Consider the following 56,576-nt stretch of genomic DNA (forward strand, 5'->3'; position numbering starts at 1 on the left):
GAGGGACAGGCCAAGGAGTTCAACGTGCTGGAGGGGCTGTGGAATGCCCGCGTCACCTCACACGTGCCGCTCTCCGGCGTGGCGCCGCTGATCACCCGCGGGGCCATCCTCGACAACCTGACCCTGACCGACCAGGCGCTGCGCGATTCCGGCCTGGCGCGGCCGCGCATCGCCGTCGCCGCGCTCAATCCGCATGCCGGCGATGGCGGCAATTTCGGACGCGAGGAGATCGATGTCATCGGTCCGGCGGTGGAGGAGGCCAAGGCGGCGGGCATCGCCTGCGACGGGCCCTTCCCCTCCGACACCGTGTTCCTGCGCGCCCGGCGCGGCGACTTCGACGCCGTGCTCACCATGTTCCACGACCAGGGGCAGATCGCCATGAAGCTGATCGGCTTCGAGCAGGGCGTGACCCTGCTGGGCGGCTTCCCATTCCCGATCTGCACGCCCGCGCATGGCACGGCCTATGAGATCGCCGGCCAGGGCGTCGCGCATCCGGGCGCCGCCCGCAATGCGCTGCTGCTCGCCGCCCGCATGGGCGCGGCGCGCCGCCGGCCCCGGCCGGAGGCGGCCACCTCGCTGGCCGCGGCGCGGGAGGCGATGCGGCCGGGCCGCGACACGGCCGCCTGAACGCCCGCCGCTACTGCTTCTCGATCCCGGCCTGCGTCACCACCTCCTGCCACTTGGCCAGCTCGGCGCGGACGAAGGCCTGGGCCTGCTCCGGCGTGCTGCCGACCGGCGTGGCGCCGAGCGCGGCGAAGCGCTCGCGGACACTGTCCACCTTGAGCTGCGCGGCGGCATCCGTGGCGATCTTCGTGGCGATGGGCCCCGGCAGGCCGGCGGGCGCGATGATGGCGCCCCAGGTGGCCGCCTCGAAGCCGGGCAGGCCGCTCTCCGCCACGGTGGGCAGGTCGGGCAGCGCCGGCACGCGCTGCGCGGCGGTGGTGGCGATGGCCTTCAGCTTGCCGCCCTGCACATGGCCGAGCACGGCGGGCAGAGTGTCGAACATGACGTCGACGCGGCGGCCGATCAGGTCGGGATGCGCGGCGGTGGAGCCGCGATAGGGCACGTTGACCATCGGCGCGCCGACGCGGTGGGCGAACATCTCGGCGGCCAGGTGCACGGCGCCGCCGGTATTGGCGAAGGTGACCTCGCCCGGCTTCGCCTTCACCATCGCCATCAGCTCCTGCACCGTGGCGGCGGGAAAGTCCGGCGCCGCCACCAGCACCAGCGGCACGGAGTAGATGACCGTGAGGACGGAGAAGTCCTGCAGCGTGTCGAAGGGGGTGGTGTAGAGCGCGGCGTTCACCGCGTGGTTGACCGAGACGAAGCCCAGCGTGTGGCCGTCGGCCGGCGCCTTGGCCACGGCGTCGCTGCCGACGATGCCGTTGGCGCCGGTGCGGTTCTCCACCACCACCGACTGCTTCCAGAGCGGCGTCAGCTTCTCCGCCAGCAGGCGCGCGGCGATGTCGGAGGCGCCGCCGGGGGTATAGGGCACGATGATGCGCACGGTCTGCCGGGGCCAGGCGGCCTCGGCGGCGCGGAGCGGCGGGGCGAGCAGGCCCAGCGGGGCCATCAGCGCGGTGCGGCGGGCGATCCTCATGGTCTTTGGCCTCTTGTTCCGTTTGTTCTGTGCTTGGACGTCGTGGCGCGCCCGGGGGGGCGGGTGCCCCCCCCTCCGGCTTCATGCGGCGGCGGTGGCGCGCAGCAGCCCCCATTCGCCGAGGCGCCCACGCAACTCCGCCTCGGCGCGCGGCGTCAGCGGCCAGGCGGAGGGCGGGCGGGTGGCGCCGCAATCATCGCCCATCATGCGCAGCGCCGCCTTCACGACCGAGACATTGGTGCCGTTCTGCTCCTCGGCCCGCAGCGCCTCGAAGGCGGACATGGTCTCGATCAGCGCGGCCGCCGTCTCGTAGTCGCCGGCGGCGAGCGCGGCGTGGATGGCGACCGAGTGCTCCGGCCAGACATTGATCAGGCCGGAGGTGTAGCCCCGCGCGCCGACGGCGTAGAAGGGCGGCGCCCAGGTCTCGGCCAGGCCGCCGACCCAGGCGATGCCCATGCCGCGGGTGGCGCGGATCATCTCGCCCAGGCGCAGCGGCGAGGGCGCCGCCCACTTCACGCCGACCACGCCCGGCACCTGGCAGAGCTTCAGGATGGCGTCCTGGCCGATGCCGTCGTTGCGCAGATAGAGCACGACCGGCAGGCCCTGGCCGGCCTCGGCCACGCGCTCGACATAGGCCACCACGCCGCGCGGCGAGACGAAGGGGTCGGGCGGCTGGTGCACCATCAGCGCGCTGGCGCCGGCGGCCCTCGAGGCGCGGGTCAGCGCCACGGCGTCATGGACCGAGCGGCCGATGCCGGCCAGCAGCGGCACGCGCCCGCCCACCTGCTCGGCGGCGACATGCACCATGCGCTCCGCCTCGGCCGTGGTCAGGCCGTAGAACTCGCTGGTGTTGCCATTGGCCACCAGCACATGCACCCCGGCGCCGATGGCGCGCTCCACCACCGGCCGCAGCCGGGCGGGGGCGAGCCGGTCCTCGTCGTCGAAGGGGGTGACGAGGATGCCGGAGATGCCGCCGAGCGCGGCGCCGAGCCGCGCGTGGTCCTGGGTCATCGGGGTGTTCCCTTGTCGATGGGTGTCCCGGAGGCCTCGGCGACGAGCGCGTCGAGGATGCCGCTGGCCTCCAGGGAGCGGTGGATATGCGCTCGCATGCGCGCCTCGGCCGCGGCCGGGTCGTGGCGGCGGATGGCGGCGACGATGCCGGCATGCTCGCGCCAGGCGCGACGCGGCTCCTGCGGCGTGGCGCGCAGCGCGCGCAGCCGGCCGAAATGGTCGTAGGCCCGCAGCGCCTCGAGCGAGCGCAGCAGGAAGGCATTGGCGGTCATGCCGTTGATCAGCTCATGGAACCGCTCATTGGCCTCGGCCAGCAGGGCGATGGCCGCGGCCCCGTCCCGGCTCAGGCCGCGCATGCGGGCGAGCTGCTCCTCCAGGGCGGCGACCTCCGCCGGCCCGGCCCGACGGGCGGCGAGGCCGGCGGCGGTGCCTTCGAGGGCGACGCGGATCAGCCCCATCTCGGCCAGCCGCTCCGGGGTGAACTCGACGACCAGCGTGCCGCGCCGCGGCAGGGTGACGACCATCCCCTCGGCCTCCAGCCGCCCCAGCGCCTCCCGCACCGGCTGGGCGGAGATGCCGAGGGACTGGGCGAGGGAGCGCTCCGAGACGCGCTCGCCGCCGGGCAGGCTGCCGTCCACGATGGCGTCGCGCAGGCGGCGATAGGCGCGCTCGGCCAGGGAGAGGACATCCTCGGCGGTCAGGGGCGGCAGGCCGGCGACGGGGGGAAGCATGCGGGAAGGTTTAGGTGTCGTGGCCTGAAACTGCAATAGCAGATTTCAGATGCCAGCTCCGCCTCGCTGGACAGCCCCCCGCCCGCTTGCGAGGCTGCACCGTCCGCGAACTCGGCGGTCGCCGGTCCCTGGGAGAACTCCATGACTGATCTGAACGAGTATCTGGCGCAGAAGCGCCTCGCCGTCCTGGCCAGGCAGAAGGCGGCGGAAGCCGATCCGCGCCCGGTCGCGGTGAAGGCGCGGGTGCGCGCCATGGGGCGCAGCGGCATCCGCGAGATCCGCATCCGCGACTTCCAGATCATCAGCGACAGCAAGCCGGATCTCGCCGGCTACGACCTCGGCCCGGGCTCGCCGGAGATGCAGCTCGGCGTGCTCGGTTCCTGCATCACGCATATCACCCTGATCCAGGCGGCGCTGCGCGAGGTGCCGCTCGACGCGGTGGAGGTGGAGGTCGAGGCGGACCAGCATCCGCCCGTGGGCGAGACGGCGACGCCGAGCGGTCCGCTGCACCCGCATAACATCCGCTACCGGCTGCGCCTCGAATCCACCGCGCCGCCCGAGACGCTGCGCTCGCTGCACGAGGCCATCGAGGCGGCCTGCCCGATCCTGAGCCTGCTGGTCAATCCGCAGAAGGTCGCGGGCGAGATGCTGCTGAACGGCGAGACGATCAGCCGCCTCTCGCGCGGCTGATCGGGGCGGCGCGGCCGGGGGAGGATCCCTCCCGCCGGCCGCCGGCCTTAATGCAGCACCATCGCGGTGAAGGGCGGCACATAGGCCTGGAGCGTCACCAGCAGCCCGACCAGCACCGCCAGAGCGATGGAGTGGAAGAAGACGTAGCGCAGGATGTCGCCCTCGTGGCCGAACCAGTTGGTGGCGGTGGAGGCGACGACGATGCTCTGGGCATCGATCATCTTGCCCATCACGCCGCCCGATGAATTGGCCGAGGCCATCAGCACCGGCGAGAGGCCGAGCTGTTCCGCCGTGATCTTCTGCAGGCCGCCGAACAGCACGTTCGAGGCGGTGTCGGAGCCGGTCAGGGCCACGCCGAGCCAGCCGAGCAGCGTGCCGAACAACGGGTAGAACACGCCGGTATTGGCGAAGGCGAGGCCCATCGTCGCGTCCAGCCCCGAATAGCGCGTCAGGTAGCCGAGGCCGAGCATGGCGGCGATGGTGATCAGCGAGTAGCGGACCCGCCAGATGGTGCTGCCATACTCGCGGATCAGCGCCAGCGGCGAGAAGCCCATCAGCAGCCCGCCCAGCACGGCGGCGGCGAGGATGCCGGTGCCGGTCATCGACAGCAGGCCGAAGGCGAAGACCGCGCCCTCCGGCACCGGCTCGGCGACGACGGGCGGCACCTTCACCACCATGCGGTGCAGCCCCTCGATCGGGAAGCTGGCCGACCAGAGGCCGTTCAGCAGGTTGCGCGTGCTCTGCAGCCCCCAGATGAAGACGAAGACCGTCAGGATCAGCCAGGGCATCCAGGAGCGCAGCACCGCGCCGCGGTCCTCCGCCGCCGCGCCGCCCGGCGTCATGCGCGCCACGGGCGGGGCGTCCATCATCTCGCCGCCATGGCCGGTGCGGGCCGCGGCGGGGGCGGTGCCGCGCGCCGCCGCCTTGGCCGCCACATCGGCTTCCGCCCGGCCGCGCAGCGAGGGATCGCGCCAGATCCGCTTCGGCTGCCAGACGCGCATGAAGCCGACCAGACAGGCCATCGAGACCAGCGCCGCGATCACGTCCACCAGATAGGGGCCATGGTAGTTCGAGACGAGGAACTGCGGCACGGCGAAGGAGACGCCGGTGACCAGGATGGCGGGCCAGATCTCGATCATCCCCCGCCAGCCGGCGAAGGCCCAGATCAGCCAGAAAGGCACCAGGACCGAGAAGAAGGGCAGCTGGCGCCCGATCATCGCCGAGAGGGTGTAGACATCGAGCCCGGTGACGCCGGCCAGCGCGATGACCGGCGTGCCCAGCGCGCCGAAGGCCACCGGCGCGGTGTTGGCGATCAGCGACAGGCCGGAGGCGGCGAGCGGCGAGAAGCCCAGGCCGATCAGCAGCGCCGCGGTGACCGCGACCGGCGTGCCGAAGCCGGCCGCGCCCTCGAAGAAGGCGCCGAAGGCGAAGGCGATCAGCAGCAGTTGCAGCCGCCGGTCCTCGGTGATGCCGCCGATGGAGCGTTGCAGGATCTCGAAGGAGCCGTTCACCACCGTCAGCCGGTAGAGGAAGATGATGTTCAACACGATCCAGCCGATCGGGAACAGGCCGGAGAGGATGCCGAGCAACGTGGCGCGCCCGGCGATGCCGCCCGGCATGCCGAAGACGAAGACGGCGACGAGGAAGGCGACGAGGAGGGCGGAGATCGCCGCCCAGTGCGCCGGCACCTTCAGGAAGGCCAGGGCGATGAGCATGGTGGCGACGGGAATCGCCGCCACCAGGGCGGAAAGCAGGATCGACCCGAAGGGATCGTAGAACTGGTTCCACGGCATTCGAACTGGGCTCCCGGAGGGTGGTGGCACGGTTGTCGCGGTGGCGAATCGGCTCCGCCCCCGCATGATGCACGCCCCCGGCGGAGGCTGTGACATTCTGTTTCAAATCCCCCCGGCCGTTCTTGGCTTCACGGATGTTTCAACCTCCCCGCCCGGGCGGCCGGGGCAGGTCCGCGGCGCGGCGGTGGAGCCTGGTCAGGATGGTGTCGAGCGCCGCCAGCTCCCCGGCCGAGAGCGCCCCCGCCAGCTCCGCCTGCAGGGCGCGGGCGCGCGGCACGATGCGGCGGTACAGCGCCTCGCCCCGCCGCGAGAGCCGCAGCCGCTGGGCGCGCCGGTCGCCCGGCAGCGGCTCGCGCCGGATCAGCGCCTTGCCGTCCAGGCGGATCACGGCGCGGCTGACCTTCAGCCGGTCCATCTCCGTGCGGGCGATCACCGCCTGGGTGGAGAGCGGCTCGCCCTCGCCCAGCACCGCCAGGACGCGCCATTCCGGGATGCTGGATCGAGGCAGGAAGGGCTAGAGGTGGGAAGGGGCGGGGCGGTGGGACCTCCCCTTCGAGGGGGGAGGCCCGGGCCGGCTCACATCAGGCCCGTCGCCACGCTCCACAGCAGTGCCATGAACAGCACGGCCACAACGGCGGCCAGCTGGATCGGATTTCCCAAAGGCCCTTTCTCCCTCCAACGGCCGGGTCAGAGCCCGGTCCCGGAGGGTAGCTAGCAGATTCTTACTGAAAGAAACAATGCGTGACCGTGGTCCGCTCCCGGGAGGACAGGGCGGTCAGAGATAGGGCGGCTGCCGCACCAGCCCGGCCTCGGCGAAGTATTCCTCGTTCCGCAGCGCCCAGAGGCGCTCGTGGGCAGCGACCAGTGTCTCCGCGTTCCAGCGGAAATTGCGGTCGGCCGGGCTGCGGAAGACCACCCTCTCCAGCACATGAAGCAGATCCCGCGCCACCTCCAGGTCCTTCTGGTCGCAGGCCTGGTGGAAGGCCATCCAGAGCTTGTCGGAGAGGCGGCGCGTCTGCCGTGTGGGGGGCACGCCGCTTTTCGGGGAGCGCGAAAGGTGGGACATGACAGGCCTCGGGCTGGACACTTCTCCTATAACGAACCCGGGTGGTATTCCAGCGTTGAGAGTGTCTCATGAGTTGTGCGTGACGGGGATTTCTTACCGCTGGCGCGAGAGAGGCGGGCGGGCCTTGGCCCTCCTCCTCGCCACGCCCCTGGCCCTGCTCCCGGCCACCGGCCTGGCGGCCGAGCCGCTGCTGCCGCGCGCCCAGCGCCCCGGCCTGGGCGCCGAGGACCCCCGCCGCCCGGTGACGGCGGAGGAGGCGCCCTGGAGCGGCCTGGCGCGGGTGCAGACCACGCTCGGCGGCCGCTGCACCGGCGCCCTGGTCGGGCCGAGGCTGGTGCTGACCGCCGCGCATTGCCTCGCCGCGCGCGCCGGCCGCTGGGTGCGGCCGGGCTCGGTGCATGTGCTGGTGGGCTACCACCTCGGGGAATGGGCGCTCCATGCCCGTGTGGAAGCCTTCGAGACCGGCGCGGCGGCCCCCGCATCCGGCGCGCCGGGCGGGGACTGGGCGTTGTTGCGGCTGGACCGCGACCTCGCCGGCCCGGAGCGTGTGCTGCCGTTGCTGCGCGATCCACCGCCGCGGGGGGCGCCGGCGATGCTGGGCGGCTACCAGCAGGACCGCGCCGAGCGGCTGATGGCCGACACCGACTGCCGGCTGCTCGGGCCGGCGCGCGACGCGACCGGCCGGCCCCTGCTGCGCCATGGCTGTTCCGGGACGCGCGGCAGCAGCGGCGCGCCCCTGCTGACGCGCGACGGCGAGGGACGCTGGGCGGTGGCGGGGGTCGTGGTGATGGCGGAGGCGCGGCGGGCGGGCGGCATCGCGGTTCCGGTCGGCGCCATCGGCCCGCTGCGCTGAAGGCAGCGCGGTAATTGAGAATGAATTGCAATTGCAGAAAGACGGCGCCAAGATGCGGCCTCCGGCGCCGCCGCGCCCAGCCATCCCGCAGGGGAGAGTCATGTCGCCATCCCGCTCCGACTCCGTCCGCCATCTGCCGATGTTCGAGCACGCCCTGCTCTGGGCGATGCGCTTCTGGGGCTGGCAATGCCGCGGATGCTGCGCGGCGCCCTCGGCCCGCATCGGCCAGGTCTTCGCCGATCTCGGCGCGCCGGAGGCGGCGGCGGATTTCCACGGCATGATGCGCGGCCTCTTCGCGACCCGGAGCGGGCAGCCCCGCCTGTCCCCGCTGGGCGACACGGCCCTGGCCCCGGATGAGCGGCTGCTGCTGGACGTGCTGGCGCTGCAGCAGGCGCGCCGCTCGGCCGAGGGCGTGGCGCTGCTCGGCATGCTGATCCCGCACGACCGGGCGCTGACCGGCTATGCGTGCATCGTGCGCCTGATCGCGGCCTTCAACGCGGCGGGGCACCGGCTGGAGCGGCCCCTGGCCGCGGCCTCGGCAGGCCCGCTGGTCGTCTGGCCCGCACCGGTGGCGGCCCGGCGCCACGCCGATCCGGTGGCCTCCCGCCCCGCCGACTGATCCGCGCCCGATCCGGAAGGAACGGCCCGAAAGAAACGGCAGACAAACCGGCCTCGCGGGTGCAGCATCGGCGGCCATGCCGAATGTGACCGAAGCCGAGCTGATCGGCCTGGTGGCTGCCGCGCGGTCCGCCGCGCGCGGCGATCCCTTCGCCAATCCCGCCCTGTCCGTGGCCCTGGCGCTGAGCCGCCGGCTGGATGACGGCCAGGCCAGCCATGCCGAGCTGGCGGCGACGCTGCGCCAGATCGGCCGCGCCGCCTTCGCGGACAAGGCCCGCCGCCTGGCGCGCGGCGCCGGGCCGAAGGGCGCCGACGCGGCGCTGGCCGCCATCGCCACGCGCATCGCCCGCCCCGACCCGGATGACAGCCCGGTGCCGCTGGCGGTCTTTCGCGCCGCCTGCGAACGGCCGCGCGCCGCCGCCGTCTTCACCGCGCATCCGACCTTCAGCCTGCCGCGCGCCACCGCCCAGGCCCTGGCCCAGGCGGCAGGCGGTATCGATCCGCCCGACCCGCTGCCGCTGCGCCCGACCGCCCCCACCCTGGAGGACGAGTTCGAGCAGGCCGCCGCCGCCATGGCCAATGGCCGCGACGCGCTGGACCGGCTTGCCGCCGCCTTCCTCGGCACCGCCCGCGCCATCTGGCCCGATCGCTGGACGCAGCTCGACCCCCGCCCGGTGCTGCTGGCCTCCTGGGTCGGCTACGACACCGACGGCCGCACCGATATCGGCTGGCAGGACACGCTGCGGCTGCGGCTGCGGATGAAGCGGCTGCAGCTCGCCCGCCTGGCCGCCCAGCTCGCCGCCCTGCCGGAGCCCTGCACCGCGGCGCTTCGGGCCCGCGTCGCCGAGGCGCTGGCGGCGGTGCGGACGCAGATCGAGGCCTGCCCGCCTCCCGGCGCGGTGATGCCGGAGCGCGCCCAGGCCTTCGCCCATGCGCTGGTCGGGCTGCGCGACGTGGCGCTGAGCACCCCGGCGCCGCTGCTGGCGCTGTTCCCGGCCGCCATCGCCGCGGCGCCCGAGGATCAGGCGCGCCTCGCCCTCTGCGTCGCCCGCGCCGGCCTCGTCGCGCATGGCCTCTCGCTGGCCCATACCCAGGTGCGGCTGAACGCGGCGCAGCTGCACAACGCCGCCCGGCTGCGCTTCCCCCATCTCGGCAATCCCGAGGACCCGGCGCGGCGCCGCGCCCTCTTCGCCGCCATCAACACCGCGCTGGAGGAGGCGGCGGCCGAGCCGGTCGATATCGGGGGGCTGATGGCACAGCAGGCCTCGGCCACCCGGCTGATGATGACGGTGGCGCAGATCGCCAAGCACATCGACGCCAGCCAGCCGATCCGCTTCCTCGTCGCCGAGACCGAGAGCGGCTACACCCTGCTCGCCGCCCTGCTGCTGGCCCGCCTCACCGGGGTCGAGGACCAGGTCGAGATCTCGCCGCTCTTCGAGACCGCCGAGGCGCTGGAGCGGCGCGGCGAGCGGGTGGTGGAGGAGGCGCTGCGCAGCCCGCAGTTCCGCGCCCATCTGCGGCGCGTCGGCCGGCTCTGCCTGCAGTTCGGCTATTCCGATTCCGGCCGCTACATCGGCCAGATCGCCGCCACCCAGCTGATCGAGCGGCTCAAGCTGCGGGTCATCGACCTGCTGGCGCGGCACGGGCTGGACGATCTCGAGGTGGTGCTCTTCGACACCCATGGCGAAGGGTTGGGACGCGGCGGCCATCCGGACGGGCTGGCGGCGCGCTTCGACTACCTGGACCCGCCGGCGGTGCGGGCCGCCTTCGCCCTGCGGGGCATCCACGCCCGGCTGGAGACGGCCTTCCAGGGCGGCGACGGCTATCTCTATTTCGGCACGCCCTCGCTCGCCCATGCGGCGGTGGCGCGCATCGCCGAGCATGCCTTCGCGCCGCCCTCGGCCGGGACGCCCGAGGGCGAGCCGGACCCGGTCTATGCCGAGGGCGGCTTCGCCTCGGATCTCTTCGCCGGCGCCCGCGCCGCCTTTGGCGCGCTGGTGGAGGACCCCGGCTATGCCGTGCTGCTCGGGGCCTTCGGCACCGCGCTGCTCGACCCCACCGGCTCGCGCCCGGCGGCGCGGCAGAGCGAGACCGGCGGGCCGGTCACCATCCGCCATGTGCGCGAGTTGCGCGCCATCCCCAACAACGCCGTGCTGCAGCAGCTCGGCTTCCTGGCCAATCTGATGCACGGGCTGGGCAAGGGCGCGGTGCAGGAGGTCGAGGCCTTCGCCGAGCTGATGCGCCGCAGCCCGCGCTTCGCCAATGCCATGGCCTTCGCCCGCGCCGGCCTCGCGCTCTCGGACACGCAGGTGCTGCGTGGCTATGTCGCCAGCCTCGATCCCGGCACCTGGCTCGACCGCGCGGCGCAGACCCGCCGGCCCGGCCGGGCCGAGGCGCTGGTCGCCGTCGCCCGGGCACTGGAGACGCTCGGCCTCGGCGATCCGGCGCGCGGGGTGTTCCGCCGCCTCAAGGTCGACGACCTGGCGCTGCGCGCCGCCTGGCCGCGGGAGGAGGATGGCGACGAGCCGCGGATGAGCGACCGGCTCTTCGCCCTGCACGCGCTGCGCCTCTGCCTGATCCACCGCATCTGGCTGCTGGCGGTGGAGGTGCCGGATTTCTCGCCGCGCCATGGCATGACGCGGGAGGGGCTGGTGCAGCGGCTGCTGCGGCTCGACGTGCCCGCGGCGGTGGCGCTGCTCGACGAGGTCTTCCCGGCCGCCGAGCCGCCGGGATCGGCGCTCGACTTCGCCGAGCCGCCGGCGCCGCGCCATGGCGGCTATGGCCGCGAGCAGCGCGAGATCACCCAGCCGCTGGGCGAGCTTTTCGCGCTGGTGCGGGAGGTCAGCGCCGTGATCAGCCTGGAATGCGGCGCCTTCGGCTGAGGTGCCGCCCCGCCCTCAGCCGCCGATCACCTCGTCCGTCACCACCTGGAACTTCGCCAGGATGTTCGGCCCGAAGGTGGTGCTGATGGCGACGTCGGTGGCGTCGCGCCCGCGCGCCATCAGGATGCGGCCGATGCGCGGCGTGTTGTGGCGCGCGTCGAAGGTGTACCAGCGGTCGCCGAGCCAGACCTCGAACCAGGCGGAGAAGTCCATCGGCGCGTCCACCGGCGGTATGCCGATGTCGCCGAGATAGCCGGTGCAGTAGCGCGCCGGGATGTTCATGCAGCGGCAGAGCGTGACAGCGAGATGCGCGAAGTCGCGGCAGACGCCGACGCGTTGCTCGAAGGCGCCGGAGGCGGTGCGCGTCGGGTCGGCATAGGGGTAGCCGAAGGTGATGTGGTTGTGGGTGAAGTCGCAGATCGCCTGCACCATGCCCCAGCCCGGCTGCAGATGGCCGAAGAGCGACCATGCGGTGTTCGTCAGCCGGTCGGTGTCGCAGTAGCGGCTGCCGAGCAGGAAGACGAGCATGTCATCCGGCAGCTGCTCCACCGGGTGCTGCCGCGCCCAGGGCTCCACCGCATCCGGCAGGCCGGAATCCTGCACGTTGAAGTTGGTGAAAAGGGTCAGCCGCCCGGCCGGCGCCACCACCCGGGTGCAGCGGTTGCCGAAGCTGTCGTAATAGGTGCGCTGGCTGACCGGCGGGTCGAGCTGCAGCAGGTTCGGACCACGGATGTCGGAATCGCGCGAGGGATGCGTGCTGAGCATCAGCAGCATCGGCGTCGGTTGCGGGCAATCATAGGCGATCTCGAAGCCCGCGTTGATCAGCATGGGGCATTCTTCTCCGGCAGGGGGGCGGGGGAGGCAGGGCGGAGCGCTGGAGGCCAGGGGCGGAAACCGCGCCATGGCGGAAACCGGCCGGGCGGGCCGAGGTTTCGTGGCGGCTGCGGGGACGGGACGCGGCCCGGGCAAGGACAGGAAGGCAAGGCACGGACCTCCCGCGAAAACGGCATGGTGCCCTTCGTCCAGCCTGGCCCGGGCGCCGTCCCATCGGGAGAACGTGGCCTCGGGGAGCCGTCCGGGCACCGGGCGGATTATTGCTCACAGGCCCTGTGCGGGCGCATTTCCCCAGTGCCGCCATCCTCTGGCGGCCGTGCCCTTTGTGGCCCTTCGTCACGAATTTTGGCATGCCGGCGCTATCGGCGCCAAGGCTTTATGGGGTCATCGACCCTGGGGCGGCGGCGCAGGAACGGGAGACACGAAACCGGGAGGAAAATGGAAGTTTCATCAAATCCCCCTTAAATGAGAGAAAGTTTCCTGAAATACACAATGTCGCATTTTCTGCATGAGCTTCGGCGTGTCAGCGTGTCGCCTGCAACCTCGCAGGGCGGCACGGGCCGCCGCGCGCACAGGCCGCTGGTCGGCCTTCCTTCTCAGGAGACGGCTCATGCAGGTGCCCACCCCCCTCGAAACCCTGATCGATATCCCCAACGCCCTCGCGGAGGACCGGACCTATTTCCAGCCCGACGAGACGGCGGCGGCGCTCGGATACTACCGCCGCGAGGGCTATGTGGTGATCCGCGGCCTGCTGCCCGCCGCGCTCTGCGACGACATCCGCGCCGCCTTCCACGCGCAGGTGCGGCCCTCGGCCACGCCCATCCTGCGCCAGAAGAACATGCGCTACGAACGCAACCGGTTCGATGCCGACGGCTTCCTCGCCAATCCGATCTTCAACGTGCAGGACCTGCAGACCAGCCGCCACGGCCGCTTCAGGGAGCGCGCCCTGGCGGCGGTGACGCAGGCCCGCGTCGGCGCGCTGACCTCGGCGCTGATCGGCGCCGGCCGCACCAAGCTGATCCAGACCATGTTCTTCGAGGCCCCCGCCGGCACCTGGGCGCATCAGGACAGCTACTACCAGGACAGCGCCGTGGCGCTCGGCCGCTGTATCGCCGGCTGGTACGCGCTCGAGGATGTGCATGCCGCCGCCGGGCGCTTCTATGTCTGCCCGCGCAGCCACGTCACCGTGCCGGTGCTGCGCAATGCGGGGGAGTACGACTTCGCCACCGGCCATGACCGCTACCGCCGCGCCGTGCTGGAGGTGATGCGGCGCGAGGGGCTGGAGATCCGCGCGCCCTTCCTGGCCAAGGGCGACGTGCTGTTCTGGAACTCGCTGACCGTGCATGGCAGCTTCGCCCCGGCCGGGCGGGGCGTCTCCCGCGCCTCGCTCACCGCGCACTACCTGCCGGAGGGTGACGACATGCTGCAATTCCACACCCGCGTGCGGCACCAGCGGATGATCACGGTGAACGGCATGCCGGTGGCGCAGCTGCACGACCAGGACCGGCTGGGAAACCGCCTGGTGCGCGGTATCGCCGCTCATGCGCCCGGCCCCTGGGCGGCGGCGCGCAAGCTCGCCATGCGGGGCCTGTTCCTGGCCGGCAAGATGAGGCGGCGGCGGGAGGCGGCCCAGGGCCAGGTCAGCCCGGCGGAGTGAGGCCAGCGGAATAAGGAGGGCGCCGAAGGCGGGGGCCTCCATCCGGCCGCGCATGGTTCACCGGACTATCCGGCTCCGGTCCGGTCGGACCCCCGCCGCCTCGCCCTCACTCGCCCCGCGGCAGCGCGCGCAGGGCCCGCGCCATGGCCCAGAGGCCGAGCGCCAGCAACAGGGCCAGAAGCACCGGGTAGAAGACCGCGCCGGCCTTCTCCCGCCCGTGCAGGACGTATTCGGCGTTCTGCGACAGCAGGGTGAGCATCAGCCCCGAGAACACGCCCCAGGCGGCGAGCAGCCGCGCCGCGCCGCCACGCCAGCCGGCCCAGAGCAGGAGGGCGGCCACGGCCAGCTCGTCCAGCGCCAGGGGGACGAAGGCGGCGGTGCCGGCACGGCGGGCGATCTCGCCGCCCGCCACCAGGACCGCCATCAGCACGGCCAGCCCGCGCAGCGACAGGATATGCCCGCGCAGCGACAGGACCCGCGCGCGCAGCGGTCGCATGCGGCGGTCAGACCCGCATCGGCATCAGCACGTAGAGCGCCTCGGGCTTGGCGGCATCCACCACCACCGTCGGCGCCGAGCCATCGGCGAAGCGGAACTCCACCCGCTCCGCGATCTGGTCGGTGATGTCGGCGAGGTAGCGCGCCTGGAAGCCGATCTCGATCGGACCGGACCGGTAGGACACGGCCTCGCTGTCCAGCTCCTCCTCGGCCTGCCCCTGGTCGGGGCTGCTGGCGGTCAGCGTCAGGCTGTCCTGCCGGATCGCGAGCTTCACCGGGCGCGAGCGTTCGGAGGAGATGGCGGCGACGCGGGCGACGGCGTCCGAGAAGGCCTTCTTGTCCACCGTCAGGATCTTGTCGTTGCCGCGCGGGATGACACGCTCGTATTCGGGGAAGGTGCCGTCGATCAGCTTGCTGGTCAGGTGGACGCTGCCGAAGGCGAAGCGGATCTTGGTCTCGGAGAGCTTCACCTCGACCGGCTCGCTGGTCTCGTCGGCGAGCTTGCGGATCTCGTTGACCGTCTTGCGCGGCACGATGACGCCCGGCATGCCCTCGGCGCCCTCCGGCAGCGGCTCCTCGACGCGGGCCAGGCGGTGGCCGTCCGTCGCCACGGCGCGCAGCACCTTCTGGCCCTCGGCCTCGGTGGCGTGCAGGTAGATGCCGTTCAGGTAGTAGCGCGTCTCCTCGGTGGAGATGGCGAACTTGGTGCGGTCCACCAGCTCGCGCAGCAGGGTCGGCGTCACCAGGAAGCCGTGCGGCAGCTTCCCCTCGGTCATCGAGGGGAAGTCCTCCACCGGCAGCACCATCAGGCTGGTGGCGAAGCGGCCGGCGCGCAGCGCCAGCGGCGCGTCGCCGCCCGGATGGTCCAGCTCCACCTTGGCGCCGTCCGGCAGCTTGCGGACGATCTCGTAGAGCGTCGCCGCCGGGGCGGTGGTGCGGCCGGGGCGCGTCACGGTGACATCCGGCACCGCCTCGACGATGGCGATCTCCATGTCGGTCGCCGTCAGGGTCAGGCTGCCCTCCTGCGCCGCCAGCATGACATTGGCCAGGATGGGGATGGTGTTCCGCCGCTCGACCACGCTCTGCACATGCGCCAGCGCCTTCAGCAGCACCGCCCGGTCCACCGAGAACTTCATGGCAAGAACACCCCCCGCGCGGAAGAAGAGGGGCGCGTCGGGCGCGCCCCGGGAATCATGGACAGTCGCCCTCTCTAACAGCCGGGCATGGCGCGGGAAAGGCGGGCCGAAAACCCGGAGGCGGCCGGATCGTTGAATTCCATGCCATGCCCCAGAGCCAGACCCTCCCCCCCAGCGCCAGCTGGGCCACGGACCGCCCCGCCATCCTCGGCGAAGGACCCCCCGGCGCGCCGCTGATGTTCGTCGGCGAGCAGCCGGGCGACGAGGAGGACCGACAGGGCCGCCCCTTCGTCGGCCCGGCCGGCAAGCTCTTCGATCGCGCGCTGGAGGCCGCCGGCATCGACCGCGCCGCGAGCTACGTCACCAACGCGGTGAAGCACTTCAAGTACGTCCAGCGCGGCCCGCGCCGGCTGCACCAGAGCCCGGACGCCGGCGACATCAAGCTCTACCGCCCCTTCCTGATGGCGGAGGTGGAGAGCGTGGCGCCGCGCTTCCTCGTCGCCCTCGGCGCCACGGCGACCCAGGCGCTGATGGGGCAGAAGCTGCCGCTGCTGAAGCTGCGCGGCCAGGTCTTCGAGGGGCCGGAGGGGCGGCCCGTCCTGATCACCGTGCATCCGAGCTACCTGCTGCGCCTGCCGGACGCGGCGCTAAGGAAGCAGGAGTTCGAGCGGTTCGTGGCGGAGCTGGGCCTGGCCGGGCAGGCGGCGCGCGGCGAGATCCGGCCAACGGGGCAGACGGCGGCGCAGGCGGACGGCCCGCCGCAGGGAAGTCTGCCCCTGTGACCTGACGGCGCACCGGCTTCTCACCCCGGCATGTGCCGGTCCAGCAGCGCTCCGGGCAGCGGCATGGGGCGGGCCGACCATGTCCAGAGCAGCCAGCAATCCACCTTCCGTCCCGGAAAGACCTGCCGCAGCAGGGCACGATAGGCCGCCATCTGCCGCAGGTAGAGCGCCGGGACGCCGCCGATCTCCTCCGGCGGCGGACGGTTGGTCTTGTAGTCCAGGATCAGCACCCGCTCCGGCGTCACCAGCATCCGGTCCACCTGGCCGGCCAGCGGCAGGCCATTGACCCGCCCGGCGATCGGCGCCTCGGCCAGGCTGCCGGGCCCGAAGGCCGCCGCCAGCTCGGGCAGGCGCAGCAGCCGCATCACCTCGGCCAGGGTCGCCGCCCGCTCGGCCTCGGAGAGGTCATGGCCGGGCCTGGCCAGGAAGCGCCGCGCCGCCGCCTCCCGCTCCGCCTCCGCATAGTCCGGAAGGTGCTGCAGCAGCGCGTGCAGCAGCCGGCCGCGGCGGAAGCGCTCGCCGGTCGGATCGGCGCGGCCATGCGGCGCGGCGGTGGGCGTCTCCGTCTCGCCGGGAAGCGCCGAGGGGGAGAGGGTCAGCGCCATGCTCTCCGGCGCCGCCGGCCGGCCGATCCAGTCGGGCAGCGGCCCGGCCTCGCCCGGCTCGGCCTGTCCGGCCTCGGCGCGCGGCGGAGCGGTCTGGGCGCTGTCCAGGCAGCGCGCCGGTCCGGTGAAGCGGGCGGCGGGCGGCGCCCCGAAGGCCGCCGGCTCGAAGGCCAGCTCCCGGGCGCCCTCCAGGCGGGCGAAGCCCTGCGCCACCAGGTCGTACCAGGAGCCGGCCTTGGGCTCGCCCCAGGCGCAGACCAGCAGCCGGTCCTCGGCACGGGTCAGCGCGACATAGAGCAGCCGGTTCTCCTCCGCCGCCCGCGCCGCCTCCTCCGCTTCCATCAGCCGCGTCCAGGCGGGGGCGAAGAAGTCGCGGCGCGAGCGGGGCGCCCAGAAGGGCAGGGACGGCTCGCTCTCCTCCCAGCGCAGCGGCTTCTCGCCGCGGCCGCTGCCGACATCGGGCAGGATGACCACCGGTGCCTGCAGCCCCTTGGCGCCGTGCGCCGTCATCAGCCGCACCGCATCGACGCCCGATTCCGCCTCGCGCTTCACCTCCGCCCCGCCGCGCCGCAGCCATTGCACGAAGCCCTGCAGGCTGGGCGGATGGCGCGATTCGAAGGCGAGCGCGGCGTTCAGCACCTCGTCCAGCGGGTCGGCGGCGTCGGGGCCGAGGCGGGCCAGGATGCGGGCCCGCCCGCCATGCTCGCCCAGCACCTCGGCCAGGATGGAGTGGGGGGTGGCGAGGTCGGCGCGGTCGGCCAGCGCGGCCAGCCAATCGGCGGCGCGGCCGGGCGCGGTGTCGCGCCCGCGCTCCTGCAGCAGCCGCCACCACAGCGGCTGCACCCGGCCGCCCGCCAGGGCGCAGAGCTCCTCCTCCGAGACGCCGCAGAGCGGGCTCTTGAGCAGGGCGGCGAGCTGCAGGTCGTCCTCCGGCAGCAGCAGCACGTCGATCAGCGCCAGCAGGTCCTGCACCGCGATCTGCTCGATCAGGCGCAGCCGGTCGAGCCCGCCCACCGCCACGCCGCGCGCCTTCAGCGCCCGCACGAGCAGGCCGCTGAAGGCGGTGCGGCGGCGCAGCAGCACCAGGATGTCGCCGGGGCGGATCGGCCGCCCGCCGCGCGCCGGCAGGGTCTCGTGCCGCACCATGTGGGCGATGCGCGCCGCCAGCGCCTCGGCCATCAGCGCCTCGGCGTCCTCCTCGGCCACCGGCGTCTCCGGCACCTCCCAGGCTTCCAGGGTGGCGGCCTCGGGCCGGGCCAGCGGCGGCCAGAGCTCGACCAGCCCGGCATCCCCGGCGCGGTCGGCGCGGTGCTCCAGCACGGCGCCCTCCGCCACCACGCCGCGCCGCGCCGGCCCTTCGGCGAAGACGGCATCGACGAGCGACAGCACCGGCGCCGTGGACCGGAAGGAGACGTTCAGCGGCACCACCTCGAAGCGCTGCTCCGCCGCCGCGATCTGCCGGGCGAAGCGGTGCGCGTAGCGGCCGAGGCCCGCGGCGTCGGCGCCCTGGAAGCTGTAGATCGACTGCTTCTCGTCGCCCACCGCGAAGATGCTGCGCCGCGTCTCCGGCTCGCGCGCGCCGAGGCCGGAGAAGAACTCGCCGGACAGCTTCTCCGCGATCTCCCATTGATGCGCGTTGCTGTCCTGCGCCTCGTCGAGCAGCAGGTGGTCGAGCCCGCCATCGAGCTTGTAGAGCACCCAGGCGCTGCCCGGATCGTGCAGCAGGCCGCGCGCGGCCTGGATCAGGTCGTCGAAATCCACCGCCCCCTGGCGCGCCTTCCGCGCCGCATAGGCCTCCAGCACCGGCTGGGCGAGGGCGAGCAGGGCGAGGCTCGCGGCGTGCAGGCGCCACGCCCTCCGCTCCTCCTCCACCGCCGCGATGCGCGCCGCCTCCTCGGCCATCAGGGCCTGCGCCTCCTCGGCGCGGTCCTTCAGGCCGGCCTTGGTGGCCATGTTTTTACGCGGCTCGCCCTTGTCGGTGAGGAAGATCCCGGCCCAGTCCTCCCAGCACACCTGGCGCGCCTCCACCGGCAGGTCGATCCAGGCCTTCATCCGCTCGCCGCGCGCGCGGTCGTTGGCATTGCCGCTGAGGCGCAGCAGACCGCTGGCGCGCACCATCTCCGCCCCCACCCGGGCACAGGCCGCGGCCAGCGCCTCCGCCTCGCCCCCCTCGCGCGGCAGCATCAGGCGGCGGCGCAGCACGGCGTCGCACCCGGCCAGCCCCCCGGCCCGGGCGATGGCGCCGCCCAGCCGGTCGCGCTCCTTCACCAGGCTCTGCAGCGTGTCGGCGAAATCCTCCGGGCTGCCGAGGCCGGCGATGGCCTCGATCGCCGCGGGGGGCAGCCGGCCGGAGGCCAGCGCCGCCTCGCGCGATTCGGCCAGCATCTCCGCCGCGTCCGCCTCCTCGATCAGGGTGAACTGCGGCGGCAGCCCGGCCTCCAGCGGGAAGCCGCGCAGCAGCGACTGGCAGAAGGCATGGATGGTGGCGATCCGCATGCCGCCCGGCTGCTCCAGCACCTCGGCGAAGAGGGCGCGGGCGCGGCGGCGCAGCGTGGCGTCCGGCGCGGCGCCGGTCAGCTCCTGCAGGCTGCGGCCGAGATCGGCCTCCTCGGCCACCGCCCATTCGCCGAGGCGGCGGGCCAGGCGGGTCGCCATCTCGGCCGCCGCCGCCTTGGTGAAGGTGAGGCAGAGGATGCGGCCGGGCCTGGCGCCGGGGCGCAGCAGCAGGCGCAGCACGCGGTCGGTCAGCACCTTGGTCTTGCCCGAGCCGGCCGAGGCGCCGACCCAGGCGGAGGCCTCGGGGTCCGAGGCGCGCCGCTGCGCATCCTGGGCGGCGGCGCGGGGCGAGAGATCGGTGCTGCTGCTCATGCCCCGGTTGTAGCCGGGCGGCCGCGCCGGGGCGATGGGCAAGGCGGCGGGAGGCGCGCGGCCGCCTCCCGCTGGGCGCCCCGATAGCGCGGCACGGAGCACCCGCCGTCACCGCCGGGCGGTTCCGGAGGCACGCGGCGATTCCCCTGGCGGGCCAGGGCGGTCTAGGCTTGGGCTTAGCGCTTCAGCCGAAAGGGCCGCACCGATGCCGAGACGCCGCCACCTCCTCGCCGCCGGCCTGGCCGGCCTTGCCGCCGCGCCGGCCCGGCGCGCCCGGGCCGCCGCCGCCTGGCGCATCGCCAGCGAATATCCGGCGACCGCCATGCCGGGCGAGGGCATCGCGCATTTCGCCGAGGCCGCGACCCGGCTGGCCGATGGCGCGCTGATGGTGACCGCCGCCCCCGACGCGCCGGACGGGCTGCGCTCCGCCGCCATGTTGCGCGCCGTGGCCGAGGGGAAGCTCGCCGCGGCGGACGCCTTCACCGGCGCCATGGCGAAGGACGCGCCGATCTTCCAGCTCTCCGCGCTGCCCTTCCTGACCGGCTCGGCGGCGGATGCGGCGCGGCTGCTGGATCTCGCCCGGCCGGCCTATGCCCGCGCCCTCGCGGCGCAGGGCGCGACGCTGCTCTACGCCACGCCCTGGCCGCCCTCCGGCATCTGGTCGCGCCGGCCGCTGACCGAGGCCGGAGCGCTGCAGGGCCTGCGCATCCGGACCTACGATGCCGCCGGCACCGCCGTGCTGCAGGCCGCCAGCGCCGCGCCGCAGCAGATTTCCTTCGCCGACGCGCTGCCCCGGCTGAAGGCGGGCGAGATGGATGCCGTGCTTTCCTCGGGCGATGGCGGCGCCGGGGCGCGGCTGTGGGAGATCCTGCCGAACTTCACCCGCATCGACTACGCCTGGCCGCTCAGCCTCGCCTTCTGTGCCAGCGCGGCGCTGGAGGCGCTGCCGGAGCCGGCGCGGCGCGCCGTCCTGCAGGCCGGGCGGGAGACCGAGGCCCGGCAGTTCCGCGCCATCGCCACGCGGCTGGAGGAGAACGGCGCCCGCCTGCGCGCCAACGGCGTGGCGCTCGCCGAGGTCCCGGCGCTGCGCGCCGCGCTGACCCTGGCGGCGCAGCCGGTGGTCGAGGCGTGGTCGGACCGCGCCGGCGAGGAAGGCCGGGCGATTCTCGCGGCCTATCGCTGAGGCGGGCCGGCCCGCGGGTAACCCGCCGTCGGATAACCCGCCGGCGGATAACCCGACTGTGTCCGCGCGCCGGCTTGTGGCCGGAGGAGAAGGGTCCGTAGCCTCCTCCCCCAGCCCGCCTGTCAGCCCCGCCTGTCAGCAAGGAGTTCGGATCATGCCGCTGCGAGGAATGCCGGAAGCGGGACGGCGCGCTGTTCTCGCCGGCTTCGGGATGGCGGGCTTCGGGATGACCGGCGCGGTCACCGCGGCCGCGGCTCCCCCGGCTTCACCAGCGGCCTCCACCCCTGGCCCTCCCCCTGGCCTCCCCCCGGCCTCCTCGGCCGCCGCGGCGCGCGCGGTGGAGGCGGCGCGCGACGCCATCCTGCGCCTCTCGCGCGAGGTCTGGACCCAGGCCGAACTGAGCCTGCACGAGGAGAAGTCCGCCGCCATCCACCTGCGCGAGCTGGAGGCGGCGGGCTTTCGTGTCACCAGCCGCGGCACCTCCGGCATCCCCACCGCCTTCGTCGCGGAATGGAGCGCGGGTTCGGGCGGCCCGGTCATCGGCTACATGCCGGAGTATGACGCGCTGCCCGGCCTCGGCAACGCCGCGGAGCCGCGCCAGGCGCCGGGCCCCGCCGGCACCGGGGTCGGGCATGGCTGCGGCCACAACATGCTGGGCGCCGGCTGCACCGGCGGCGCCATCGCGCTCAGGGCCATGATGCGGGAGGCCGGCACCAGCGGCACCATCCGCGTCTATGGCTGCGCCGCCGAGGAGACGGAGGGCGCCAAAGTTTATATGGCGCGCGACCGGCTGTTCGAGGATTGCGACGCCGTGCTGGCCTGGCACCCCGCCCCCTTCGCCGGCGCCGGGATCGTGCGGCTGACCGCGGTGGACAAGGTGCGGGTGATGTTCCACGGCCGTAGCGCCCATGCCGGGATCGCCCCCTGGGAGGGGCGCAGCGCCCTCAAGGCGGCGGAGATGTTCGGCCTCGGCGTGCAGATGATGCGCGAGCACATCCTGCCCAGCGCGCGGATGCACTACATCTATGAGCAGGCGGGCGCGGCGCCGAACGTCATCCCGGATTTCGCGCAGGTCTGGATCCTCCTGCGCGACCTCGACCGGGAGAAGGTCGGCACGCTGACCGCCTGGGTGCGCCAGGTGGCCGAGGGCGCGGCCATGGCGACGCAGACCCGCGCCGAGGTGATCCACTTCTTCGGCATGCACGACCTGCTGCCGAACGAGCCGCTGGCGCGGCTGCTGCACCGCCACCTCGCCGCCGTCCCGATCGAATGGACGGAGGAGGAGCAGGCCTTCGCCCGGGCCTGCCAGCGGGAGGCGAAGCTGCCGGAGGCGGGCATGGCGCCGCAGCCGCTGCCCTTCCTGCAGGAGATCTCGGCGGGCGGCTCCACCGATGTCGGCGAGGTCAGCTACCAGGCGCCGGTGGGGGTCTTCGCCTGGCCGACCATGCCGCTGGGAGTCGGGCTGCACACCTGGCCCGTCACCGCATGCGGCGGCATGTCGATCGGCGACAAGGGATCGCTCAACACCGCCCGCGTGCTGGCGGCCGCGGGGTATGACCTGATGACCGATGCGGCGCTGCGGGAGGCGGCCAGGGTGGATTTCCGGGCGCGGCGCGGCGACCGGCCCTTCACCTCCGCCCTGCCGGCCTCGCAGAAGCGGCCGATGGGTCTGCCCGCCTTCATGACCCGCACCGGCGATGACGAGATGGTGTCGGGCCTGCAGCCGGACACCGGGGCGCGGAACGGGGGGTAGGGGCCTCACCCCTCCTCCGCCGTCCCCCATTCCGCCACCCGCGCCAGATGGTCGTAATCCGAGCGGGGCGGCCTGCGGCGCGGATGCGGGCGGGCGAGGAAGCGGCGCTCGCCGAGCAGGAAGCCGCGCAGCAGCGCCTCCGTCTGCGCCAGCGCCTCGGCCGCCAGGGCGTCAGGCTCACCCTTCACCGGCCTCACCTCGCCCGGCGTGCCGCCCCCGGTCAGCCGCCAGTGGGCCAGCGCCGAGACCGGACGGGCGGCGATGCCCTCGAACCCGCCCGCCGCGGCGATGGCGGCCTCCAGCGGCATCTGCGGCGCGCGGCCGTCCTTCATCTCGGAATCGTTCGGCGGCGTGCCGGTCTTGTAGTCGATGATCGCCAGCGTGCCGTCGGACAGTTCGTCGATGCGGTCGGCGCGCACCTTCAGCCGCAGCCGCCCCTGCGCCAGCGCCAGCCGCCCCGGCACCTCGGCATGGCGAGCGGCGATGCGCCGCCCCTCCCGCGCCGCCGTCTGCGCCGCCTCCTCCTGGGCGGTGACGAAGCCGCCGATGCGCGCCAGGCGCGGCCGCCAGAAGGCCAGCAGGCCGGGCCGCGCCTCGGTCCGCGCCAGCGCCTCCTCCGCCGCGTCCGCGAACCAGTCGCGGGCGGTGGCGAGGCCGGGCCAGCCCCCGGGCGCCTCGTCCAGGCGGCGGGTCCAGACCGCCAGGGCGAGGTGCACGATCTGCCCGTAATTCGCCGCGCCGACCTCGGCGTCGAGCGGGTCGAAGGGCGTCAGGCGCAGCACGTGGCGGGCGTAGAAGGCATAGGGATCGGCCATCAGCCCGGCCACTTCCGTGACGCTGATCTCGCGCGGCCGGTCCTCCACGGGCGGGCAGGGGGCCGGGCGCGGGCAGGGCCGCACCGCCTCCGGCTGGTCGAGCCGCGCCGCCCAGCCAAGCGCCGGGTGGCGTGGCAGTGCGAGGCCCCGGCCGCCGGCCTTCCGCGGGTCTTCTGCCTTCTGGCCGGCGAGGAAGGTCTCAAGCCGGGTCAGCCAGCGCGAGGGCACGGTCGGCGCGCCGGCGCGCTTGCGGGCGCGGGCCAGCACCACGCGCGGCGCCGAGGCGGCCGCCAGCAGGAAGTCGGCGGCGACGCGGCCGATCCGCGCCTCGGGCTCCGGCAGGCCGAAATCGGCGCGCATCGGCCGGCTCATCCAGGGGCCGGCCTCGGTCGCCTGCGGCCAGACGCCTTCCTCCAGGCTGCCCAGCACGGCCAGGTCGAAATCCTGCAGCCGGGCCTCCAGCAGGCCGAGGATGGCGATGCGGGGATGCTGCGCGTGCTCGCGCCCGCGGCCGATGCGGACCCCCGGCGCCGAGGGACCCTCCAGCGAGGAATCGAACAGGGCGGGCCAGGAGGCCGGGCTCATCGGCGGCAATTCGCGCAGCGCCGGCGGCAGGGTGGCGAGGTGCACCGCCAGGGGCTCGCCCTCCTCCCCGGCATAGAGGCGCAGGCCGCCCGGCCGCTCCCGCGTCGAGGCGAGGGCCTCGGCGGCCGCCAGATGCGCGTCCAGCAGGTCGGCCGGCGGGCGGGCGGGGCTGTCCGGCAGGCTGTCGAAACCGGCGAGCGCGGCCTCCAGCGCATCGACCAGCTTCAGGGCGGTGCCGAGCAGGGGCGCATCCTTCTCGCGCCGGAAGGCCTCGCGCACCCGGGCCCGCAGGCCGGACAGGCCGGGCGCGGGGCGGGGGCCGCGCAGGCAGCGCCGCTCGATCAACCGCACCGCCTCCATCCATTCCGCCCGCGTCATGCCGCCGGCGGAGAGAGGATGCTTGAGCAGGGCGAGCAGCGGCACCGGCGCGAAGCCCTCGGCCACGGCGCGGGCGAGCAGGCGCAGATAGGCCCCGGTCGGCGTCTCGCCGAGCGGCTGGCCGGCGGAATCGTCGGCCAGGATGCCGTGCCGCGTCAGCTCGGCGGCGACGCGGCGGCCCAGCTCGCGGTCGGGGGTGATCAGCGCGGCGCGGCTGCCGGGGGTCTCCAGCGCCTCGCGCAGGATCAGCGCGATGGCCACCGCCTCGGCCTGCACATCCGGCGCCTCCAGCAGGGCGAGGCCCTCCAGCGCGGGCGCCCAGTGCTCCGGCCGCCGCTCCAGCCAGGCCTCGATGCCGGCGGCCGGGCGCAGGGCGCAGGAGAGCAGCCCGGCGCGGCGCGCCAGGGCCGGGTCGCCCGCCGTGTTGCCGGGCCAGGGCATGAGGTCGGCGGGGGTGGCATCCATGGCCGAGAGCAGGCGCACCTGGCCGGCCAGCGGATGCGTGCAGCTCTCCCCCACCGCGGCCCAGAGCGCCTCGGACTTGATCTCGCCCGGCCCGTGCAGCACCACAGCGCCGCGCGGCAGCCCGGCCACCACCTTGAGCAGCGCGGCGGCGGCGGGGATGGTGCCGCCGGCGCCGATCCCGGCGGCGATCACCGGCGCCTCCGGCGGCGCCTCGCGCCAGGCGCGGGCCTGGGCGCGCAGGGCGGCGACGCGGCGCGGGCCGATGTCCATCAGCCCCCGCGCCTGCAGCCAGGCGTCCCAGGCGGTCAGCACGCCGCGCAGGAAGGTCAGTGTCACCTGCCAGTGGACGGCGAATTCCTCCGGTACCAGCCCGTCCAGCCCGTCATGCCGGACATCCTCCAGCGCCGTCTCGTCGAGGAACTCGGCGAGCGCCGTGGCCAGCCGCCAGGCCTGCTCCGGGGTGTTCGGCCCGCCGTAGCGGGAGGGCAGGCGCAGGACCAGCTCGGTCAGCACCGCCTGCCGCCGCGCCGGCTCGACGGCCGGCGGTAGATCGAGCAGGCCGGGCAGCGCCAGCTCGTCCGCCTCCTCGGTGGACAGGCCGGTCAGCGCTCGCATGCGCGGCAGCAGCAGGGCACGGCCATCCGCCTCGCGCAGGAAGGCCTCGCGCAGCGCCAGCGCGGCGCGGCGGGTCGGCAGCAGGATGGTGGTGCGGGACAGGGCCAGCGGGTCCGCCGCCGCGGCGCCGAGCTCGGCCAGCACGCCACGGGCCAGGGTGGGCAGGAAGGGGAGGTGGGCCGGGATCTCGAAGAGCCGCATGGGGAGGCAGGGTAGGGCCGATCGCGTCCCCATGGAATTGCCTCTGGAACTGCCCCGCCGGCGGTGGCGCCGCGATCATTCCGCCGGCTTCCGGCTCAACCCCGCCCGATCCCCCCGCGTTCCAGCGCCGCCTCCGCTCTGGAAGGATGGACCGCATGGCGCCTCCCCCCTCCGCCGTCCCGCCCCGCATCCACCGCGCCCTGGACGGGCTGAACTTCTTCCTAGCCGATGTGCGGGACGGGCTCGGCCCCTACCTCGCCATCTACCTGCTCGCCGTGCGCGGGCCGGAGCAGGGCTGGAACCCGGCCACCATCGGCTTCGTCATCACCCTGGCCGGCCTCATCGGCCTGGCCGCGCAAACCCCTGTCGGTGCCTTCATCGACCGCAGCCGCCACAAGCGCGCCGTGATCATCGCCGCCGCCGTGGCGGTGACGCTGAGCTGCGTCGTGCTGCCCTTCATCACCGACTTCCGGGCCGTCGCCGCCACCCAGTCGCTCGCCGCCATCGCCGGCACCGTCTTCCCGCCGGCCCTGGCGGCGATCACCCTCGGCCTCGTCGGGCCGCGCGCCTTCTCGCGCCGGATCGGCCGCAACGAGGCCTTCAACCATGCCGGCAACGCCGCCTCGGCGGCGCTGGCGGCGGGCACCGCCATCCTGTTCGGCCCGGTGGTGGTGTTCTGGATCATGGGCATCCTGGCGGTGCTCAGCATCGGCGCCACGCTGCTGATCCCGGCCGGCGCCATCGACGACGACGTGGCGCGCGGCCTTGGCCACGGCGCCGCGGCCGGCGGGCCCGCGCGGCCCTCCGGCTGGCGCGCCCTGCTGGAATGCCGGCCGCTGCTGGTCTTCGCCGTGCTGATGGCGGTGTTCCACCTGGCCAATGCCGCCATGCTGCCCTCGCTCGGCCAGCTGCTGACCACCGTGGTCGGGCAGAACCACGCCACCTCGCTGATCGCCGCCTGCATCGTCGCGGCGCAATGCGTCATGGTGCCGGTCTCCTATCTGGCGGGCCTGAAGGCGGACCTCTGGGGCCGCAAGCCGATCTTCCTCGCCGCCTTCGGCATCCTGGCGCTGCGGGGCCTGCTCTACACCCTCTCGCACGATCCCTTCTGGCTGCTGGCGGTGCAGCTGCTGGACGGCTTCGGCGCCGGCATCTTCGGCGCGCTCTTCCCGGTGGTGGTCGCCGACCTGACGCGCGGCACGGGCCGGTTCAACGTCAGCCAGGGGGCGATCGCCACCGCCCACGCGCTGGGCGCGGCGCTGAGCGCGACGCTCGCCGGCGGCATCATCGTCGGCTACGGCTATTCGGCCGCCTTCCTGGCGCTCGGCGCCATCGCCGCGCTGGGCTTCCTCGGCTACTGGTGGCTGATGCCCGAAACTCTCGACCGCAGGGCCCTCGCCGAGGAGGCCGCGCAGCCCCGCCCCGGGCCCGCCGCGCCCGCATGAGCGGCGTGGTCAGCGCGGCGCCCGTCATCTGGACGATCGCCGCGCTGACCACGCTCGGCGTGCTGCTCCGCCCCTTCCGCTGGCCCGAGGCGGTCTGGGCCGTGGCGGGCGCCGCGCTGGTCGTGGCGCTCGGCCTGCTGCCGCCGGCCGAGGCGCCGCCCGTGCTGGCCGGCGCCATCCTGATCGCGGTCGATCTCGGGCCGAACCTCTCCGTCACCGGCTCGCTGGCGACGATCCTCGGGCTGGTGGCGCTGCGGCGCGAGGGGCTGGAAATCGGCGCCTGGCCGTTTCTGCGGATCGGCCTGCTGGTGATGCCGCCGGCGCTGCTGCACGGGCCGTTCTGACCGACTGTTCCGGCCTATCGCAGCGCCGCCGCCAGGGTCCGCATGATCGCCGCCGTGGCGCCCCAGACATAGTGCTCGTCATGCGGCCAGACGTCGAAGCTGCGCCGCTCGCCCTTCCAGATCGCGGCGCGGCGCTCCGGCAGGGCGGGATCCTGCAGGGGTGCGAGATCGTATTCGAAGACCTGCGCCACCTCGTCCGGCGCCGGGGTGAGGTTGAGCGGCGGCTCCAGCACGGCGAGGATGGGGGTCACGTGGAAGCCGGTGCCGGTGACGTGCTCCGGCAACCGGCCCAGGATGCGCGGCAGGCGCGGATCGAGGCCGATCTCCTCCGCCGCCTCGCGCAGCGCCGCCTGCTCCGGCGTCTCGCCCGGCTCGATGCGGCCGCCGGGAAAAGCGACCTGGCCGGCATGGCTGGAGAGGGTGGCGGCGCGCAGCGTCAGCAGCAGGCTGGGGCGCGGCCCCAGCACCACGGGCACCAGCACGGCGGCGGCGATGGCCGGCGGTGGCGCCGAGGGGACCGGGGCCCGGGCGGGGGGCGGGGCCAGCCGTCCCGGCTCGGAGAGGCGCCGCAGCACCGCCTCCGCATCCATGGGTGCGGGCCGGAGGGCCGGCGGCGCGCCGCCCCCGGCCCTGTCTGCCGAGATCCTGTCTGCCGAGATCCTGTCCGCGGCGTCGGACGGGGAGGACGGTCCGGCGGGCGCGCTCACGCCGTGGCGGCGCCGTTGGCCCGCACCCTGCCGCGGCGCGGCGGCGGGGCGGCCTCGGCCGGCAGGTCGTCGATCGGGAAGAACACGCCCTCGCTCCAGACGCCGAGCACCTCGCGCCCCTCCAGCGTCTCCGGCTCGGCCAGCGCCACCAGCTCGTAGAAGACGGCCCGGTTGATGCGTGCCTCCAGCCCGGCGCGCACCATCACGTAGGGGCGCGGCTCGCGCGTGCGGGGGTCGATCTGCACCCGGATCGGGTGGTCGGCGTCGGCGGTCACCATCTCGTCGAGGTTGGTGCGGAAGGTCAGGCACTGCCGTCCCTCGCAGCGGCGCCAGAAGACCTCGACGGCGACGAAGGGCGCATCCTCGACCTCGATCGAGCCGCGCTCGACCGGGGTCTCCAGCCAGTAGCCGCCATCCGCCTCGCGCTTCAGCACCGAGGAGAAGAGGCAGACCAGCTCCTTCCGGCCGATCGGGCTGCCCTTGTAGTACCAGGTGCCGTCGCGCGCGATCCGCATGTCGAGCGCACCGCATTCGTGCTTCGGCCGGCCTCCCGGAAGCCTGACAGGACCTTTGCCGGTTTTCTGGGCAACTGTGGCGTGCCTGCAGCAGGTGTCGCCGCTACCTGGTGCCTTGCCGTCGCTTTGCCCTGTCGCGGAATGTTTCAATACTTCGTCCATGCGTCCGACGGTCATAGGCTTCCCCCAGTTGACATCGGCATTCCCGTGGCCGCGCCGCGCGCGGATGGGGTGGCCGAGGCGGGCCGGCTGCCCATATCGGGGGTTATATAAGGAGGCCAAGCGGCATGGTTGAAGTGGCGGACCCCACGGATCCCACCTTCCTGGTCGCGGAGGTGGAGGCGCTCGGCGCCCGTCTGGGCCGGGTGCGCGGCGCGGTGGGCCGCGTCATCTTCGGCCAGGAGGAGGTGGTCGAGCAGGTGCTGATCACCCTCCTTTCGGGCGGCCACGTACTGCTGGTGGGCGTGCCCGGACTCGGCAAGACCAAGCTGGTGGAGACGCTGGGCACCGTGCTCGGCCTGGCCGAGGGGCGGGTGCAGTTCACCCCCGACCTGATGCCGGCTGACATCCTGGGCTCCGAGGTGCTGGAGGAGGGGGCCGACGGGCGACGCGCCTTCCGCTTCATCAAGGGGCCGGTCTTCTGCCAGCTGCTGATGGCCGACGAGATCAACCGCGCCAGCCCGCGCACCCAGTCGGCGCTGCTGCAGGCCATGCAGGAGCGCAAGGTCGCCATGGGTGGCGCGACCTATCCGCTGCCCGCCCCCTTCCACGTGCTGGCGACGCAGAACCCGATCGAGCAGGAAGGCACCTACCCGCTGCCGGAAGCGCAGCTCGACCGCTTCCTGCTGGAGGTCGAGGTCTCCTACCCCGATGCCGCCGCCGAGCGCGCCATGCTGCTGGCCACCACCGGGGCGACCGAGGCGCGGGCCGAGCCGGCGATGACGGCGGCCGAGCTGATCGCCGCCCAGGCGCTGATCCGCCGCATCCCAGTGGGCGAGCAGGTGCTGGAGGCGATCCTGAAGCTGGTGCGCGGCGCCCGGCCGGAAACCGCCGATCTGCCCGCGGTGCGCCAGCACCTGGCCTGGGGGCCGGGGCCGCGCGCGGCGCAGGCGCTGATGCTGGCCTGCCGAGCGCGGGCCGTGCTGGACGGGCGGCTGGCGCCGAGTCTCGAGGATGTGATCGCGCTGGCCGAGCCGGTGCTGCGTCACCGCATGGCGCTGAGCTTCGCCGCCCGCGCCGACGGGGTGCGGCTGTCCGAGGTGATCGGCGCGCTGAAGGCCAGTCTTGGCTGAGCCGCTGCCCCCGCCCGCCACCGCCCCGCTGGCGGCGGAGGCGCTGGGCAGCCGGCTGCCGCCGCTGGTGGTCGCCGCCGAGCGGGTTGCCGCGACGGTGATGCAGGGCGTGCACGGCCGCCGCCGCGCCGGCCAGGGCGATGCCTTCTGGCAGTTCCGCCCCTATCTGCCGGGCGATGCCGTGAGCCGCCTCGACTGGCGGCAGAGCGCCAAATCCGACCGCCTTTTCGTGCGCGAGACCGAATGGGAGGCGGCGCAGAGCGTGGCGCTGTGGCGCGATGCCGGGCCCGGCATGGCCTGGCGCGGCGGCGAGGGGCGGCCCGCCAAGGGCGAGCGCGCCACGCTGCTGCTGCTGGCGCTGGCCGCGCTGCTGCTGCGCGGCGGCGAGCGGGTGCGCCTGTTCGGCCTCCGCCGCGCCCATGCCGGGCGCGGCGCGCTGCCGGCCCTGGCCGATGCGCTGTCCCGCCAGGACACGCCTCCGCGCGACGAGAGCCTGCCGCGCCATGCCCGGGCCGTGCTGATGGGCGATTTCCTGGCGCCGCTGGAGGACAGCCGCGCCGCCATCGCCGCCCTGGCGGCGCAGGGCGTGCGGGGCCACCTGCTGCAGGTGCTCGACCCGGCGGAGGAAACCCTGCCCTATACCGGCCGTGTCCGCTTCGAGGGGCTGGGGCGCGAGGCGCCGCTGCTGCTGCCGCGCGTCGAGGGGGTGCGGGCACTCTATGCCGAGCGGCTGGCGGCGCATCGCGCCGGGCTCGCCGCCATCGCCGGGGCGGCGGGCTGGAGCTTCGCCACGCATCGCACCGACCATCCGCCGGAGACGGCGCTGCTGGCGCTCTGGCAGGCGCTGGCCCCCACGGGACTGGCCCCCACGGGACTGGCTGGAGGCGTGGGCGGCGCATGATGTCCCTCGGTCCGGTCGGCTTCGTCGCGCCCTGGCTGCTGCTGGCCCTGCCGGCCCTGCCGCTGATCTGGTGGCTGCTGCGGGTGACGCCGCCGGCGCCGCGCCGCCAGAGCTTCCCCGCGCTGCGCCTGCTGCGCGACCTGCCGGCGCCGGAGGAGACGCCGGCCCGCACGCCGTGGTGGCTGCTGCTGCTGCGCCTCGTTGCCGCGGCGCTGATCGTGCTCGGCCTGGCCCGTCCGGTCTGGGGGCCCTCGGCCGGTGCCGCCAGCGGGGAGGGGCCGTTGCTGCTGGTGATGGATGACGGCTGGCCCTCCGGCGCCGACTGGCCGGCCCGCGCCGCCGCCGCCAGCGCCGCGCTGGACGCCGCCGCGCGCCAGGGCCGCCGCGCCGCCCTGCTGACCACCGCCCCCTCCGAGGCCGGCGAGGCGCCGGCGCCCGGTACGCTCACGCCCGGTGCGCTCATGCCGGCCGAGGCGTTGCGGGCCCGGCTCGCCGCCCTGCGGCCGAAGCCCTGGGCGCCCGACCGTGCCGCCGCCCTGGCCGGGCTGGCGGCCTGGCGGCAGGCCAATCCCGGCCCCTTCGCCAGCCTCTATGTCGCGGACGGGGTCGAGCACCGGGCGGAGGGCGATGATTTCACGCCGCTCGCTGCCGCGCTCGCCGCCGCCGGCCCGCTGACGCTCGCCCGCGCCGAGGGTCGTGCCGCCCGCCTGCTGGCCCCGCCGGAGGCCGAGCCGGAGCGGCTTGGCCTGACGCTGCGCCAGACCGCCGCGCCGGCCGCCGGCAGCGTGGCCGTGCTGGCCCGCACCGGGGACGGGCGGGCGCTGGCCCGCGCCACCCTTCCGGTCGAGGCCGGCGGCCGCGAGGCGCGCGGCGGGCTCGACCTGCCGCTCGAGATCCGCAACCAGATCATCCGGCTGGAGATCGAGGGCGAGGAGACGGCAGGCGCCGCCGTGCTGCTGGACGAACGCTTCCGCCGCCGCCCGGTCGGGCTGGTGGGCCCGGCCGAGCAGGGGGCGGAGACGCCGCTGCTCGGGCCGCTCTACTACCTGGACCGGGCGCTCGCCCCCTATGCCGAGCTGCGGCGCGGCGGCATCGAGCAGCTCCTGGCCCGGCAGCTCGCCGTGCTGGTGCTGGCCGACCGGCCGGTGGCCGAGGCCGGGGAGCGCGCCGCGCTGGAGCGCTGGGTCGAGGCGGGGGGCACGCTGGTCCGCTTCGCCGGCCCGCGCCTGGCCGAGGCGCCGGACAGCCTGCTGCCGGTGCGGCTGCGCGCCGGGGAGCGGCAGCTCGGCGGCGCGCTCTCCTGGGAGCAGCCGCAGCCGCTGGCGCCCTTCCCGGAGGCCTCGCCCTTCGCCGGGCTGGCGCCGCCCGGCGAGGTCACGGTCTCGACCCAGGTCCTGGCCGAGCCGGGGCCGGAACTCTCGGCCCGCAGCTGGGCCCGGCTGGCCGACGGCACCCCGCTGGTCACCGCCGAGACGCGCGGCGCCGGGCGGATCGTGCTGTTCCATGTCACCGCCAATGCCGAATGGTCCAACCTGCCGCTCTCCGGCCTGTTCATCGATCTGCTGCGCCGGGTGGTGGCGCTGTCCTCCGGCGTCGCCGGGGCGGAGGGCGAGACGCCGCTGGCGCCGCTCGAGGTGATGGACGGCTTCGGCCGGCTCGGCCCGGCGGCCGGCGGCGTGGGCGCCATCCCGGCGCACCGCTTCGCCGACACCGTCCCGGGCCCACGCCATCCGCCGGGCTGGTACGGCGTGCCGGGCGAGGGCGGCGAGCGGCGGGCGCTGAACCTCTCGGCGCATCTGCCGGCGCCCCGCGCCCTGGCCGCCCCGCCACCGGGCACCGCCCTGCTGGCGATCGGCGGCGTGCCGGCGGAGCGCGACCTCGGCCCCTGGCTGCTGGCGCTCGCCCTGCTGCTGCTGGCCGCCGACCTGCTGATCTCGCTGGTCCAGCGGGGTCTGCTCGGCCGGCCGGCCCGGCTGGCGGCGCTGCTGCTGGCGCTCGCCCTTCCCGCGGCGCCCGGCGCCCTGGCGCAGGACGGGATGGCGCGGGGGAGCGCTGCGCAGGATCTCGCCCTGGTCACCCGCATCGGCCATGTCCTGACCGGCGATGCGGCGCTGGACGAGACGGTGCGGCAGGGCCTCGCCGGCCTGTCGGACTACGTCAACCGCCGCACCGCGACGGCGCTCGGCGAGCCGGCGGCGGTGCGCCCGGGGCAGGACGACCTCTCGCCCCTGCCGCTGCTCTACTGGGCCGTCACGGCCGAGACGCCGCTGCCCGATTCCGCCGCCGTGGCGGCGCTGAACGACTACATGCGCGGCGGCGGCATCATCCTGTTCGACACGCGCGACGAGGGCTCGGGCGAGGGCTTCGCCCCCGGCGCGCGGGAGGCGCTGCTGCGGCTGACCGCAGGCCTCGCCATCCCGCCCCTGGCGCCCGTCTCGCCCGAGCATGTGCTGACCCGTGCCTTCTACCTCCTGCCGCCGGAACTGCCCGGCCGCTTCGCCGGTGGGCAGGTCTGGGTCTCGCGCGAGGAGGACCGGGCGAATGACAGCGTCAGCCCGGTGATCATCGGCGGGCATGACTGGGCCGGGGCCTGGGCGGTCGATGCGCGCGGCGGCAATCCCCACGCCGCCATCCCCGGCGGCGCGCGGCAGCGGACGCTGGCCTACCGATTCGGCGTCAACCTCGTGATGTACGCGCTGACCGGCAACTACAAGGGCGATCAGGTGCATGTGCCGGCCATCCTCGAAAGGCTGGGGAATTGAGCGGGCGGGGGGCTGACCGATGCGCCAGGTGATCTCCGGCCTCGACTTCGCCCCGGTCCTGCCGCCCTGGCTGCTGGCCGCGCTGACCCTCCTGGCGCTGCTCGCCCTGGCCCCGGCTCTATGGCGGCGGGCGCGGGGCGCCGGCTGGCGGGTGCTGTCCTTCGCCGTGCTGGGCCTCGCCCTGGCCAATCCGCGCCTGGTCGAGGAGACGCGCGAGACCCGACCGGACATCGCGCTGCTGCTGCAGGACCGCAGCGATTCCGCCCGCATCGGCGAGCGCGGCGCGGCGCTGGACGCGGCCCGCGCCGCGCTGGAGCAGGCCGCGGCGCGCCATCCCGACCTCGAGCTGCGCACGGTCGATCTGCCCGAGGGCGGCCGCCAGGGCACGCGGCTCTTCACCGCCCTCGACCGCGCGCTGGCCGATATCCCGCGCGCGCGGCTGGCCGGCGTCATCGCCCTGACCGACGGGCAGGCGCATGACATTCCGGCCAGCCCCTCCTTCACCGCGCCGCTGCACCTGATCCTGCCCGGCCGGCCGGGTGAGGTGGACCGGCGCATCCGCGTCCTCGAGGCGCCGGGCTATGGCATCGTCGGGCGCAGCGTCGAGCTGCGGCTGGTGGTCGAGGATCTGGGGGCGGCGCCCGCCGCCGGCCCGTCGGGCGGGGCGGTGCGGCTGACGCTGCGGCGCGACGGCGCGGCGCCGCGCGTCGAGAGCGTGCCGCTCGGGCGGGAGCACCGCATCACCCTGCCGGTCGAGCGCGGCGGGCCGAGCGTCGTGGAACTCACCGCCGAGGCGCGGCCGGGCGAGGTTTCCACCCTGAACAACCGCGCCGTCGTCACCGTGAACGGGGTGCGCGACCGGCTGCGCGTCCTGCTGGTCTCGGGCGAGCCGCATTCGGGCGAGCGCACCTGGCGCCGCCTGCTGAAGGCCGACCCGAATGTCGATCTCGTGCATTTCACCATCCTGCGGCCGCCGGAGAAGGACGACCTGACGCCGCTGAACGAGCTTGCGCTGATCGCCTTCCCGGTGCGCGAGCTGTTCCAGGTGAAGCTGCGCGATTTCGACCTGATCGTCTTCGACCGCTTCAGCAACCGCGGCATCCTGCCGCCGATGTACCTGCGCAACATCGCCGATTACGTGCGCGGCGGCGGGGCGTTGCTGATGTCGGTCGGGCCGGAGTTCACCGGCGCCACCAGCCTCGCCGCCACGCCGCTCGGCCAGGTGCTGCCGGCGCGGCCGCTGACCGGCGCCGCCGGCCTGGCCGAGGGCGCCTTCCGCCCGCGCGTCACCGAGGCGGGGGCCCGCCATCCCGTCACCCAGGGCCTGACCGGCGCCAACACGGCCGGGGAGGAGGCGCGCTGGGGCCGCTGGTACCGCCACCTGCGCGCCGATCCGCAGAGCGGGCTGACGGTGATGGACAGCCCCGACGGCGCGCCGCTGCTGCAGCTGGACCGGGTGGGCGAGGGGCGCGTGGCGCTGCTGCTCTCCGACCAGATCTGGCTGTGGTCGCGCGGGCATGACGGCGGCGGGCCGCAGGCCGAGCTGCTGCGCCGCGCCGCGCACTGGCTGATGAAGGAGCCGGAGCTGGAGGAGGAGGACCTCGTCGCGCGGGTCGAGGGCGGCACGCTCACCGTCACGCGCCGCAGCGTCGAGGCGGGTCCGCCGCCCGAGATCACCGTGACCGCCCCGGACGGCACGGTGACGCGGCGGCTCGCCAGCCCGGCCGAGGGCGGGCGCTCGGTGCTGGAGATGCCGGCCGGCCAGGCCGGCGTCTGGCAGGCCGCTGACGGGCGGCGGAGCGCCTTTGCCGCCGCCTCGGCCGCCAATCCGCCGGAGATCGCCGATCTGCGCGCCGACGCGGCGCCGGCCCTGCCGCTGGCGCGCGGCACCGGCGGGGGCGCGCACTGGCTGGGCGAGGGGATGCCGGAGCTGCGCCGCGTCGCTGCCGGGCGGGATGCGACGGGCGGCACCTGGATCGGGCTCCGCCGCAACGAGGACCATCGGGTGACCGGGATCGCCGCCCTGCCGCTGCTGCCGCCCTGGCTGGCCCTGCCCCTGGTGCTGGGCCTCGCTCTGGTCGCCTGGCGGCGCGAGGGGCGCTGAGCGGCCGGAAAAAGGCGCGGCCGCGTGGCCCGCCACCCTGCCGCCACGATTGGATCGTCCTATCTGGAGGGTCTGGAGGACGAATCCGATGCGCCGTCATGCCCGTGCCCTGCTCCTCGCGCTGCTGCTGGCCGCGCCGCTCGTGGGCTGCGCCACGGGGCCCACCTTCGAGCAGCGCATGGCGACCTTCGTCGGGCGGAGCGAGGCCGATCTGGTGGCCGCGCTCGGCGTGCCGGTCCGCACCTACGAGACGGGCGGGCGCCGCTTCCTCCAGTTCGAGCAGCGCGCGACCGTCATGGTCCCCGGCGACCCCTGGGGCTACGGACCCTGGGGCTTCGGGCCGCCCTGGGGCTACCGCCGGCCCTGGGCGGTGCCGCCGAGCTATGCCGTGGTCGGCTGCGACCTGACCTTCGCGCTGCGCGAGGGGCGGGTGGAGAGCTTCACCGCCCGTGGCCAGGGCTGTGGATGATCGCATCCCCGCCGGAAATGGTTTAGAGATGCCGCCATGCGCCGTTCCCTCCTCCGTCCCGCCCTGTTCGCCGCTCCGTTCGTCGTCCCCCTGGCCGGCCTGCTGGCCGCCGCGCCGGCCGCCGCCCAGATGCTGAACGGCCCCATGGTGCCGGATGCGCCGACAGCCCGGCCACGGGCCGAGCCGCCGGCCCTGCCGGGCCTGGCCGGGCGCCGCGCCCCTTCGCCGATCCCGGCCGAGCCGGGCCAGAGCCTCGGGCCCAACGAGGCGCTGTTCGATGCCATCGACCGTGGCGACCTGGCCGCGGCGCGCGACGCCATGTCCCGCGGCGCCGACCTCAACGCGCGCAACGTGCTGGGCCTGACGCCGATCGATTCCGCGGTGGACCAGAACCGCAGCGAGATCGTCTTCTACCTGCTCTCGGTGCGTGGCCCGGTGATCGGGGGCGCGGCGCCGGTCGCCGAGGCGCCGGCCCGGCGTCCCTCCCTGGCGGCGCCCCCCGCCGTCCAGCGGGCACCACGCGCGCCGGTGGCCGAGGTGCCGGCCCGCGCCGCGCAGCCGGTCTGGGGCGGCCATGACGGCCCGCTGCCGGATCGTGGCTTCCTCGGCTTCGACGCCGGCCGCGGCGGCTAGCACCCGCCGGGCGGCGTCATCTCGCCGCGTCCGCGCAACCATCCCGCCCGGCGCCGACTTCTCCGTCCAGGCCCGCCCGGCGTCCTTGCCCGGCGGCGAGGGGAATGGCCATGCCGAGCCCGCGGACCCGCCGAATTCTGCTCTGGACCGGGCTGCCGGTGCTGGCCCTGCTGGTGCTCGTCGTGGTCTGGTCCTGGGCCTGGTTCATCCCCCTGGTCGAGCGCCAGGCCTCCGCCGCGCTCGGCCGGCCGGTGACGGTCGGCGGCCTCGCGGTGCATCCCGGCCGGCTGACCGACATCGTCCTCTCCGACCTCCGTATCGCCAATCCGGAAGGCTTCCCGGAGGACCCGCCGCTGGCCAGCATCCCCCGGCTCAGCCTGCGGATCGACGTGATGGCGTTCATCCGCGGCCGGCGCCTCGTCATTCCCGAGATCGCGCTCGACGAGCCGCGCGTGGCGCTGCGGCAGGATGCCGAGGGGCGCAACAACTACACCTTCACCAGCCCCTCCTCCGCCGGCGCGCCGGCGGAAGGCGAGGCTGCGGAGGAGGGGCCGGCGATCGGCGCACTCACCATCCGGGGCGGGCAGGTGCATGCCCAGCTCGCGCGGCTCGGCGCCGACATGACGGTGCAGGTGGACAGCGGCGCCTCGGCCGGGCAGCAGGCCGCCGACCAGCTGCGCGCCCTGGCCGAGGGCACCTATGCCCGGCAGCCGATCAAGGGCGAGTTGCTGGGCGGCGCCGTGCTCTCCCTGCGCGACCCCGACAACCCCTGGCCGATCCGCCTCACCATCGAGAACGGGCCGACCCGCGTCTCGCTGCAGGGCACGGTGCGCGATCCGGTGCGGATGGCCGGCGCCAACCTGCGGCTGGAACTCTCCGGGCCCGACATGGCGCAGCTGACGCCGCTGACCGGCGTGCCGATCCCCGCCACGCCGCCCTACCGCGTCTCCGGCCAGCTCGACTATGCCGAGGGCAAGGTGCGTTTCACCGGCATGGAGGGCCGCGTCGGCGACAGCGACCTCTCGGGCGACATCGCGGTGGACCCGCATCCGGCCCGCCCGGTGGTCAACGCCACGCTGCGCTCGCGCCGGGTCGACCTCGACGACCTGGCGGGCTTCATCGGCGGCACGCCGGGCGACAGGCCAGCCCCCGCCGCGCGCGGGCGCCGTGGCAAGATGCTGCCCGACACGCCGGTCAACCTGCCCCGGCTGCAGGCGGCCGATATCCAACTGACCTATGACGGCGCGCAGATCCGGGGCCGCAACATGCCGCTCGACGACCTGCACGCGAAGCTCGACATCGTCGACGGCGCCATCGCCCTGCATCCGCTGCGCTTCGGGGTCGGCAGCGGCCGCATCGAGGGCGATTTCGAATTCGCCCCGTTGGACAATGGTGGGCTGCACGCCAAGGGGGAGGTGAAGTTCCAGCGCGTCGATCTGTCGCGGCTGATGGGCGTGACGCCGCTGGGCGAGGGCCAGGGGCGGATCGGCGGCAGCGCCTCGATCGATGCCCGGGGCCGCTCCCTGGCGGAGATGCTGGCGCAGGGCAACGGCGCGCTGACGCTCGGCATGGCGGGCGGCAACCTCTCGGCGCTGCTGGTGGACATCTCCGGCCTGCAACTGGCCGACGCCATCCTCTCGGCCCTCGGCCTTCCCAACCGCACGCCGGTGCAGTGCTTCATCGCCGACATGCGCCTGCAGCGTGGCATGCTGAACACCCGCACGGTGCTGCTGGACACGGAGTCCGCGCTGATCAGCGGCTTCGGTGACATCAACCTGCGCGATGAGCGGCTGGACTACACGCTGCGCACCGAGCCCAAGCACTTCACCGTCGGCGCGCTGAGCACCGATATCCTGATCCGTGGCCCGTTCAGCGGCCCGAGCGTCCTGCCCGAGCCGGTGGAGCTCGGCGCGCGGGCCGGCGCGGCGGTCGGGCTCGGCCTGCTCTTTCCGCCACTCGCCGTGCTGCCCACCATCCGCTTTGGCATCGGCGAGGACCAGCGCTGCGAGGGGCTGGTGCGGCGGGCGCGCTGAGGTAGGCAGGGCGGACTGTCCTCGCCCCGCCTGATGGGAAAGGCGGGCAGACTACCTCACGCCACCTCGGCGAGGCCGAAATCCGGGACGCCCAGCTCCTCCATGCGGTGGCAGGCGGCCAGATGGCCTTCCGCCGCCGGCCGGAGATGCGGCGCCTCCGTCCGGCATCGCGCCGTGACATGCGGGCACTGGACGCTGAAGCGGCAGCCTGGCGGCGGATCGATCGGGCTCGGCGGCTCGCCCGGTGTCAGATGGCGGCGGCGCATGGCCTGTCCCGCCGCGCCGTGGGAGGCGGCGGCGGCGATCAGCGACCAGGTGTAGGGATGGCGCGGGGCCGCGAACAGCCGGTGTGTCGGCGCCTGTTCCACCACCTGACCCAGATACATGACCGCCACCTCGTCGCAGAGATGCTGCACCACCGCGAGGTCATGCGAGATGAACACATAGGTCAGGCCCAGTTGCCGCTGCAGCCGGCGCATCAGGTTCAGAATCTGCGCCTGCACCGCCACATCCAGCGCCGACACCGGCTCGTCGCACACCACCAGGCGCGGTCGGCTGGCCAGGGCACGGGCAATGCACAGCCTCTGCCGCTGCCCACCGGAGAACTGGTGCGGGAACAGCCGCCCCGCCTCGGCCGGCAGGCCGACCTGGGACAGCAAGCGCAGCACCTCGGCCTCGCGCTCGGCCGGGCTGCCGATCTCAAGCAGGTCCAGCGGCTCACGGATCAGGGCGCCGGCGCGGCGGCGCGGGTCCAGCGAGGCATAGGGGTCCTGAAACACCATCTGGAAGTCGCGCCGGGCACGGCGCAGGGCATCACCACGCAACGCGCTCAGCGGCATGCCGTCCAGCGTCACGTCGCCGCCGCTGATACCCACCAGTCGCATCAGCGCCAGCGCCACGGTGGACTTGCCGGAACCGCTCTGGCCGACGATGCCGAAAGTGCTGGCGCGGCGCACCTGGAAGCTGACGCCATCCACCGCGTGCACATGGCGCCGTGGACCGAAGGGGCCCGCGCGCCCGGCGGGAAAGCGCACCGTGAGATTGGTGACATCCAGGAGCACATCGTTCATGCCACGGCCTCCAGCGTCGTATCGCCGACGCGCCAGCAGGCGGCGGCACGGCCAGCGCCGGCCGGGCGCAGTGGCGGGGGGTGGTTGCAGTCGGCGCCGGCCAGCTCGCAGCGCGGCGCGAAGCGGCAGCCCGGGCCGCGCTGCCCGAGAGGCGGCACCATGCCCGGAACCTCCAGCAGATCGGGCGCCGGACCGGCCGCCGCCGCGCCCAGGCGCAGGCGCGGGCTGCAGGCCAGCAGGGCGCGGGTATAGGGATGCTCCGGCGCTGCCAGCACGCGCGAGGCCGGGCCGGTCTCCACGCAGGTGCCGGCATAGAGCACGGCGACCTCATCGGCGATGTCGGCCACGGCATGCAGGTCGTGGCTGATCAGCAGGATGGCGGTGCCGGTCTCGCGTTGCAGTGTCTTCAGCAGATCGAAGATCTGCGCCTGGACGGTGACATCCAGCGCCGTCGTCGGCTCATCGGCGATCAGCAGGCGGGGGCGGCAGGCCAGCGCGATGGCGATCATCACCCGCTGCCGCATGCCGCCCGAAAGCTGGTGCGGATAGGCATCGAGCCGCTGCGCCGCGGCCGGGATCTCCACCTTGCGCAGCATCTCCAGCGCGCCGGCACGGGCGGCGGCGGCATCCAGCCCCTGATGCAGCCGCAGCGTCTCGGCGATCTGCTCGCCCACGGTGAAGACCGGGTTCAGTGCCGTCATCGGCTCCTGGAAGATCATGGACAGCGTGCTGCCGCGCAGCGCCCGCAGGCGGGCGGGAGGCGCAACGGCCAGATCCTCGCCCAGCAGGCGGATGGCGCCGGTGTCGCAGCGCAGGCCTTCTGGCAGCAGCCCCATCAAGGCCAGCGCCGCCATGCTCTTGCCGCAACCGGATTCGCCGATCAGCGCCAGGGTCCGTCCGGCGGGCACGCCGAAGGAGACATCCTCCAGCACCGGCAACGGCCCGTCGCGCCCGGCGAGAGTGACGCCCAGGTGCTCGACCGAGAGCGCCAGGGGCGGGATCGTGGTGCCGCTCATCCGCGTTTCCTCAGCCTGGGATTGATCGCGTCGTTCAGCCCCTCGCCCAGCAGGCTGACGGCCAGCACGGTGAAGAAGATGGCGGCGCCGGGGAAGGTCACGGCCCACCACGCATCCAGCAGGTAGGTCCGGTTCTGCCCCAGCATCATGCCCCAGCTGATGACATTGGGATCGCCGAGGCCGAGGAAGCTCAACCCGCCCTCGAACAGGATGGCGACACCGATGGCCAGCGCCGCCGCGACGATGATCGGCGGCAGCGCATTGGGCAGCACGACGCGCAGAATCAGGTAATGCGGCCGCCCGCCGCCCGCGACGGCGGCACGGACATAGTCCAGCCCGCGCACGCGAAGATACTCGGCGCGAGTCAGCCGCGCGACGCCGGGCCAGGAGACGACGCCGATGGCGAAGGTGATGATGCCGAGGCTGGCGCCGAACAGCGTGACCAGCACCATCGCGAAGAGCAAGGAGGGCAGCACCTGGAAGAACTCCGTCACCTTCATCAGCACGCGATCCACCCAGCCGCCGAACCAGCCGGCCAGCGCGCCGACGGCAACGCCGATGAGGACGGAGATCAGCGCGGCCGCCAGCCCGACCGAGAGGCTCGCGCGGCCGCCGATGAGCAGCCCGGCCAGCACGTCGCGGCCCAGGTAATCGGCGCCGAGAGGCACCTCGGGGCCGGGCGGCTCGAAGGGGGCCGCGGCCATGTCGGCCGGATCGACGCCGTAGAGGCCGGGGCCGGCCAGGCTGGCCAGCGCGACCGCCAGCAGGATCAGGAAGCCCGCCATGCCGGCCGGGTGGCGCAGGAAGTGCCGCAGCATTTCCCGCGCCGGAGAGGCCGGCTTCGCGGGCGCCGCCGGCAGGGTCGATCTATTGCCCCCCATTGGGTCAATGTCCCCGGATGCGCGGATCGACCAGGCGATAGGCCAGGTCGGTCAGCAGGTTGGCGACCATCACCAGCAGCGCCGAGACCACCAGCACGCCGAGCAGCGTCGGGTGGTCGCGGCGCAGGATGCTCTCCAGCACCAGCCGGCCCATGCCGGGCCAGCCGAATACCGTCTCCACCAGCACGGCGCCGGCGAGAAGCTGTGCGAACTGCAGACCGATCAGCGTGACCACGGGGATCAGCGCGTTGCGCAGCGCGTGCTTCAGCACCACCCGCCGCTCCGGCAGGCCCTTGGCGCGCGCGGTGCGGATGTAGTCGGCGCCCAGCACGTCGATCATGCTGGTGCGGCTCTGCCGGCTGTATTGCGCCAGATACACCAGGCCGAGCGTGAAGGCCGGCAGCACCAGATGATGCGCGACATCCAGAACGTAGTCGATGCCGCTGAGCGGTCGCGTCACATCCGTCATGCCAGCGATCGGGAAGAGCGGCAGCACGGAGGCGAAGAGCAGCAGCAACAGCAGCCCGCTCCAGAAGACCGGCGCCGCATGCCCGGCAAGCGAGACGATGGTGACGAGGAGGCTGCCGAGGCCACGCGGCCTGTAGGCGGCCAGAACGCCGAGCAGCGTGCCGACGATGGCGGCAAAGGTCAGCGCCGCCGCCATCAGCAGCACCGTCGCCGGCAGCCGCTCCAGGATCAGGCTGGAGACGGGCTGGTTGAAGTAGAAGGAGTAACCCAGATCCCCCGTCGCGGCGCGCGAGACATAGTGGGCGAGTTGAGTGCCGAATGGCTGGTCCAGCCCGTACTGCGCGCGGATGGTGGCCAGCACCTCGGGCGAGGCGCCGCCCATCTCCCCGGCGATGACCTGCGCCGGGTCGCCCGGCGCCAGGTGGATCAGGCAGAAATTCATGATCACGACGGCCAGCAGCAGCAGTACGGCATTCACCACCCTGCCGCCCATGCCGAGGAGGGCGCCACTCATGCCGGCGGGTTCTCCCAGTAAAGCGTGTCGAGCGGCGACATCGGCCCCCAGATGGTCTCCGGCACATTGCCGAGGCCCTTGTGGTAGGCGGTGTGATACGGCACCTCGTCGATGAAGAAGATCGGCGCATCGGCGACCACCTGCCGCTGGAACTGCTGGTACAGATCCTTGCGCTTCGCCGCGTCGCGCTCCACTCCCGCCTCGGCCAGGAGCCTGTCCACCTCGGGATTCCTGTAGCCCTGGGTGTTCGACCAGATCACGCCCTTGCGGATATTGCTCGACAGGTAGGTGCGGTGCACGCCGATGACCGGGTCGCCCCAGTTGAAGACGGTGTCGATGGTCAGGTCATAATCGAAGTTGCTGACGCGCTGCGCCCAGGTCGGGAAGTCCGGCGCCAGCCGCACCTCGGCGGCGATGCCGACCTTGCGCAGCTGCACGCGCAGGAACTCCGCCAGATTGCGGCCCAGTTCCGGCTGCCCGGCGGGGCTGTCGATGGTGAGGGCGAAGCGCGTGCCATCGGCGCCGCGCCTGTGCCCGGCGGCGTCCAGCAGTGCATTCGCCTTGTCGAGGTCCAGGGCGTACTTCTCCACATCAGGCGCCGAGAAGGGGGAGGTGGAGACAAGCGGCCCGAAGGAGGGCTTTGCCTTGCCGCCCAGGATGCGCCTGACGATGGCGTCGCGATCGGCGGCATAGGCGATGGCCTGGCGCACGCGCGGATCGTCGAAGGGCGGGCGCTGCGTGTTGAAGGCGAGCCAGGTGAGCGCGCCGATGCCGTCATAGCCCTTGGGCGTCACGGTCAGGTTCGGCGCGCGCTCGGCGCGGGCGATGTCACGCACGCCGGCCAGGAAGGGCGTCATGTGCAACTCGCCCCGCTCCAGCCCCAGCGTCACCACGCTATAGTCGCTGATGATGCGGCAGACGATGCGGTCGAGCGCCGGCCGGCCGGGGATGAAGAAGCGATCGAAGCGTTCGAGCGCCCAAAAGTCGCCGGGCTTGTACTCCGCGAACCTGTAGGGGCCGGAGCCGATGGGCCGAAGATTGGCCGGATGGGTCTGGATGTCCTGCCCGTCGCCATAGACATGCTTCGGCAGGATCGGCATCAGCGCCGGCGACATCGCCAGGATCAGCGCCGGGTGGGGGTGCTTCAGCCGGAGGATGGCGGTGTGCGGGTCCGGCGTGTCGACGCGCTCCACCGGCTCCAGCATCGTCTTGAAGGGGTGGTTCTTCTGGATGATGTCGACGGAGAAGGCGACATCCGCCGAGGTGACAGGCTGGCCGTCATGGAAGACCGCATCCGTCACCAGGTTGAGCGTGACGGCGAGCCCATCCTCCGAGACGCTCCAGGACTTCGCCAGGTAGGGCTCCGGATTCCAGTTGCTGTCGAAACGCAGCGGGCTCGCGAAGATCTGCGAGGAGGGCAGCGCCGTCGCCGAGCCCGACTGGATGGCGCCGTTGAAATGGCGCAGGCTCAGCGCGCCGCCGATCACCAGCGTGCCGCCCCGCTTCGGCGCCGCGGCGCGGGCGGGCAGGTCCGCGCCTCCGGCAGCCACCAGCGCCGCGCCGAGGGCGAGTGTCGCGCGGCGGCTCATGGGCGTCATGGGCTTCGTCATGTCGGGCCTCCTCGGGGGTGGGATTCGGGGTGGGCATGAAGCGCGGCGCGGAGGGTGCCGAGCACCGCATCCGGCATCTCGGGCGTGCCGATCAACACCAGGGCATCGGCGCCGGCGGGCAGGGGTTCCGGCCAGGGCCGCAGCTCCACCCGGCGGCCGGCGCGCTGCACCAGATGCGGCGTCGCCTTCGGCCCCAACCGGCAGAAGCCCTTCAGCCGCAGCACGCTTTCGGGCAGGGCCTCCAGCGCCCGCATCAGCCTGTCGTGGTCCAGCGGCCCGGGCGCCGTCCAGAGCAGATGGCGGAAGCCATGCGCCGTCGGCGCGTCGGCGTGGAAGCGGCCGGCGCGTTCCCTCCCTGGCTGGACGCGCGCGGCGCCGAGCAGCGGCGGCAGCCCCTCCGGTGGCAGCAAGGCCACCGGCAGGCCCGGGCGAAGCCCGGCCAGCGCGGCGCGGGTGGCGCGGATCTCGGCCTCCGTCGCCAGGTCGGCATGGCTCAGCAGCACCAGATCCGCCCGCGCCACCTGGCGTTCCAGCGTGTCGGACAGCCAGCGATCGGCCAGGAGCGCCGGGAAGCGCTGCGCGTCGGCCAGCGTCAGCACGGCGTCGAGATGCACGCCCACCTCCAGCCGCGCCAGCTGGGCGATGCGCCAGGGGTCCCCGACGCCGCTGGCCTCGACGAGGATCTGCTGCGGCGGCGGGTCCAGCGCCACCAGCCGCGCGATGCCCTCGCCGAGATCGGGGCCAAGCGCGCAGCACACGCATCCATTGCTGAGCGAGACCATGCCGCTCTGCCGCGCCGCGATCAGCGCGGCGTCGATGTTGACGGCGCCGAAGTCGTTCACCAGCACGGCGATACGGGTTTCCGCCTGCCGCAGCAGGGCATTGAGCGCCGTGGTCTTGCCCGCGCCCAGGAAGCCGCCGAGGATGGTGACGGGAATGCTCATGCCGTGGGCGGCACTGGGAAGACGCGGCCGCCCAGCACCGTGGCGCTGATCGTGACATCCTTCAGCCGCATGGGCTCGATGGCCAGCGGGTCCTCGTCCAGCACGGCGAAATCGGCGAGCTTGCCGGCCTCGATGCTGCCCACCAAATGATCGAGCTTCAGCGTGTAGGCCGCGCCCAGCGTGATGGCGCGCAGCGCCTCCGCCACCTCGATGCGCTCGCCCTCGCCCAGGACGCGACCCTTGGCGGTCAGGCGCATCACCGCGCACCAGGCCGTGAACAGTGGCGCCAGCGGCGTCACCGGCGCGTCGGAATGGATGCCGAAAGGAATGCCGAGGCGCAGCGCCGTGCCGCAGGCATCCATCCGCTGCGCACGCGCCAGCCCCATGGTCTGCGCGACATGCTCTTCGCCCCAGTAGAAGATGTGGTTGGCGAAGAGATTGACGCAGAGGCCCAGCGCCTTGATGCGGCGGAACAGCGCCGGGTCGGGCATCTGGCAATGCTGCAGCGTGTGCCGATGGTCAGGGCGCGGATGCGCGGTCAACGCGCGCTCCAGCATCTCCACCGCCACCTCGCTGGCCTCGTCGCCATTGGTGTGGATGTGCAGCAGCGCGCCCGCCCGGTGCCAAGCCCCGACGATGGCGCCGAGTTCGGAGGGCGCCACATACCACAGCCCGTTGGGCGCGCCGTTGTGGTAGCCAGGCCAGCGCAGCCGCGCGGTGAAGCCCTGGATGGAGCCATCCACCACCAGCTTCACCAGCTTGAAATGCAGCTTTTCCGTGCTGGTCGGGCGCAATTCCTCCAGCCGGGCGATGCCTTCATCCTGGCCGAACATCCGCGCCGCCAGAGCGGGCACCAGGCGCAGCGGGAAATCCGCACCCTCCGTCGCGGCGCGGTAGCTGGCGACGGTCGCCTCGCTCATGTCGCTGACCAGATCGGTTGCCGTGGTGACACCGGCCTGCCGCGCCAGCTTGGCGAAGCGGTCCAGCGCGCCGGCATCCAGCGTGCGGGAGAACATGTCGGGCACCACCACGCGGCGCACGCGGCCCATCAGCTCCGGCCCCAGGATCTCGCCCGTGGGCGCGCCCGCCTCGTCGCGCACCAGCCCGTCCAGGTCGTTGGCGCGGTCGAACCCGGCCAGGGCCATCGCGACGCTGTTCAGGTTCATGATGTGGCCGGAGGCGTGGGTGACCACCACCGGGCGGGTCTGCGAAACCTCGTCGAGATCGGCGCGCTTCATGCGGCGGCCGCCGAAATAGATCGGGTCGAAGCCCCAGGCGGTGATGGAGCCCTCCGGCTTCTCCGCCGCCACCTCGCGCAGGCGCGCGACGACGGCGGCGATGTCCTTCAGCCCCGGCCAGACCTTGCCCTCCGGGTCGCGGCGCTCGAAGAAGCCGAGATAGGGATCGCGCCAGGCAGCCCCTTCATGCAGATGGCTGTGGCCCTCGACGAAGCCGGGCAGGATGACCTTGTCCGCGAAGCGCCTGTCCAGTGTGGCGGGACCCAGATCGGCCATCTCCGCCTCGCCGCCCACCGCCAGGATGCGGCTTTCACGCACCGCCACATGGGTGGCCTCGGGGCGGGCGGGGTCCATGGTCAGGATGCGGCGGGCGGTGAAGATGGTGACGGGGGCGGGCATCAGGACTTCGTCTCCGGGAGGGTCAGGTCAGGCTGTCGAAGGCGACGCGCGCCACGGCTAGCAGGGCGGTGCCGCCCAGGATCGCCAGGGCGACGCGGCGGTAGCGGGCATCGGGGCTGCGCAGGAACATGCGGGTGCCGAGCCAGGAGCCGGCCCAGACGGCGGGCAAGCCGAGCAGCGCGGAGAGCAGGCTGGCCTGCCCCACCATGCCCATGGCGGCCAGCGGCAGCAGCGCGCCCAGAGAGGTCAGCAGGAACAGCACGATCATGGAGGCGCGGGCGGCGGCGGTGGCCAGCGGCGAGGCCAGGTAGTAGGCGATGACCGGCGGCCCGGGGATGCCGGCCAGCCCGTTGAACAGTCCCGATACCAGCCCGAAGGCCAGTGTCGCCCCGCCGGAGGGCGGCCGCGTCATCCGCCGCCCACCCGCCAGGATCACTACCGCCAGCGCCACCACCCCGGCGATCACCAGCCGCACCGGCGCCGGCGGCAGCTGCGCGAGCCCCCAAAGGCCGAGCGGCGTCGCCAGCAGCGCGCCCAGCGACAGCAGGCCCAGCGAGGCGCGGTCGGCCAGCGCCCAGGCGCCGCGCAACCCGTCCAGGCTGATGGCCAGTTGCAGCAGCATCACCACCGGCACCACCTCGGCCGGCGGGTAGAGCAGGCTGAGCAGCGGCACGGCGGCGATCGAGAAGCCGAAGCCGGTGAAGCCGCGGATCAGCCCCGCCAGGAACACCATCAGCAGGCCCAGCAGTGCCATGATCATGCATCGGGCGCTTCGTCACGGCGGTGGTACAGGCGGTACAGCGCGCGCTGGCCCAGCCGGCGGAACGGCGCGAAGGGGTGGCGTGGCAACTCGCCCTGAAAGATGGGCAGGCGCTGGGGAAGGGGCCTGCCGGCCGCCAGCCCGGCCAGCCGCCGCCCGGCCTGGGCCGAGTAGCTGACGCCATTGCCGCCATAGCCCATGGCGTAGAACAGGTTGCGCCCGGCCTCGGGCTGGACGATGCGCGGCATCATGTCGTGGCTGACATCCACCCAGCCCCACCAGGAATGATCCGCCGCGATGCCCGCCAGGGTGGGAAACTTCCGCGCCAGCCCGTCATCCAGCACGGCGCGATGCGCGGGGTTGGCGGCGTCGGCGCCGGTGATGGCGGCGCGGCTGCCGATCTGCAGGCGGTTGTCCGGCAGCAGGCGGTAGTAGTAGCGCAGCGTGCGCGTGTCGGTGATGACCTGGCGCGTGCGAAAGCCGGTCGCGGCGATCTCGCTGTCGGTCAGCGGGCGGGTCACCATGTTGTTCGACAGGATCGGCATGATGCGGCTGCGCAGGCGCGGATGCAGCTTCTGGCCGGTGTATCCGCCGGTGGCGATGGCGACGGCCCGGGCCCGCAGCAATCCACCCGGTGTGCGCAGCAGGAAGCACTCCGCCTCTTCGCGGATCTCCAGCACCGGGCTGCCGGGATGGATGCGGGCGCCCGCCCCGCGGGCGGCGCGCAGATAGCCGAAGGCCAGCTTCGCCGGCTGCACACCCATGCCCAGCGGCTCGTGCAGCGCGCCCACCGCCTCGACGTCGTGCACGAAGTCGCGCCACACCTCCTCGCGCGGCAGGATGCGGGTGCCGTAGCCGAAGATGCGGTTGGCGAGGTCGGAATCCGCCCGCAGCTTCTCCAGGTTGCGCCGCCGGTGCGCGATGTAGAGATGCCCGCCGGGCTGCGGCTCGCAGTCCAGTTCCCGCGTCAGGTCCGTGAACAGCTCGAAGCCTTCCAGGATCTCGGCATGCAGGGCCAGCGCCGTCTCCTGGCCCCAGCGGGCGATCCACTGTGCCCGGCTCAGCCGGCCGGAGGCGTTCTGGCCCTGGCCGCCATTGCGCGTGCTGCACCCCCAGGCGACCGTGTTCGCTTCCAGCACCGTGGCCGTGATGCCGTGATCGCGCGCCAGGAACAGGGCGCAGGCGAGGCCGGTGAAGCCCGACCCGATCACCGCCACATCCGTGTCCGTCTCGCCGGCCAGCGGCCCGTCATCGGCCGGCGGTGGCCCGGCTGTGGCCACCCAGTAGCTTGGTGCATAGGCGCGGCCCTGGCCCGGATGCGGGTCGCGCAGCGGGTCATGATGCGGGTCATAGGGCGCGGTGGGCAGGAAGGCGGCGGGAGGTGGCAGCGAATCCATGGCGCGGGCCTCAGGCGGCGCGGAGCAGCGGCGGACGGTCCTTGCGGAAGGCGCTCTTGGCCGCGATGGCCTCACCGGCGAAGGTGAACAGGTCGAGGCCCTCGGCCTCCACCCGGGCGCCTTCGGCACTGGTACCGGTGAAGAGCCATTCGCTGACGGCGCGATCGCCGAAGACCGCGTGGCGACGGACGGTCCATTGGACATCGGGCATGGCGGTCCAGACACCCTCGAAGGCGGCGCGGACGGCGGCCTGGCCCTCGATCCGTCGGCCCTGCGCCTCGGGGCCAGCTGCGGCGTGGAAGATCACATCCGGCGTGAAGCAGGCCATCACGGCCTCGGCGTCGTGGCGGTTGAAGGCGGCGAACAGCTGTTCCAGCAGGGCGTGGCGCGCGTCGGTGAGGTCGGTCATGGGGCAGCAGGTCCGGTCAGCCTGAGGGGCCGACGCAGATTACGGATGGCGCACGACCCGGTGGAAGAACCAAATGCCTATAAAATAGCCTACCAGATTCGCACGCTAGAGAAGCGGCTAGAATTTCATCATCATGATGAACTTGAATGCAGTGTGATGGCATCCGCCAGAATGGCCAGTCCGCCATGAATCTTGTCGGTGCGGATGGCGGTCCAGCCCAGGCGGAAGCAGGAACGGCCCATGGCTGGATCGTCGAAGAAGACGTCGCCTGGTTCGATCAGCACGCCCCGCGCCGCCAGCGCGCCGGCCAGGGCGCGGCTGTCCAGCCCGGGTGGCCCTTCCACCCAGGCGCTGCTGGCCCCGGCGCCGCACCGCCACCGGCAGCCGGGCAGGTGTCGCGGCAGCAAGCTGTCCATCAGCGCGGCACGCTCGGCCAGCGCCTCTCCCAGGCGGCGCAGATGCCCACGGTAATGGCCGAGCGCGATGAAGCCTGCCATGGCGCGCTGGTTGTTGCTGGGCGGATGACGGTGGATCAGGCGGCGCAGCGCCCGCAACTGCTCGATGACCGGCGGTGGCGCCACGACGAAACCGAGGCGCAGCCCCGGCGCCAGCACCTTCGACAGGCTGCCGACATAGATCACCCGCCCCTCGGTATCGAGGCTCTTGAGGGGTGGCACCGCCTCGCCCTCGGCGAAGAGATCGGCGTCGTAGTCATCCTCCACCAGCAGCATGTCGCGCTGCCGGGCCAGGCGCAGGATATCCCGCCGCCGTGTCGAGGGCATGACAGTGGAGGTCGGGCATTGGTGTCCAGGCGTCAGCAAGGCCACCTGGCAGGCGGCCATGGCGGCGTCCGGCACGGCGCCCTCGGCATCGACGCTGAGCAGCCGCAGCGCGCCGGCCTGCATCCGCGCCATGTGCCGCAGGTCCGGATAGCCAGGATCCTCCACTCCCGCGACGATGCCCGGCCCCAGCAGCAGGCGCGTCACGAGGTACAACGCCTGCTGCGCCCCCAGCGTGATCATGACCTCCGCCGGCCGCGCCCAGACCGCGCGGCGCGGCAACACCTGGCGACAGAGCTGCTCGACCAGAGCCGGATCGTCCTCGTCGATCATGTCGGCGCTCCAGGACTGGATGGCGGCGACGCTGGAGGTGGCCTTCACGGCTTCACGCCAGGGTCCGGTCGGGAACAGCGCGGGGTCGAGCTGGCCGAATAGGAAGGGATAGGGGTAGCGCTGCCAGTCGCGCGGCTTGGCGATATTCAGGAATTCCGCCGGCCGGACCGCGAAGCGGCCGGACCAGAACGGCCTTGCGGGATCGGTCGCCGCCGCGAGGCCCTCCGGCCCGGCCTCCGGCCGGTTCAGCGGTGCGACGAACACGCCGCTGCGTTCCCGCGCCGTCAGATAGCCCTCCTCCACCAGCCGCTGGTAAACCTCCAGAACCGTCACGCGAGCGACACCCAGCAGCGCCGCCAGCCGGCGGCTGGAGGGCAGGCGGGAATGCGGCTGCAGCCGCCCATCCTCGATGGCATGAACGAGCTGGCGGCGGATTTCCGCCTCGGCCGGCAGGCCGCGGCGCTCCGGCGCCGCGAGCAACTCCCTCCATGCCAGTTCCGTGGGCTTCAAACCGGCGATCCCGTCCCCTTGAGTGGCTCCGCCCCGCGCGGCAGGTGCGCCTCCGGTTTAGGCGGTCGTCCTCCTGAACTGAAGGGGAGCAGGAAGCCATCGCGCGGTGGAGCCGCCGGTCGGCCCGTCGTCGAGGGGCGGCGACCCGCGGTGATGGGCCGGGGCCCGGCGCGGCGCCATCAGCCGGGCGTCGCCGCCAGCCTCGCGGCATAGGCATCCAGCACGGCATCGGCATCATAGCCGGGTCGGGCGAGGAATGCCGCCCGCAGGTCCAGCGCGGCGGAGGCGCGCAGGCGGGCGGCGGTCGCCTCGGTCATCAAGGGCTCGAGGCCGAGCTCGCGCAGGCAGTCGGCGACACCGTCCATCTCCACCGCGCGGCGGCCGGCATGCAGCACATCGGTGCGCAGGCACATTTCCACAAAGTCCGAGAAGCGCGTGGCATCCATGGGGCCACAGATGCCAGCCAGTGCCTCCTGCCGTACACCGGCCAGGCTGGCCGCGGTCATGGCCTCGACCACCAAGGCCTCGATACCCTTGGTCACCACGCTGCGCAGCATCTTCACGGCGGCGGCCGTGCCCGGACTGTCGCCGGCGACCTCGATGGTCAGCCCCAGCGGCGAGAAGAGCGCGGCGAACCGCGCCGCCCCGTCGCCCGAGCAGTAGAGCGGCACGCCGGCACCATAGAGCCCGACGGCCCCCATGAGATTGGCATCGACATAGGCGCCGCCGCGGAGGTTGACGGTGACGGCGACGTCCTGCTTGGCGCGTGGCGTGGCGGCGTTGATATCGACCACCAGCATGCCGGGCCGCAGCGCCGTGGCGATGGCCTGGCCAACCGCCGGCGCAGCGGCCACCACCACGGCGGAGATGACGACATCGACTGCCGCCAGCAGCTCTTCCAGACTGTCCCGCAGCGTGACGCCGAGGGCGGCGGCCTCGTTGCGGAAATCATCGGGGTAGGGCGGACGATTGGTGCTGCCCGCGCAGAAGGCCTGGACCCGCAGGCCCTGCGCGCCGAGATGGCGGGCGAAGCAGCGGGCGGCCTCGCCGAAGCCGACGAAGCCGATCACGGGCGCGCTCATGCCGCCTCGCGCAGATGGCCGCGCAGGGTCGTGGCGGCGTAGTGGCGGCGCAGCAGGCCACGGCGCTGCAGGATCGGCACGACCGCGCGGGTGAACTGCTCCCAGGTGCCGGGCGAAACGGTGGGGGTCAGGACGAAGCCATCGCAGGCGCCGCCGGTGAAGATCGCCTCCATCTGGTCGGCCACGCTCTCCGGCGTGCCGACCAGCTGCGGCGCCAGCTCGCTGGTGGCGTAGCGGCGCGCCGCCTCGCCCAGGCTCAGCCCTTCGGCGCGGGTGCCCTGGAGGATCACGTCGAAGGACCCGCGCGAGCCTTCCGGCAGGTCCAGATCCTCCACCGGCCGGTCGGGCGGGAAGCGCGAGAGATCGGTACCGATATGCGAGGAGGTCAGCGCCATGCCCAGCTCCGCATCGACCAGGCTGTTGACGTAGTCGGCCTTCTCGCGGGCGATGGATTCCGTCTCGCCGATGATCGGATCGACCGAGGGCAGCACGGCGCAATTGTCCGGGTCGCGGCCGTGCCGGGCCACGCGTTCGCGCGTGGCGGCGCGGAAGCGGCGCATGTCCTCCGCGCTGTGCTGCAGGGTGAAGACCAGCTCCGCCCAGCGCGCGGCGAAATCCAGGCCGGGTCCGGAGGAGCCGGCCTGCATCAGCACGGGATGGCCCTGCGGCGTGCGCGGCACGGTCAGCGGCCCGCGGCTGCGGATATGCCGGCCCTCGTAATGCGCGTAATGCACCCGGGCGGGATCGGCGAAGCGGCCGGATTCCCGGTCCAGGATCAGCGCGTCCGCCTCCCAGCTGCTCCACAGCTTGAGACAGGCTTCCACGGCCTCATGGGCGCGGGCATAGCGCTCCTCCCGGCCGGGGATGGCCTCCATGCCGAAATTCCTCGCCTCCAGATGGCTGGCCGAGGTGACGATGTTCCACGCCATGCGCCCACCGGAGAGAATGTCCAGCGTGCCCAGGGTGCGGGCGATCTGATAGGGGTGGTGGAAGGTGGTGGAGAGCGTGGCGCCCAGGCCGATATGCCGCGTGGCGCGCGCCATCATCGCCAGGATCGGCAGCGGGTCCAGCAGGCTCAGCGCGCCGCCTTTGCCGAGCTGCGTGGCGTAGCTGCCATTGTAGTAGTCGTAGAGCCCCAGCACATCGGCGAAGAACAGCGCGTCGAAGCAGCCCTGTTCCAGCGTGGCCGCGGTGCGCTCGTACCAGCCGGGGTCGAGGAAGCCCAGCTCGGCCTCCGGATGGCGCCAGCCGCCATGATGATGGCAGGTCGGCCCCGCCTTCAGGAAGGCAACGAGGCGCATGTGACGTTTCGGCATGACGCGATCCTTAGGCGAGGCGGGAGGCAGCGATGTGACGGGTCACCTCCTCCTCCACATGGTTCCACACCGCGCCCTTCAGCGCGGCGTATTCGGGCGAGGTCTGCACGGCGACGCCGCGTGGGCGCGGCAGCGGATTGTCCAGGATGGCCTTGATGCGACCCGGACGTGCCGACATCACCACGATGCGGCTGCCCAGGATCAGGGCCTCGTCGATATTGTGCGTGATGAAGACGATGGTCTTGCCGCTTTCCGCCTGGATCCGCAGCAGCTCCTCCTGCATCACCTGCCGCGTCATGGCATCCAGCGCGGCGAAGGGCTCGTCCATCAGCAGCACTTCCGGGTCGGCCGCCAGGCAGCGCGCGATGGTGACGCGCTGCTGCATGCCGCCGGAAAGTTCCGCCGGGTAGTGCTCGGCGAAGCCGGCCAGCTGCACCATGCCGATGAAGCGCTCGGCCAGCGCGCGGCGCTCGGCGCGCGGCACGCCGCGCATACGTAGCGGGAATTCGACGTTCTGCCGCACCGTCTTCCAGGGGAACAGCGCATAGGACTGGAAGACCATGCCGCAGCGCGGCTCGATGCCGGTGATCGGCGCGCCGCGCAGCAGAACGCGGCCGCTGCTGGGCGGGGTGAAGCCGGCGAAGATGCCCAGCATGGTCGACTTGCCGCAGCCTGAGGCGCCGAGCAGGCAGAGCAGCTCGCCTTCCGCCACCTCCATCGAGAGGTTGCGCACCGCGACCAGCTCGTTGCCGCCGATGGCATAGGATTTGGAGACGTTCTCCGCGACGAGAATCGGTTGCATCCTGTCGTTCCTCAATGCCGCCGGTGGCGTTCCCAGGGCAGCAGCGCGCGTTCCAGCCGCGTCGCCACCAGATCGGCCAGCAGCACGGTCAGCGAGATCGCCACCATCCCCACGAGGACCTGGGTCATGTCGCCCCAGTCCTTGCCTTCCCAGATCATGGCGCCGAGCCCGTTATGGGCGGCGACCATCTCGGCCGAGAGCACGCAGGACCAGGCGATGGCCAGCGTCACCTTCAGCCCGGCCAGGATGCCGGGCAGGGCCGCCGGCAGGATCACCTCCCGCATCACCGTCAGGTCGCCGGCACCCAGGTTGCGCGCGGCGCGCACCAGCAGCGGATCGACGCGGCGCGTCGCCTCATGCGTCGCCAGTAGGATGTAGATCCAGCAGCCCAGGATGACGATGGCGACCTTCTGCGTCTCGCCGATGCCCAGCCAGAGGATGGTCAACGGGATCCAGGTGATCGAGGGCAGCGGCCGGAGCAGGGAGATGAAGGGCGTCAGAACCGCGCGCACCGGGCCGCAGACCGCCATGGCGATGCCCAGCGGCACCGCGATCAGGGCGGCGATGGCAAAGCCGGCGAAGACGCGGGCCGAGGAGGCCAGGATGGCCGCCACCAGCTGGCCGGAGCCCAGCAGCCGCCAGGTGGCCTGCGCCACCTCCACCGGCGAGGGCAGGAAGAGACGGGCGACCAGCCCGGAGGCGGTGGCGCCCCACCAGCTCAGCAGGAAGAGCGCGACGGCGACGGCACCCAGCAGCGGCTGGCGGATGGTGCCGGCCAGCCTGGGCAGGCGCGGCGTGGCAGCGGGAGCCCGCAGGCTCAGCGGCGCGGCCATCGGCTCACTGCCCCGCATCGATGAAGCTGTCATCGGCCCAGCGCGCGGTCTCGGGCCGCGTCGGCAGGCGCCCGGCCTCGTGCAGCAGATCGGCCAGATACTGCATCTGCTCGGTATGGAGTTGCATGTGGGCCTTGCGGCCCTCGCTGCCGTAGAAGCGGAAGTCGCGCAGCGCCGCGGTCAGCTGCTCCGGCGTCTGGCGGAAGTGGTGCGCGACGGCGACGGCGGCCTCTTCCGGCTTCGCGATGGTGAAGTCCGCGCCTTTCAGGATGGCCAGCGCCAGTCCCCGCGCCTGGGCCGGCTGCGTCCGCACCAGTTCGCGCGAGATGATCAGCACATCGGGCGAGGCCATGGTGCCGAAGCGGCGGAAGATCGCCGTGTCACGGTCGGTGCCGAGCAGCTTTCCGTCCGGAGCCGCCTGCTTCAACCGGTCCAGCAGCGGCTGCCAGACACAGGCGGCCTGGATGTCGCCATGCGCCAGGGCCGGCGCCATCTCGGTGCCCTGCAGGCTGCGGTATTGCAGATCCTTCAGCGCCATGCCGGATTCCGCCAGCAGACCCATCAGCGTCACCTCGGCCGAGGCATTGGCGGCGACGGGCTTGCCGCGCAGATCAGTAATGCTGGCGATGCCGGGCCGCGCCCAGCAGCCTTCCTGCCCGGGTGCGTCATCGACATTGCCGAAGAAGGAGAAGCTCTCGTTGCCGCGGGCCATCTCCGCCAGCACGGCGGTGCGGCCCAGATTGCTGAAGGCGGCGCTGCCGGCGGCGATGGCGCGGATGCGATCGGCGGAGTTGACGATCACCTGCAGCCGCACCTCCAGCCCCTGCTCGCGGAAGAAGCCCTTCTCGATGGCGACCAGGATGGGGACCTGGCCGGTCCAGGTGACGGAGCCGGCGAAGTCCAGTCGCGGCAGGGTCTGAGCCTGGGTGGGGGAAGCGTGCAGCAGGCCGAGCAGCAGAAGGAGGGTCGGGAGGCGGAACCGCATGGCTGGTCTCCTGGAGAGATGCGGCGAGCCTATCGAGCCGGGCGCGAGCTTTCAATGAACCGGTTCATGAAATGGCTAATTTTTTTGCAGCCGCGCGCCGCTGCCGGTCCAGCAGCAGCAGCAGGAGCGGCGCCGCCCAGGCCGCCAGCATGCTCAGCCCCGCCAGAAGCCCCATGCCGAGAAGCCGTCCCTGTGCATCCTCAACCAGGAGCAGGGCCGAGACCCCGGCCCCTGCCGCCTGGGCCAGGCTGGTCACCGCCGCCGCCAGACACTGGTAGGTCAGCCGGTCCTCGGGCCGGCTGAGCTGGGCCGCGCTGGCCTGGGCCACGGTGCTGCGCGCCAGCTGCCCCGCCAGGACCAGCCCCAGCAGCGGAACCGCCAGCGCCGCCCCGGGCGACAGCAGGAAGGT

General features: G+C 73.4%; 48 protein-coding genes (2 of these 48 only partly in view). 18 read left to right on the forward strand and 30 right to left on the reverse strand.

The window, feature by feature from the left end; genetic code table 11:
- Window positions 1–627 carry the 3' portion of a 4-hydroxythreonine-4-phosphate dehydrogenase PdxA gene (locus D9598_RS05880; RefSeq protein ID WP_232476926.1) on the forward strand. It extends 471 nt beyond the left edge of the window, so only the last 627 of its 1,098 coding nucleotides appear in the window; the start codon falls outside the window, past its left edge; it ends in the stop codon at window positions 625–627.
- A 10-nt stretch (window positions 628–637) separates the two neighbouring features.
- Here D9598_RS05880 and D9598_RS05885 read toward each other — a convergent pair whose 3' ends face one another.
- The 3 genes from D9598_RS05885 to D9598_RS21355 all read right to left on the reverse strand — a co-directional run bounded on the left by D9598_RS05885 (window position 638) and on the right by D9598_RS21355 (window position 3,342).
- Window positions 638–1,600, reverse strand: coding sequence for a tripartite tricarboxylate transporter substrate binding protein (locus D9598_RS05885; protein WP_198365449.1), 963 nt, complete (start codon window positions 1,598–1,600; stop codon window positions 638–640).
- Between the two features lie 81 nt (window positions 1,601–1,681).
- Window positions 1,682–2,611: a dihydrodipicolinate synthase family protein gene (locus D9598_RS05890; RefSeq protein ID WP_198365450.1), complete on the reverse strand. Its 930-nt coding sequence runs from the start codon at window positions 2,609–2,611 to the stop codon at window positions 1,682–1,684.
- Entirely contained in the window at window positions 2,608–3,342 is a 735-nt protein-coding gene (locus D9598_RS21355; RefSeq protein ID WP_198365451.1) for a GntR family transcriptional regulator, read from the reverse strand. Before D9598_RS21355 ends, D9598_RS05890 begins: the two co-directional genes overlap by 4 nt.
- A 141-nt stretch (window positions 3,343–3,483) precedes the next feature.
- Here D9598_RS21355 and D9598_RS05900 point away from each other — a divergent pair, with 141 nt between their 5' ends.
- Window positions 3,484–4,032, forward strand: a complete 549-nt coding sequence (locus tag D9598_RS05900; RefSeq protein WP_198365452.1) for an OsmC family protein — start codon at window positions 3,484–3,486, stop codon at window positions 4,030–4,032.
- Window positions 4,033–4,079: 47 nt separating this feature from the next.
- Here D9598_RS05900 and D9598_RS05905 read toward each other — a convergent pair whose 3' ends face one another.
- The 3 genes from D9598_RS05905 to D9598_RS05915 form a co-directional block, all read right to left on the reverse strand.
- Window positions 4,080–5,825 (reverse strand): L-lactate permease, encoded by a 1,746-nt coding sequence (locus D9598_RS05905; RefSeq protein WP_198365453.1) that lies wholly within the window; start codon window positions 5,823–5,825, stop codon window positions 4,080–4,082.
- Between the two features lie 139 nt (window positions 5,826–5,964).
- Window positions 5,965–6,333, reverse strand: a complete 369-nt coding sequence (locus D9598_RS05910) for a MarR family winged helix-turn-helix transcriptional regulator (RefSeq protein WP_198365597.1) — start codon at window positions 6,331–6,333, stop codon at window positions 5,965–5,967.
- A 267-nt stretch (window positions 6,334–6,600) separates the two neighbouring features.
- Entirely contained in the window at window positions 6,601–6,858 is a 258-nt protein-coding gene (locus tag D9598_RS05915) for a hypothetical protein (protein WP_370591941.1), read from the reverse strand.
- A gap of 157 nt (window positions 6,859–7,015) precedes the next feature.
- Here D9598_RS05915 and D9598_RS05920 point away from each other — a divergent pair, with 157 nt between their 5' ends.
- The 3 genes from D9598_RS05920 (at window position 7,016) to D9598_RS05930 (ending at window position 11,244) form a co-directional block, all read left to right on the forward strand.
- Window positions 7,016–7,744 carry a serine protease gene (locus tag D9598_RS05920; protein WP_198365455.1) on the forward strand — a complete coding sequence of 243 codons (729 nt, stop codon included), beginning with the start codon at window positions 7,016–7,018 and terminating at the stop codon, window positions 7,742–7,744.
- Between the two features lie 100 nt (window positions 7,745–7,844).
- Window positions 7,845–8,363 (forward strand): hypothetical protein, encoded by a 519-nt coding sequence (locus tag D9598_RS05925; RefSeq protein ID WP_198365456.1) that lies wholly within the window; start codon window positions 7,845–7,847, stop codon window positions 8,361–8,363.
- A 76-nt stretch (window positions 8,364–8,439) separates the two neighbouring features.
- Window positions 8,440–11,244 (forward strand): phosphoenolpyruvate carboxylase, encoded by a 2,805-nt coding sequence (locus tag D9598_RS05930; protein ID WP_198365457.1) that lies wholly within the window; start codon window positions 8,440–8,442, stop codon window positions 11,242–11,244.
- A gap of 15 nt (window positions 11,245–11,259) precedes the next feature.
- Here the strand turns inward: D9598_RS05930 and D9598_RS05935 are convergent, their stop codons facing one another.
- Window positions 11,260–12,072 carry a transglutaminase family protein gene (locus D9598_RS05935; protein WP_198365458.1) on the reverse strand — a complete coding sequence of 271 codons (813 nt, stop codon included), beginning with the start codon at window positions 12,070–12,072 and terminating at the stop codon, window positions 11,260–11,262.
- Window positions 12,073–12,688: 616 nt separating this feature from the next.
- Here D9598_RS05935 and D9598_RS05940 point away from each other — a divergent pair.
- Window positions 12,689–13,735, forward strand: a complete 1,047-nt coding sequence (locus tag D9598_RS05940; protein ID WP_198365459.1) for a phytanoyl-CoA dioxygenase family protein — start codon at window positions 12,689–12,691, stop codon at window positions 13,733–13,735.
- A gap of 106 nt (window positions 13,736–13,841) precedes the next feature.
- Here the strand turns inward: D9598_RS05940 and D9598_RS05945 are convergent, their stop codons facing one another.
- Window positions 13,842–14,231: a hypothetical protein gene (locus D9598_RS05945; RefSeq protein ID WP_198365460.1), complete on the reverse strand. Its 390-nt coding sequence runs from the start codon at window positions 14,229–14,231 to the stop codon at window positions 13,842–13,844.
- A 7-nt stretch (window positions 14,232–14,238) separates the two neighbouring features.
- Window positions 14,239–15,366: a DNA polymerase III subunit beta gene (gene dnaN, locus D9598_RS05950; protein ID WP_198365461.1), complete on the reverse strand. Its 1,128-nt coding sequence runs from the start codon at window positions 15,364–15,366 to the stop codon at window positions 14,239–14,241.
- A 146-nt stretch (window positions 15,367–15,512) separates the two neighbouring features.
- Here dnaN and D9598_RS05955 point away from each other — a divergent pair, with 146 nt between their 5' ends.
- The gene (locus D9598_RS05955; protein ID WP_198365462.1) at window positions 15,513–16,148 is read left to right on the forward strand and encodes a UdgX family uracil-DNA binding protein; all 636 of its coding nucleotides are present in this window, start codon (window positions 15,513–15,515) and stop codon (window positions 16,146–16,148) included.
- A 20-nt stretch (window positions 16,149–16,168) separates the two neighbouring features.
- Here D9598_RS05955 and addA read toward each other — a convergent pair whose 3' ends face one another.
- Window positions 16,169–19,621 (reverse strand): double-strand break repair helicase AddA, encoded by a 3,453-nt coding sequence (gene addA / locus D9598_RS05960; protein WP_198365463.1) that lies wholly within the window; start codon window positions 19,619–19,621, stop codon window positions 16,169–16,171.
- A gap of 205 nt (window positions 19,622–19,826) precedes the next feature.
- Between addA and D9598_RS05965 the strand changes: the two genes are divergently transcribed.
- Window positions 19,827–20,804 (forward strand): TRAP transporter substrate-binding protein, encoded by a 978-nt coding sequence (locus D9598_RS05965; RefSeq protein WP_198365464.1) that lies wholly within the window; start codon window positions 19,827–19,829, stop codon window positions 20,802–20,804.
- 154 nt (window positions 20,805–20,958) lie between these two features.
- Entirely contained in the window at window positions 20,959–22,557 is a 1,599-nt protein-coding gene (locus D9598_RS05970; protein ID WP_232476927.1) for an amidohydrolase, read from the forward strand.
- A gap of 5 nt (window positions 22,558–22,562) precedes the next feature.
- Here the strand turns inward: D9598_RS05970 and addB are convergent, their stop codons facing one another.
- The gene (gene addB / locus D9598_RS05975; protein WP_232476928.1) at window positions 22,563–25,649 is read right to left on the reverse strand and encodes a double-strand break repair protein AddB; all 3,087 of its coding nucleotides are present in this window, start codon (window positions 25,647–25,649) and stop codon (window positions 22,563–22,565) included.
- 122 nt (window positions 25,650–25,771) lie between these two features.
- On the opposite strand from addB, the gene D9598_RS05980 reads away from it, so the two are divergent.
- Both D9598_RS05980 and D9598_RS20980 read left to right on the forward strand, forming a co-directional pair.
- Window positions 25,772–27,061: an MFS transporter gene (locus D9598_RS05980; protein WP_198365465.1), complete on the forward strand. Its 1,290-nt coding sequence runs from the start codon at window positions 25,772–25,774 to the stop codon at window positions 27,059–27,061.
- Window positions 27,058–27,405 carry a hypothetical protein gene (locus D9598_RS20980; protein WP_232476929.1) on the forward strand — a complete coding sequence of 116 codons (348 nt, stop codon included), beginning with the start codon at window positions 27,058–27,060 and terminating at the stop codon, window positions 27,403–27,405. Before D9598_RS05980 ends, D9598_RS20980 begins: the two co-directional genes overlap by 4 nt.
- Window positions 27,406–27,419: 14 nt before the next feature.
- On the opposite strand, the gene D9598_RS05990 is transcribed toward D9598_RS20980, so the two are convergent.
- Both D9598_RS05990 and D9598_RS05995 read right to left on the reverse strand, forming a co-directional pair.
- Window positions 27,420–27,995 (reverse strand): CoA pyrophosphatase, encoded by a 576-nt coding sequence (locus tag D9598_RS05990; protein ID WP_198365466.1) that lies wholly within the window; start codon window positions 27,993–27,995, stop codon window positions 27,420–27,422.
- A gap of 113 nt (window positions 27,996–28,108) precedes the next feature.
- Entirely contained in the window at window positions 28,109–28,627 is a 519-nt protein-coding gene (locus D9598_RS05995) for a DUF1285 domain-containing protein (protein ID WP_198365467.1), read from the reverse strand.
- 287 nt (window positions 28,628–28,914) lie between these two features.
- Between D9598_RS05995 and D9598_RS06000 the strand changes: the two genes are divergently transcribed.
- The 7 genes from D9598_RS06000 to D9598_RS06030 all read left to right on the forward strand — a co-directional run bounded on the left by D9598_RS06000 (window position 28,915) and on the right by D9598_RS06030 (window position 38,821).
- A complete protein-coding gene (locus D9598_RS06000) occupies window positions 28,915–29,919 on the forward strand; it encodes a MoxR family ATPase (protein ID WP_198365468.1) in 1,005 nt (334 codons plus the stop codon).
- Complete coding sequence (locus D9598_RS06005) at window positions 29,912–30,820, forward strand: DUF58 domain-containing protein (protein ID WP_232476930.1); 909 nt, start codon at window positions 29,912–29,914, stop codon at window positions 30,818–30,820. Before D9598_RS06000 ends, D9598_RS06005 begins: the two co-directional genes overlap by 8 nt.
- Entirely contained in the window at window positions 30,817–33,582 is a 2,766-nt protein-coding gene (locus tag D9598_RS06010; protein ID WP_198365469.1) for a DUF4159 domain-containing protein, read from the forward strand. Before D9598_RS06005 ends, D9598_RS06010 begins: the two co-directional genes overlap by 4 nt.
- Window positions 33,583–33,601: 19 nt before the next feature.
- Entirely contained in the window at window positions 33,602–35,686 is a 2,085-nt protein-coding gene (locus D9598_RS06015) for a hypothetical protein (protein ID WP_198365470.1), read from the forward strand.
- Between the two features lie 88 nt (window positions 35,687–35,774).
- Window positions 35,775–36,155: a hypothetical protein gene (locus D9598_RS06020; RefSeq protein WP_198365471.1), complete on the forward strand. Its 381-nt coding sequence runs from the start codon at window positions 35,775–35,777 to the stop codon at window positions 36,153–36,155.
- 36 nt (window positions 36,156–36,191) lie between these two features.
- Window positions 36,192–36,788: an ankyrin repeat domain-containing protein gene (locus D9598_RS06025; RefSeq protein WP_198365472.1), complete on the forward strand. Its 597-nt coding sequence runs from the start codon at window positions 36,192–36,194 to the stop codon at window positions 36,786–36,788.
- Between the two features lie 110 nt (window positions 36,789–36,898).
- Entirely contained in the window at window positions 36,899–38,821 is a 1,923-nt protein-coding gene (locus D9598_RS06030) for an AsmA family protein (RefSeq protein ID WP_198365473.1), read from the forward strand.
- 56 nt (window positions 38,822–38,877) lie between these two features.
- On the opposite strand, the gene D9598_RS06035 is transcribed toward D9598_RS06030, so the two are convergent.
- The 17 genes from D9598_RS06035 to D9598_RS06115 all read right to left on the reverse strand — a co-directional run.
- Window positions 38,878–39,891 (reverse strand): ABC transporter ATP-binding protein, encoded by a 1,014-nt coding sequence (locus tag D9598_RS06035; RefSeq protein ID WP_198365474.1) that lies wholly within the window; start codon window positions 39,889–39,891, stop codon window positions 38,878–38,880.
- A complete protein-coding gene (locus D9598_RS06040; RefSeq protein WP_198365475.1) occupies window positions 39,888–40,907 on the reverse strand; it encodes an ABC transporter ATP-binding protein in 1,020 nt (339 codons plus the stop codon). The genes D9598_RS06035 and D9598_RS06040 overlap by 4 nt, the downstream gene beginning before the upstream one ends.
- Window positions 40,904–41,788 (reverse strand): ABC transporter permease, encoded by an 885-nt coding sequence (locus tag D9598_RS06045; RefSeq protein ID WP_198365476.1) that lies wholly within the window; start codon window positions 41,786–41,788, stop codon window positions 40,904–40,906. The genes D9598_RS06040 and D9598_RS06045 overlap by 4 nt, the downstream gene beginning before the upstream one ends.
- Window positions 41,789–41,792: 4 nt before the next feature.
- Window positions 41,793–42,770: an ABC transporter permease gene (locus tag D9598_RS06050; RefSeq protein WP_198365477.1), complete on the reverse strand. Its 978-nt coding sequence runs from the start codon at window positions 42,768–42,770 to the stop codon at window positions 41,793–41,795.
- Complete coding sequence (locus D9598_RS06055) at window positions 42,767–44,380, reverse strand: ABC transporter substrate-binding protein (RefSeq protein WP_232476932.1); 1,614 nt, start codon at window positions 44,378–44,380, stop codon at window positions 42,767–42,769. The genes D9598_RS06050 and D9598_RS06055 overlap by 4 nt, the downstream gene beginning before the upstream one ends.
- Window positions 44,377–45,324 (reverse strand): GTP-binding protein, encoded by a 948-nt coding sequence (locus D9598_RS06060; RefSeq protein ID WP_198365478.1) that lies wholly within the window; start codon window positions 45,322–45,324, stop codon window positions 44,377–44,379. The genes D9598_RS06055 and D9598_RS06060 overlap by 4 nt, the downstream gene beginning before the upstream one ends.
- Window positions 45,321–46,961: an amidohydrolase gene (locus D9598_RS06065; RefSeq protein ID WP_198365479.1), complete on the reverse strand. Its 1,641-nt coding sequence runs from the start codon at window positions 46,959–46,961 to the stop codon at window positions 45,321–45,323. The genes D9598_RS06060 and D9598_RS06065 overlap by 4 nt, the downstream gene beginning before the upstream one ends.
- Before the next feature lie 22 nt (window positions 46,962–46,983).
- Window positions 46,984–47,721 (reverse strand): sulfite exporter TauE/SafE family protein, encoded by a 738-nt coding sequence (locus D9598_RS06070; protein ID WP_198365480.1) that lies wholly within the window; start codon window positions 47,719–47,721, stop codon window positions 46,984–46,986.
- Window positions 47,718–49,118 carry an FAD-binding oxidoreductase gene (locus tag D9598_RS06075; protein WP_198365481.1) on the reverse strand — a complete coding sequence of 467 codons (1,401 nt, stop codon included), beginning with the start codon at window positions 49,116–49,118 and terminating at the stop codon, window positions 47,718–47,720. Before D9598_RS06075 ends, D9598_RS06070 begins: the two co-directional genes overlap by 4 nt.
- Before the next feature lie 10 nt (window positions 49,119–49,128).
- Entirely contained in the window at window positions 49,129–49,527 is a 399-nt protein-coding gene (locus tag D9598_RS06080; RefSeq protein WP_198365482.1) for a nuclear transport factor 2 family protein, read from the reverse strand.
- Window positions 49,528–49,658: 131 nt separating this feature from the next.
- Window positions 49,659–51,149, reverse strand: a complete 1,491-nt coding sequence (locus D9598_RS06085; RefSeq protein ID WP_198365483.1) for a PLP-dependent aminotransferase family protein — start codon at window positions 51,147–51,149, stop codon at window positions 49,659–49,661.
- 179 nt (window positions 51,150–51,328) lie between these two features.
- Window positions 51,329–52,231, reverse strand: a complete 903-nt coding sequence (locus tag D9598_RS06090; RefSeq protein WP_198365484.1) for an NAD(P)-dependent oxidoreductase — start codon at window positions 52,229–52,231, stop codon at window positions 51,329–51,331.
- A complete protein-coding gene (locus tag D9598_RS06095; RefSeq protein WP_198365485.1) occupies window positions 52,228–53,547 on the reverse strand; it encodes an LLM class flavin-dependent oxidoreductase in 1,320 nt (439 codons plus the stop codon). Before D9598_RS06095 ends, D9598_RS06090 begins: the two co-directional genes overlap by 4 nt.
- A gap of 10 nt (window positions 53,548–53,557) precedes the next feature.
- Window positions 53,558–54,349: an ABC transporter ATP-binding protein gene (locus tag D9598_RS06100; RefSeq protein ID WP_198365486.1), complete on the reverse strand. Its 792-nt coding sequence runs from the start codon at window positions 54,347–54,349 to the stop codon at window positions 53,558–53,560.
- 11 nt (window positions 54,350–54,360) lie between these two features.
- The gene (locus tag D9598_RS06105) at window positions 54,361–55,182 is read right to left on the reverse strand and encodes an ABC transporter permease (RefSeq protein ID WP_232476933.1); all 822 of its coding nucleotides are present in this window, start codon (window positions 55,180–55,182) and stop codon (window positions 54,361–54,363) included.
- A 4-nt stretch (window positions 55,183–55,186) separates the two neighbouring features.
- Complete coding sequence (locus D9598_RS06110; RefSeq protein WP_198365488.1) at window positions 55,187–56,167, reverse strand: ABC transporter substrate-binding protein; 981 nt, start codon at window positions 56,165–56,167, stop codon at window positions 55,187–55,189.
- A gap of 64 nt (window positions 56,168–56,231) precedes the next feature.
- Window positions 56,232–56,576: the final stretch of an MFS transporter gene (locus D9598_RS06115; protein WP_198365489.1), read on the reverse strand. It continues 873 nt past the right edge of the window; only the last 345 of its 1,218 coding nucleotides appear in the window; its start codon lies off the right edge, out of view; the stop codon is at window positions 56,232–56,234.

This window comes from Roseomonas sp. KE0001, assembly GCF_016107285.1.
Lineage (GTDB): Bacteria > Pseudomonadota > Alphaproteobacteria > Acetobacterales > Acetobacteraceae > Pseudoroseomonas.

Coding starts and splice junctions, on each gene's coding strand:
- D9598_RS05965 (WP_198365464.1), top strand. CDS start 19,827: ATGCCGAGACGCCGCCACCTCCTCGCCGCCGGCCTGGCCGGCCTTGCC.
- D9598_RS05885 (WP_198365449.1), bottom strand. CDS start 1,600: ATGAGGATCGCCCGCCGCACCGCGCTGATGGCCCCGCTGGGCCTGCTC.
- D9598_RS06010 (WP_198365469.1), top strand. CDS start 30,817: ATGATGTCCCTCGGTCCGGTCGGCTTCGTCGCGCCCTGGCTGCTGCTG.
- D9598_RS06055 (WP_232476932.1), bottom strand. CDS start 44,380: ATGACGAAGCCCATGACGCCCATGAGCCGCCGCGCGACACTCGCCCTC.
- D9598_RS05990 (WP_198365466.1), bottom strand. CDS start 27,995: ATGGATGCGGAGGCGGTGCTGCGGCGCCTCTCCGAGCCGGGACGGCTG.
- D9598_RS06075 (WP_198365481.1), bottom strand. CDS start 49,118: ATGGATTCGCTGCCACCTCCCGCCGCCTTCCTGCCCACCGCGCCCTAT.
- D9598_RS06070 (WP_198365480.1), bottom strand. CDS start 47,721: ATGATCATGGCACTGCTGGGCCTGCTGATGGTGTTCCTGGCGGGGCTG.
- D9598_RS06045 (WP_198365476.1), bottom strand. CDS start 41,788: ATGGGGGGCAATAGATCGACCCTGCCGGCGGCGCCCGCGAAGCCGGCC.
- D9598_RS06030 (WP_198365473.1), top strand. CDS start 36,899: ATGCCGAGCCCGCGGACCCGCCGAATTCTGCTCTGGACCGGGCTGCCG.
- D9598_RS05945 (WP_198365460.1), bottom strand. CDS start 14,231: ATGCGACCGCTGCGCGCGCGGGTCCTGTCGCTGCGCGGGCATATCCTG.
- D9598_RS05925 (WP_198365456.1), top strand. CDS start 7,845: ATGTCGCCATCCCGCTCCGACTCCGTCCGCCATCTGCCGATGTTCGAG.
- D9598_RS06105 (WP_232476933.1), bottom strand. CDS start 55,182: ATGGCCGCGCCGCTGAGCCTGCGGGCTCCCGCTGCCACGCCGCGCCTG.
- D9598_RS06040 (WP_198365475.1), bottom strand. CDS start 40,907: ATGAGCGGCACCACGATCCCGCCCCTGGCGCTCTCGGTCGAGCACCTG.
- addA (WP_198365463.1), bottom strand. CDS start 19,621: ATGAGCAGCAGCACCGATCTCTCGCCCCGCGCCGCCGCCCAGGATGCG.
- D9598_RS06050 (WP_198365477.1), bottom strand. CDS start 42,770: ATGAGTGGCGCCCTCCTCGGCATGGGCGGCAGGGTGGTGAATGCCGTA.
- D9598_RS06025 (WP_198365472.1), top strand. CDS start 36,192: ATGCGCCGTTCCCTCCTCCGTCCCGCCCTGTTCGCCGCTCCGTTCGTC.
- D9598_RS06000 (WP_198365468.1), top strand. CDS start 28,915: ATGGTTGAAGTGGCGGACCCCACGGATCCCACCTTCCTGGTCGCGGAG.
- D9598_RS06080 (WP_198365482.1), bottom strand. CDS start 49,527: ATGACCGACCTCACCGACGCGCGCCACGCCCTGCTGGAACAGCTGTTC.
- D9598_RS05970 (WP_232476927.1), top strand. CDS start 20,959: ATGCCGCTGCGAGGAATGCCGGAAGCGGGACGGCGCGCTGTTCTCGCC.
- D9598_RS05955 (WP_198365462.1), top strand. CDS start 15,513: ATGCCCCAGAGCCAGACCCTCCCCCCCAGCGCCAGCTGGGCCACGGAC.
- D9598_RS05900 (WP_198365452.1), top strand. CDS start 3,484: ATGACTGATCTGAACGAGTATCTGGCGCAGAAGCGCCTCGCCGTCCTG.
- D9598_RS05935 (WP_198365458.1), bottom strand. CDS start 12,072: ATGCTGATCAACGCGGGCTTCGAGATCGCCTATGATTGCCCGCAACCG.
- D9598_RS06035 (WP_198365474.1), bottom strand. CDS start 39,891: ATGAACGATGTGCTCCTGGATGTCACCAATCTCACGGTGCGCTTTCCC.
- D9598_RS05940 (WP_198365459.1), top strand. CDS start 12,689: ATGCAGGTGCCCACCCCCCTCGAAACCCTGATCGATATCCCCAACGCC.
- D9598_RS05890 (WP_198365450.1), bottom strand. CDS start 2,611: ATGACCCAGGACCACGCGCGGCTCGGCGCCGCGCTCGGCGGCATCTCC.
- D9598_RS06020 (WP_198365471.1), top strand. CDS start 35,775: ATGCGCCGTCATGCCCGTGCCCTGCTCCTCGCGCTGCTGCTGGCCGCG.
- dnaN (WP_198365461.1), bottom strand. CDS start 15,366: ATGAAGTTCTCGGTGGACCGGGCGGTGCTGCTGAAGGCGCTGGCGCAT.
- D9598_RS06100 (WP_198365486.1), bottom strand. CDS start 54,349: ATGCAACCGATTCTCGTCGCGGAGAACGTCTCCAAATCCTATGCCATC.
- D9598_RS06095 (WP_198365485.1), bottom strand. CDS start 53,547: ATGCCGAAACGTCACATGCGCCTCGTTGCCTTCCTGAAGGCGGGGCCG.
- D9598_RS05905 (WP_198365453.1), bottom strand. CDS start 5,825: ATGCCGTGGAACCAGTTCTACGATCCCTTCGGGTCGATCCTGCTTTCC.
- D9598_RS06060 (WP_198365478.1), bottom strand. CDS start 45,324: ATGAGCATTCCCGTCACCATCCTCGGCGGCTTCCTGGGCGCGGGCAAG.
- addB (WP_232476928.1), bottom strand. CDS start 25,649: ATGGGGACGCGATCGGCCCTACCCTGCCTCCCCATGCGGCTCTTCGAG.
- D9598_RS06090 (WP_198365484.1), bottom strand. CDS start 52,231: ATGAGCGCGCCCGTGATCGGCTTCGTCGGCTTCGGCGAGGCCGCCCGC.
- D9598_RS20980 (WP_232476929.1), top strand. CDS start 27,058: ATGAGCGGCGTGGTCAGCGCGGCGCCCGTCATCTGGACGATCGCCGCG.
- D9598_RS06110 (WP_198365488.1), bottom strand. CDS start 56,167: ATGCGGTTCCGCCTCCCGACCCTCCTTCTGCTGCTCGGCCTGCTGCAC.
- D9598_RS05930 (WP_198365457.1), top strand. CDS start 8,440: ATGCCGAATGTGACCGAAGCCGAGCTGATCGGCCTGGTGGCTGCCGCG.
- D9598_RS21355 (WP_198365451.1), bottom strand. CDS start 3,342: ATGCTTCCCCCCGTCGCCGGCCTGCCGCCCCTGACCGCCGAGGATGTC.
- D9598_RS06015 (WP_198365470.1), top strand. CDS start 33,602: ATGCGCCAGGTGATCTCCGGCCTCGACTTCGCCCCGGTCCTGCCGCCC.
- D9598_RS05995 (WP_198365467.1), bottom strand. CDS start 28,627: ATGCGGATCGCGCGCGACGGCACCTGGTACTACAAGGGCAGCCCGATC.
- D9598_RS06065 (WP_198365479.1), bottom strand. CDS start 46,961: ATGCCCGCCCCCGTCACCATCTTCACCGCCCGCCGCATCCTGACCATG.
- D9598_RS05980 (WP_198365465.1), top strand. CDS start 25,772: ATGGCGCCTCCCCCCTCCGCCGTCCCGCCCCGCATCCACCGCGCCCTG.